Genomic DNA, 57,671 nt, shown 5'->3' with positions numbered 1-57,671 from the left:
TTTTCGATCGATGGTATTAATCTGTGGCAGATAACCAATCAGATTGTCATCGATGTTATTGAATTTTATGCTTCCTTCAATGGGTTTTATCAAGCCTAATATCACCTTTAGCAGGGTTGTTTTTCCACCACCATTGGGGCCAATAATACCTATGAAATCATTTTTCTTAACAATGAGATCAACATCCCTTAAAACGATTTTGTTGTCGTAACCAGCATAAACGGACTTCAATTCAAGTAGTTTGGTCATTTTAGTCTTGTTATTTTGAGATCAACTAATATTCTGAGTTTATACAAAATACGAAGTAATTCTCAGAAAATATGATTTTGGATTTAAACAAGTGTTTTTACGAATCAATACGAAGCTAATTATCGTTTTAGATAGCTTAATATTCGATTCATTTCGGTTAACCAATTTTCACTTAAAGGATCTATTTGAATCAATTCGGCATCAATTTCTGCCGCTATGGTTTTTGCATTTTCAATATTAAATTGTTTCTGCAGGAAGACGATTTTGATATTATTCTTCTTAGCAAGATCAAGCATCTCTTTCATATGAGCCGGCGATGGGGCTTTACCATCGTGTTCAATTGATATTTGAGTCAAACCATAGTCACGGGCAATATATGAAAGTGCCGGATGATAAATCATGAATGCTTTTGAGGGCATTTGGTCAAAAATAGCTTCTGCACCTTTATCCATGATGTTGATATCCGTCATCAACTTCATATAATTCATCGTGTATTCCTGTTTTTTTTCAGGTGCCAATTCAACTAAAACCTTAAATGTGTTGGCAACCAATTGTTTTGCCGTTTTAGGTGATGACCAAACATGCGGATCGATTCCTCCTTCGTGAACATGATCGCCATGACGAAATTCGGGCCCCTTAATAAATTCAATTCCTTCAGAAATATCGATGCTTTTGATTTTAGATTTGCCATTCAACAGTTTTCCTAACCAAGCTTTTTCGAATGGGATATGACCGATTTTTAGATACAAGGATGATTGAGACATTTCCTGCATCTGTCTTGGCGTTGGCTCGTAGCTGGCTGGGCTTGCCCCTGGTGGAATAAGCACGTTCACTTTAAAATCATTACCGGCAATACGTTCGATAAAGTATTTTTGAGGTAGAATACTGACCGAAATCAGTTTATTATCAACTTTGTTTTGTTTCGAATTACATGCTTGAAATCCCAACGAAATTCCCAGGCATAGTATTAGTAGAGTGATTTTATTCATTTGATTTTGATTCTTTAATTTAGAATAGTTTCAAATAACAAATGTAAAATATTTTACTCAATTAGCAATCTCAGAACCCAATTAAAGCAACTCTTCCTTAAGAAATTTTGCTGTGAAGGATTCTTTACATTTCACAAGCTCTTCCGGAGTTCCTGAATACAAAATCCGGCCTCCATTTCGACCACCTTCAGGTCCAATATCAATAATATGATCTGCTACCTTAATTACATCCATGTTGTGCTCAATGACGATTACCGTATTGCCTTTGTTTACCAGACGATCAAGGACTTCAAGCAATACGCGGATATCTTCAAAATGTAAACCCGTTGTGGGTTCATCCAGAATATAAAGGGTTTGACCTGTATCGCGTTTGGCAAGTTCAGTGGCCAGTTTAACGCGCTGAGATTCACCACCGGATAGGGTAGTTGAGGGTTGTCCCAGTGTGATATACCCCAAACCAACGTCCTGCAAAACTTTTAGTTTAGGCAGAATGCTTGGAATATTTTCGAAAAATTTAACAGCCTGATTGATGGTCATATCCAAGACATCGCCAATTGATTTTCCCTTATATCTGACCTCAAGGGTTTCGCGATTGTAGCGTTTCCCGTTACATTCATCGCAATGCACGTAAACATCAGGAAGAAAATTCATTTCGATGGCACGAACGCCTGCTCCCTGGCAGGTTTCGCAACGTCCACCTTTCACGTTAAACGAAAATCGACCTGCCTTATAGCCCCGGATTAGGGATTCAGGTAGTTTTTCGAAAAGTTTACGGATATCACCAAAAACATTGGTGTAGGTTGCCGGGTTTGAACGTGGGGTTTTCCCCAATGGTGCTTGATTCACCTCCACAACTTTGTCGATATGCTCTATACCTGTAAGCTTATCGTAGCTTAAAGGATCTTTAACTGATCGGTAAAAATGTTGAGAAAGGATAGGTTGCAGTGTGCCATTAATCAAACTTGATTTGCCGCTTCCCGAAACGCCGGTAACGCAAATGAATTGCCCAAGAGGAAAACTAATATCCACATTTTTTAAGTTGTTTCCTTTACAACCCGTCAATTCAATGGTTTTACCATTTCCTTTCCTACGCTCAGCCGGAACTTGAATTTCTTTTTCCCCGTTGATGTATTGCGAGGTTAGGCTATTCCCCTTAAGCATTTTATCCGGAGTCCCTGCAAAAACAACTTCTCCTCCATGTTTTCCGGCAAATGGCCCCATATCCACAACGTAGTCAGCGGATTGAATCATATCCTTATCGTGCTCAACAACGACAACCGAATTACCCGAATCGCGAAGTTGGCGTAGGGAATGAATCAATTTTTGATTGTCTCTTTGGTGTAAACCAATACTGGGTTCATCGAGTATATAAAGGACATTAACCAGTTGCGAACCGATTTGTGTTGCCAGTCGGATACGTTGTGATTCGCCACCTGAAAGGCTTACCGAACTTCTGTTTAATGATAAATACTCCAAGCCGACATCAAGAAGGAATTCCAGTCGATCGCGGATTTCTTTTAAAACCTCAGTTGCTATCTTTAGTTGTTTGTCGCTTAAGTGGGCTTCTACTTCTGAAAACCATTCGCTTAAAAGACTAAGATCCATTTGAGCTAGATCTGTAATATTTTTATCGTGTATTCTGAAATAAAGCGATTCTTTTTTTAAACGCTGCCCTTCACAAGTTGGACAAAGTGTCGTCTTTATGAATTGTTCGGCCCACTTTTTTGCTTTTTTCGAAGTGGTGCTGTTTTCCTGATTTGAGATATATTTCAGAACCCCGTCAAAACTTAAAAAGTAGTTTGAAGAACTTCCTAAAGGTGTATTCTCAAGTTTGAAAGTTTCGCTCGAACCATCCAGAATAATGCTTAAAGCTTCTTCCGGAATATCTTTGATTGCAGTTTTTAAATCGAAATTGTACTTGCGGGCAATGGCTTCAATTTGCCAAAATATCAGGCTATTCTTATATTTCCCTAATGGAACAATACCTCCTGAGTGGATACTGATACTGTCATCGGGAATAATTTTTTCAATATCGATGGCACTAATTTGTCCCAGTCCTTTACATTTTGGGCAAGCTCCATGTGGTGAATTAAAAGAAAAACTGTGTGGTGCAGGCGTGTTGTAGGAAAGCCCTGTGCTTGGACACATCAGCAAGCGACTGTAATATTTTACCTCTCCACTATCCTTGTCCATAATCATGGTGATGCCTTTGCCATGTTTCATAGCCGTCTGAATTGATTCTTTCAGACGTTTGTCTCCAACTTCATCCACGACTAATTTGTCGATAAGAATTTCAATGGTGTGGCTTTTATAGCGATCTACCTTAAATCCATGAAGGAGTTCCACAATTTCGCCATCGACACGAGCGTAGAGAAAGCCTTTCTTTCTAATTTGTTCGAACAGTTCTTTGTAGTGACCTTTTCGTCCCTTAACAACCGGGGCTAGTATATAAATACGCTTTTCGTTGAATTTATTGTAGATCAGGTCGATGATTTGCTCATCGGTATACTTCACCATTTTTTCGCCTGTCTCATACGAATAGGCGACACTGGCTCTGGCAAAAAGTAATCGAAGAAAGTCGTAAAGCTCCGTAATAGTACCGACTGTTGATCGTGGGTTTTTGTTCGTTGTTTTTTGCTCTATGGCAATTACCGGACTCAGCCCTGTGATTTTATCCACATCGGGGCGTTCCATCCCTCCAAGGAATTGACGTGCATATGCAGAGAACGTTTCGATGTAGCGACGTTGGCCTTCGGCATAAATTGTATCGAAAGCCAATGATGATTTTCCACTACCACTTAAGCCGGTAATTACCGACAATTGGTTACGTGGAATGCTAACATCTATATTTTTAAGATTATGAACTCGGGCACCCAGAACATCGATGTTCTCAGTTTCCAGGATTTCATTTGAAACGGTTTGTTTAGCTATATCTTTCAATCTACAATCTCCTTGTGCTTTTATACTCTCAATTTTCTGAAGGCTTGTTAAGCATTATTTAGTCTCATAAGCCAGTTCTCTATTCTTTTTTTTCTTGAGACGCTTTGTATTCAGAAAATGCAAAATTAATATATCCTTTGGCAGGAAGTGTAATTTCGTACTCTTTTTTATATTTATTTGTGAGATAGGACTTTCTAAGCCAGGGATTAAAGAATTTTAAAATTTTGTAATTGACCCCGTTTTCTTTAGCAAAGAGAGCAAAATCTTTAATGCCGGTTTTGATTTTAAGCTTGCGAGTTGGAATATTAGGGTATAGGTCACAGTCGCGAAACTTGAAGCCAAAATTCTGCGGATTTTCCATAATGAGTTTTGCAGCTACAATCCGGAACAGATAACGTGCAGATTCTTCACCAAGCAATAAATCGTAATAACTCCCTGCATCCTGAAGTTTCATTTGTGTTAATATGTGAGTGCGACCCGCATTATAGGAGGCAGCAACCAAAGACCATGAACCGAATTTTGCGTAAGAATCTTTCAAATACTTACAAGCAGCATAGGTCGATTTTTCAACATTGTAACGTTCGTCAATTTCTTTATTTATTTCCAGATTATAGTCTTTTGCGGTAGGCACCATAAATTGCCAAACACCTACTGCACCAGCAGGAGATACAACCGTAGGCACCAAACCACTTTCTATTAAGGCTAAATATTTGAAATCGTCCGGAACATTTTCTTGTTTAAGAATAGGTTCGATAATTGGAAAATAGCGATTAGCTCGTTTAAAAAAGAGCAAGGTTTGCGATTGCCAATAGGTATTTATGAGTAATTCTCTATCAAGAGATTCTTTTACATCCCAACGTTCAAGAGGAATGTCTTCCTCAGCAAACTGAAGTTGACTGGGAATCTGGATGGCATAGACATTGTATTTATCCATATACTCTGTACCATTGTGTTCGTTATCTTGGTTTGATAATATAGAATAATTAAACAACTGAGCAACGATATAGCCACAGACAATCAGGGCCAGAGTAAGTAAAATATTTTTGGTGATACTATTTTTGAACATGGGTTGTTTTTTTAGCGTGCTTGTCAACAAATCGGCTTGTAATTTTTTTTAGAATTGATCGAAATACTGTTTGAATTTATCAGGATCTACCGATACGCAAATTCGGGCGTATTGGGCAGCCTTTTCCTTATTGCACCTCGTAAAATAACTTAGAGATACCGATCCAATTCTTTTTTCTAAGAGTTCTTCTTCTGATTTGTTTAGAATGACAAAGATGCCAATTGCCTCGTTTTCGGTATAAAATTCAGATGCGAGGAGTCCTTTTTCTTTTAAATAATCAATATTCTGACGAATGCCGTCAACCGTGATTTTTTTAAAATTGTTGCTAGCCAGTTTACCTTTTTCGGATGTTAATAAACTAGCGACCAATAGTTGTGAAAAGGCATTGATTCCATTCGTTGCGTACATTAAACGAATGCCAAGTTCAGTATTAAATTCCGGATTTATAGAATGAATAAAACCTAATCGCTGACCACTCAGACCTAAAGATTTACTAAAACTCTCAACAATAATGACATTTTTAAAGGCGAGTAATTCCTGATAGAATTTGTCTTCCTGATCACAGAAAATTCTTCGGTAAGGACAATCGATAATAACAGTTGTTCCATTATCATTAAGAATTTTGATGATTCGAATCAGCTCAGAATCATCAATTTTATTCCCAATTGGATTGTTGGGATCGCAGATAATGACGGCGGAATTTTTAATTTGGGTTAAGCGATTTTCTAAGTCGTTAAAATCGCTATAACTTCCAGCCTGTATGTCGCGAATAGTCATTACTTGAAAGTAAGAGCCCCAATAATACTCGGGTAAGAGGATTTGATCAAGCTGAAGTGTCTGGAAAGTGAGATCGAGAGCTGACATGCCTCCACCGCTAATGTTGATATTCGAAAGCTGGCTTTTGTTGTTAAAATAGTGCTGATTGATTGCTTCACGCAATTCCAATCGGCCCTGAGCAGGTGGATAAACCTGCATGTCTGTGCTATTAAAGTCCATATCTTCAACAACAGACTTTAAATCGATATTGCAAACGGCATTTACACCACGGTTGAGTAGTAAATATTCTTTCCCTGTCTCAATACTCTTCGTTTTAATCTTCTCTCCAATGCCAACTATGGCCGAATATTTTGCTCCGCTCTTACGTATTTGCATGATTTTATTTGTGTATATAGGTTCTCTTTTTAAGGCTTATTTAGATTTATTCAAAGATAAGAATATCTGTGAGTCTGATCATGAGATCCTAGGTATTTTAGTCAATCAAAATGAATAATTTGATGTTCTGATCTTTGTTTTTGATGAGTTAATCCTCTATAGGTTTAGAACGAAAAGCGCCCCAAAACATTGTTTTGAGGCGCAGGATAAATTGTATGTTGTGATTCTAATACGAACGATCAAATCATTTTATTAGAACATGTAATCCCATACTGGTAGTTGAATAGGCTTGCTGTCAAGAGCTTTGATTGCCTTTTCGTTCAAGTATTTTTTGTTGATAACCACACGGAACATGTATTCACTAAACCATTCATCAGTAAAACTGATGTAGCCATTGTGACCTGAGCTTGTTCCCCATGAGTTTTCGAATTCCCATTTTACAGGTACTTCGTTTTCATCAACATCAACGCCTACAAGAGTCATTGCATGCGATGAACCCGATTGACGTGTCAGGACACGCGCTTTTTTATCCATATCGAATTTAACTCCGAATAAAGATGAGTAATCGTAAGTATTCATATCCATCACACCTGCATTGCGATTATGCTGTTTTCCCACATCACATGAAGCATACATAGCCTGATTGTTTTTGATAGAAGCCATTGCAAATGCTTTGATATCATCATTTGGCAAGTTTAGGTATGTCCAGTTTACACCTTCAGTAAGATTACGGTAGTTCTTAATTTCGTAAACTTTATAGTATTCACGAGTTGGATCGTTCATAATCATTACCATTTCGTTTTTAGCGAAATCTGGTGCTACCAAATTCATAAACTCAAGAGGTGTGTATTTTTTAGCCTCACTTACTTTTCCATCTGCATCTTTATATCTCCAGGTGAAATCTACCGGAGGTTGACCTAGAGAAAGAGCTAAAATTCGATAAACGTCTTTTAGAACCTCGACTTTAGCAGCCTGAACTTTTTTAGAGTTTCCTTTTTTTACTGCTAATTGACGAATTTTGTAGGCTTCGCCTCTTAGTTTTTCTTTTAGGATACGGTTTAATTGACCTGTGTTATTGGAAATTGTTGTTTCAGGCATAATTTCAGTTGGAACAACGCCATATTTTTTAGCTACATTGAAAAAAGAATTCCAAACACCACCATCGTCAACAGGGCTTTTGAAGTATTGAACAACTTCACGATCCCCCATATCCTTATCGGCAGTGGCGATAATATTTTCTAAGAACAAGTTCGATTTTTCGAAGAGATCCCAGAAATAGTTGTAGTTATGCGAAAAGTCAAATGAGCTTAGATTAAGATCTTTAATAACATTTGGGCGAATGGTATTCATTGATGTAAACATCCAGCAACGACCAGAACTTTTTTGGTCGGTGATACCTTTAACGTCTACTCTGTATTTAAAGAAATGGTCTGTTTTACCAATTTTTGAACGATTAAGTGCCAGATCACGAATACTCTTACAGTTTGTTATTGCATTTTGCAAAGCTTGAGTTGAAGCATCAGGATTGAAACTGCTACGTATTTCGTTAAGCGTTTTGCTGTCGATAGCACCTTGTGTTTGTGCCATACCCGAACCTGCAAAAGCAAAAGCTAAAACAGGAAGCATTAAAAATTTAAAATTCATGTGTTGTGTTTTTTAGTTTGTCATTACTAATGAGCACAAACATAAGAAAAGTATGGGATTTTAGGCTACATTGATTTCCTATTTGAGAACAGTAATTGTAAATGCTTTTTCGTTTTTGATAAAAATACGGTTTAGTTTTACGGCTTAATCTTTTTTTCTTTTTGTACCAACCTGAAACTTTCGAAAAAGTCAACCAGTTTTCTAAGTAAATCAGCCCAAAGAGTGAGGAAAAGAAGGACAGTCCCAATCCAAATAACAAGGAGATTAAACCAATAGGTGTCAATATAAAAGTTTCCAATTCTTTTAACGGGTGCATAAAAATGAGCTCGTCCAAATCGTGAATCCGGATACATGAAAATTGGGTCTTTCTTTTGAACGAGACTTTCATCAACTTCAATCATTTTATTGACTTCGGTTCTGTTTAAAACCAAATCGGCTAAAGCTTGATTGTAAAATCTTTGTTTGAAATCGTAAACCCCGTTTCGTCCTAACGAGTCTACAAGATGTGAATATTGGAAATCTTTTTTGTAACTCGATTCACTGTTAAGTCCTATGAAATGAAGCTTAATACCATCAAGATATTGTTTCGTTTTTTCAAGTATATCCAGATTGAAATCCTCAATGTTCAGCTTATGCAAACTTGAAAATGCGTCGAAGCCAGCCTCTTCGGATAATTGAGATATTTCGTGTCTGAGCAGTTGGAAATGTTTTTTAGTTTCCTTTGAATTTTTATCGAATTCGATATTTCTTTCACACTCAATTAAAATTGATTCAATTTTGGGGATCAGAAATGAGCTTTTGAAAGCAGCATCACTCATGCCTTTTTCAAAATCAAAGAAATGTTTTTCAAATTGATTATCCTTAAACTGAGTGACTGCCATGGCTTCGTAAGCCCATCGGGTTGTCATCAAATCCCCAATAATTGGAACATATACCTTATTGGTGATACCACTGTGTAAATCATCGAATTTAATCATAGCACCCCCTAAAAGCAACTGAGGCACCAGAATCAGAGGGATAAGAATATATATCGTAATAACAGAATTTAGGCCTGAAGAGATATTCAGTCCTACCATATTTGAAAAACAGGATGTTGTAAATAAAACAAGCCAAAAAGTGAGAGTCATACCCTGAACCTCGAGGACGTAGTTTCCCAACAGAACAAAACTGATGGTTTGTATGGCTGAGAGAAGAAAAAGGAATGTAATTTTTGAAAAGAGATAGGCATTTCTGGATAAGTTTAGAAATTTTTCTCTCTGCAGGATTTTCTTGTCGCGAATGATTTCTTCGGCACTCACACTTAGACCAATAAACATTGAAACGACAACGGCCATAAACAAAAAAACAGGGTAGTTTTTATTGTCGCCAAATACATAACCTGAAGCAGAGGTGTATTTGGTGAAATAACCTAAAATAAAAGCCAAAAGCGGAGCTTCAAACAGATTGATGATCAAATATTGCTTATTGGTCAGTTTAGAAAGAAAGTTTCTGATCCAAAAGATTAAGAACTGTTTAAACTGATTAGGAATCTTAAAATCACTTTTGGGTAAGCTGTTTTCTGATTTGACTGGTTCAACAGGTGTTGCAATATTTTGTCGGTACTTCTCGTTCCATTGTTTTGGACTTGTTCTCCTTTCGCGTGTAGGTTTTCCGTTTTCATCAATCTTACGAGTTTCTACAATTTGAAGAATCTGTTCCGGATTGACGTTCCCACAAGTTACACATTCACTTTCAGAAGCGTTAACCTGAGAATTTTGTGTTTTAAAATAAACGATGGAATCAATTGGGTTTCCTGTGTAAATAGGATAACCTCCCTTATCCATGATCCAGAGTTTATCAAACATCTTAAAAATCTCGGATGAGGGTTGGTGGATGTTGGCTATAACCAGTTTCCCCTTAAGCGTCTGCTGTTTAAGCAAATTCATGATCATCTCAGAATCAGTTGATGACAATCCCGAAGTGGGTTCGTCAACTAAAAGAATCGTCGGTTCACGCATCAGTTCCAAACCAATATTCAGTCGTTTACGCTGGCCTCCACTGATGAATTTATTCAGAGGGTTACCTACCTTCAGATGCCGAGCTTCGTAAAGTGCCAAATCGTGTAGAAGGCTATGAACGGTTTTCAGAATTTGACGTTGAGTATAGTCTTTGAAACACAGTTTGGCGTTATAATAAAGGTTCTGTAATACGGTTAATTCTTCGATCAAAAGATCGTCTTGTGGCACAAAACCAATAAGTCCCTGAATGGCTGATTTGTTTCGGTGTATCTCAAAATCGTTAATGAAAATCTCACCTCTGTTTAGTGGAAGATTGCCATTAAGAACATTTAAAAGTGTTGATTTTCCGACGCCACTACCACCCATGATTCCAATGAGCTGTCCACTTTTCTCGGATATATTGAAATTGTGAATACCATTGTTCGAGTTTCTAAATCGGAAGATGACATCTTTCACAGTGAAAACTATATTTTCCTGATTGTCTTCTTTTAGGAAGATGCTGGCCAAATCGGAATAATAGATCGAATTGATGTTGGGTCCTTTAATGATTGAACCATGTTTTAACCTGTAGCTTTGACCTTTTACAATTTTGTTTCCTTCAAGATAGAGATTTAATTCGCCCAAATATCGGAATACGATAAGATTGGCAGATGGAAAATATAGACTAATTAATTTTCCATAGAGATTTTCACAGTATAAATGTTTGGTCTGATCATGATTGGTTTTCTGATCTTTTTTCATGAACCATGAAAGATTCTCCGACCATTCTGTAATCTGATTGTTAATAATCAGAAACTTGCTTTTGTCATAATCATCCAGAAAATCTTCTCCGATAATAAAGACAATTGCATTCAGAAATTCATTTCGTTTAATCTTGAAATTTTCGGCAACAATACTAATAAACTCAAATTCGCCTTCACTTACAATTCCATCTTCGTAGATAAATTCCAGTAGACGGATTAAGACGATAAGGCGTTCTTCCTGAATGAGTTCGGATCGAATTTTGATACAAACATTGGCCGCCTCGGACAAGGAAATTATATTGACCGTTTTTTCATGTACACTAGCCTGATATTCCATTTCTCTATGGTAAAATTCATAGTAGTTTAGGAATAAATTCATATACTCTTCCTCATCTTGTGCACTCACATAACGCTTCAGGAAGTTATCAACGATATCTTTCCCTTTGGTGGAAACACCTTCTTCTTTGGCATTGGCTACTATGGCAAAAAGGTGCATCAATGCATTTAAGATAGATTCTCCCATTTTAAGCGTTACTTTTTTAGATTAGATTTTAGAGCAAAAAGATTTAAACTGTGATTTCCGCACAGATTTAAAAATACAATTTATTTGTCAGAAATTTTTAAAGGCATGCAAAAACAAAGCATAAAAAAACTGCAATTCGTTTGAATTGCAGTTTTGAATTTATTGTGAAGATTTTAAATCGAAATCGCTTATTTTACGATAGCTTCTCTTAGTTTAAGAATACTTGCTGTAATCTCGTCAAGCTGAGGTTTTGTCATGCTTCCTTCAATTTTATCGTAACTAGCTTTTAAACCATTGAAATCATTGATTAAAGAAGCAATATTAGGATCCTGAGCCTCTGGCTGAAGAACTTTTAGTAAGCGCTCCAATGAATCTTTTTGATCGTAAATTACTTTTACAATTTCAGGATTTGAAAATGTATTGTCAGAAATGTGAGTTGCAATATACAAGCCTTCAATAAAACTACCACTTACAACAAATAGTGATAAGTTGGCTTTGCCATTCTTGTTTAAGAAAGCATAAGTGTCGTAAAACGAGTTTGTAATAATTTTTATCAACTCTTCTTTCTTATCCAGATTTTTCTCAACATCGCTAACTAAAGTCTCGTTGTATGCAGAAGTGATTTCCAGATTATCAATTATTTTTTTAGATGCTTTTAGAAACAACATGGTTTCTTGTTTTCTGTGGTAAGTACTTGCGTAACTTAAGTCAGCGCTATAAATACCAAGATTTAAAGCTCTTGATTTTTCAGTGAAATATTTGTCTGCATTTTCTGTAGAATTTGAAATACCAAGAATGTAATCTGCTCCAATTCTATTCAACATCGAAGTTAATTCAAAAGTTGTTGGAAGAGGATAAACCACATCTTCTACTTCTTTTGCAATCGCTTTTTTAAGCAAAGGTTTCTCTGTTTGAGTTTCTTTAGCGGCTTTTTTGTCTACAGGTTTACATCCTGTGATATTAACTGCAAATATTAATCCTAAGATTATTAGGCTATAAGGAGATGTTGTTAGTCGTTTCATTTGTTACAATTTTATAGATCAATATATTTTCAAGTTTTCTGTCTAAATTTAGCAAAAAGCCTGTAAATACGAACTGAATTTGAATTATATTTTTTTGATGGCTATTGGCTGTCTTAAGTCGATTTAAAGATTTATCGTTCGTTTTTTTTTATGTTTTGTTAGGATGATTTCCAAAACATCAATTTAGCTCATGTGAATTTTTTGAAGGAAACCTTGTTTGTAGTTATTCCCAATCGGCAAGCTGTTATTACTCATATGAACCATATTACCTTCGATTGATTTTATTTTTGCTAAAGCAACAATATAGGATTTGTGTACACGATAAAATTTTTGAATTGGCAACAATTTTTCAATGCCTTTTAAAGACTGATAGGTGACAATATGTTCTGAATCGGTATAGATTTTAACGTAATCACCAAGGGCTTCGATGTATTGAATACGATCCAAGCTGACATTTATTGTTTTTTTATTGGCCTTTACAAAAATGTATTCCATATCCCCTCTGACTTCTTCTTGCTGTTCTGTTAGTTTTATTCTCTCTTCAGCTTTCTGAATGGCTTGAAGGAAACGTTGAAAAGCAAATGGTTTTTTCAGATAGTCGAGCACATTAAGTTCGTAGCTTTCTACTGCATATTCGGTATAGGCACTTGTGATGATGGTTAGCGGCGGATTTTTGTATGTTTTAAGAAAATTGATCCCGTTCAATCTAGGCATATTGATATCTAAAAAGATTAAATCGATTTCTTCTTTTTTTAGAACATCCATTGCTTCAAGAGCATCACTGCACTTGCCAATCAATTCCAATCCTGAAAGTTCAGCAATGTATTTTTCTAACACGCGTTGTGCTAAGGGTTCATCATCAATTATTAAGCATTTTAGTTTCATGTCAATATCTTTTTCTATCTAAGACTTAGTGGTTAGTCTGATGTGATGGGAATAGCTCACCAAATTAGTCATTTTTTTGAACAATCAGGAGAGTTCAATGTTTAGACTGACTTTGAATGTTTTTTCATCCTTGTCAATCGATAATTTATGTTTATTAGGATAGATGAGTTCAAGACGCCTGATAACATTCTGAATTCCAATTCCGCCATTCTTTTTTTTAGAGTGATCCCAGTTGGGGTCGTAGCTGTTTTCAATAACAAGTTCCATCTGATCATTTTCATCGAAGTTGAAAGTGATGTTTATGAAACTATCTAGCTCCTTTCCGTATAATCCATGTTTAAAGGCATTTTCTATGAATGGTTCGAAAAGAAGTGGTGCTATTTTGTGTCCGTCAAAATGACCATTAACGATAAAATTAATTGGGGTGGTTTCATCCAATCTAATCTTATGCAGGCTAATGTAGTTTCGGGTAAAGTCAAGTTCTTTGTTAATATCGACTAGCTTTTCATTACAATCGTAAAGGATGTAGCGCATTAAATCGGATAGTTGCAGGACGACAGTAGCTGTATCATCTGATTTATCAAGAGCTAGAGAGTAGATATTGTTTAGAGAGTTAAATAAAAAATGGGGTTTGATTTGTGTTTTTAGCACTTTAAGTTCAGCTTCAAGTTTTTCCTTCTCAATATCTTTTAACTGGCTTGATATTTTTTGCAGAATAAACCATTCTCTTGTCAAAGAAAATATGCTGGTAATCCCGACATAAACGAGTGAAAAAATAAAAAAGCCAAACCATTCTGAAAAAAGAAATGATTTGAAACCGTCCTCTTCTAATACAAAACTGTTTAGAGGGTAAATGAGTAAAAACTGTATTAAGAACGCTGAAAGTCCTGCCGAAATAAAGAGAAATGTGAAAAATAGGAAAAAGGATTTTTTTTTGAAAAAGACAGGTAATAAGAATCTTAAGTTGGTGTATACGGCCAATGCGAAACAAAGATTGAAGGCTATTGTTACAGTAATGGTTTTGAATGTGAGTACATTTTTAAAATCACTCGCCACAAACATGGTGAATAGCCAGATAAAAACCGAAACAAACCAAAAAGTAATATGGTAAATGTTTTTGCTTCGGGTCATTAATATTGGAGTTGTCATATAGAATATTTCAAATTGCTGCATGAAAATAAAAAACAATATGCAGTATATAAAACAATTGTCTAAATAAGATTGATTATGGCTTTAGATCAGTTTGTTTTGTTCGATTTTTAGTAGCTTCGTTAGAATCTAATTAATCAATTGATATGTTTAAGAAAGAGCTTTTGTTTTGGAATGTGGATACCCAGTTCGATTTTATGAACGCTGCGGGGAAATTGTATGTGCCGGGTTCCGAGAAGATTTTGCCAGTATTGGAGCATTTAACCTTATTGGCAAAAGAGCATAATATTCAGGTTGTGAACACGGCTGATCATCATTTCCCGGATGCAAAAGAATTGTCGGATTCACCTGATTTTATAAACACTTTTCCACCGCATTGCATGTCTGATACGCCCGGTGCTAACTATATGGATGAAACTCAACCAGAGGAACCTCAGGTAATTCAATGGGATAAGATTTATTCTAACGAAGAAATTGAAGATTTAAGATCTTACAGAAATCTTGTCGTATTGAAAGATGTGTTTGATGTGTTTGAGGGGAATCCCAATACGCAAAAACTAGTGAAGACACTGGCACCCCAAAAAGTTTTTGTTTATGGGGTAACAACCAATGTATGCGTGGATTGTGCTGTTTGTGGATTAGCTAGGCAGAATATTCAGGTTTTCGTTATTGAAGATGCTATAAAAGAACTTCCTAATATTCCACTTCCTTTCGACAAATGGGATGGCTTAGGTGTTAAGCGTATCAAATATGCTGATATTATAAATTATATGTAGGGCTTGATGGGAGTTTTGGAATATTAAGCATTCCAAAGCTCTTTAACCTTTTCGATTTTTTTCTCCAATGGCATAAAACCATCCAACCAATGGATTTCGAATCCGCTGCGCTCCATTTTTCGAAACCAGGTCATCTGGCGTTTGGCAAACTGATGAATGGCAATTTCCAATTGAGAGAACATTTCTTCGTAAGTCAATTCTCCAATCACATATTTGGTTAGAAATTTATATTCCAATCCGTAGTAAATCAGATCTTCAGGACTAACTCCTGATTTGATTAGCCCTTCAACTTCTTCTATCATTCCTGATTCGAGTCGCTCTTTCAAACGAAGAGAAATGCGATTGCGTCTGTCTTCTCTGTCAAATTTGATTCCAATAAGCAATGGTTTTAGCTCAGGATGTTTCATTTCAATTTCGGGATGCGATGCGTAATAGCGCTCAATCTCAATGGCTCTTATGGCACGTTTTTTTGTTTCCAGATCAGAATTGTTGTGAACTGTTTTGTACGAACGGAGAATTTCTCCAAGTTCATCAAGACTCTTATCAAGAAGTGTATCGCGAAATTCCTGATCTTTAGGAACCGAAATTAATTTATAACCTTTAAGGCAGGCTTCGAGGTACATGCCTGTGCCTCCGCAAACAAGAGGGAGCTTATTCCGTTTCTGAATGGCTTCAAAAGCTTCTACAAAGTCTCGCTGGAACTCATACACATTGTATTTGTATCCGGCATCAGCAATATCAATCAGATGGTGAGGGATTTTTTGTCCGTCAATCGTATATTCTTCGATATCCTTACCCGTACCGAGGTCCATGCCACGATAGATTTGTCTGGAATCAGCACTAATGATTTCACCGTTTAAGGACTTTGCCAGGTTGACAGCCAGAGTTGTTTTGCCGGTTGCAGTGGCGCCTAATACGACTAATAGATTGTATTGCATAAGATTTACTTTGTAGTTGGATCGCTACAAAATTACTCTAAGTTTTCAGAATAATAAAAATCATTGTTTATTTTTGATTTTCCATATAAGAATAGGAGGGGCAACTTGCGTTGAATTTAAGGCAATAACTGTTCGTTAATTAATACTAACTTTGCCGGAAGCAAAATACAGCTTGTCGTTTATCGAAATGATAGAGCATTCCTCAATTGGTATTGGGATGGAGTTTAAATAGAATAGAAGATGCAAAAAATTAATATAAGAAATAAGCGTGCCAGTTTTGAATATGAATTCATTGAGAAATTCGTGGCCGGCATTCAGTTGTTTGGAACAGAAATAAAATCGATTCGTGCAGGGAAAGCCAGTTTGGTTGATTCGTATTGTTATTTCACGAATAGTGAATTGTATGTGAAAGAAATGCATATTGCCGAATATCGATTTGGCAGTTATTATAATCATGAAGAAAAACGTGAACGTAAACTCCTGCTTAATCGAAAAGAGCTCGATAAGTTGGAAAGAAAAACGAAAGAATCTGGTCTTTCTATCGTTCCTGTAAGCTTATTTATTACTCAAAAAGGCTTTGCAAAGCTTGAAATTGCCTTGTGTCGTGGTAAAAAGAACTACGATAAGCGTGAAAGTTTGAAACAAAAGGATCATAAACGCGATATTGATCGGTTGATGAAGAGGTAGTTAGCCTGTATGGCCCGTTTTTATTGAAAAAATGGGTGCTTGCGAGTCGGTTTTTAAACGAATTAGTCTATATTTGCAGTCCCGTTTTCGCCAGGAAGCGGGATTTTTCATCTCCAATAATTTAGTAAAAGTCAAGCAAAATAAAAATTGACTTACAGACTGGATATTAACAAGATATCAACAATGTTGATAATTTGTTAATAACTTTCGAACACCCCTATTTTACTAGCTTCAATCTGTTGATAACTCAAATAAACGTTTTGCATTGTAAGACTTATTAACAATTCTAGCAAGCCTACTTATCAACGGTTCAAAAACTTATCAACATTTCTAATTTAGAATAGGATTGAGTTTATTCAGGTTAACTTGTTGTATGAAAATAATGTGTTGATTATCTTATTGTTTTACGTAAGTATCTCATTAGTATGCGGATGTGTTTTCAATATGGAGGTTGTGCTTATTGATTAAATTATTTATTAGATAAAAATATCTTTAATGAAGGGTTGGGGATTTACTTTAGGAATGGCTTTCTGAAAAATAAAAATGCGACCATAAAGGTTAATTTATAGTCGCAAATTATTATTTAAATGCAGTTTTAGTATTCAAAAGTACTCCCACCTAAGAATTCCCTCATGAGTGAATTTTTAGGGATTTCATTGTCAGCAATAGGAATGAAATAACTGAAGAATTTCAATAATCTATTGGCTTCGGAGTATTCGGGCTGATTGGGTTGTACTTGTCTTAATATGGGTTCGGCATGGCTTTTAAGCACCCCGAGTTCATAGGGTAAGGCTGAATTAAACATCACATCAGCGTTTTCCTGATATGGAAAGATATTTCGCTCTTCTCCATTTCTTACACTTGGCCAGCGTTTGATCGTATTTAGAGCAGAGTAACTTCGATAACGGTAATCGCGAATAATTCTGCGAATCAGTCGGTTATCAGTTGAGTGGATACGGTTGTGCCCATCAATTGAGATAGATGTCAGCGCTGAAATATAAATTTTAAATTTGACTTCATCAGAGATTAAAGACGTTAGTTTGGGATTCAAGGCATGAATACCTTCAATGACCAATACGTTTTTTCCATTAATCTTTAGTTTATCTCCATTGTATGTTCGTTTCCCTTTTTCGAATGAGAATTTTGGGAGTTGAATTTCTTTACCATCAAGGAGTTCCTGTAGATTCTGATTGAATAGTTTGACGTCCAGTGCTTCAATCGATTCAAAATCGTATTCCCCATTTTCATCCAGAGGCGTGTACTCCCGGTCTACAAAATAATTATCCAGGGAGAGGTTGATCGGTTCAATTCCGGCAACTTTTAGCTGAATGGCTAATCTTTTTCCAAAGGTTGTTTTTCCTGAAGATGAAGGACCTGCAATTAAAATAATTTTAATTTTTTTCCATTTCTTGCGGATACGATCTGCAATTTGAGAGATTTTTTTCTCATGCATGGCTTCATAAATCTTAATCAGTTCTGAGATCTTTTTTTCTTCTACACTTCGATTTAAATCGCCAACATTTGAGATTTTTAGAATTTTCCCCCAACGCTTATACTCACTAAAAATTTGTAACATTTTTTCTTGCTGCAGAATTTGTTTGGCTTCTGATGGGTTCTTTTGGTCAGGAGGCAAAAGTAACATGCCGTTGTAATAATGCTGCAGATCAAAGACGTCTAATAGCCCGGTATGTGGGACTAAGAATCCGTAGAAATAATCAACTGTTGTGCCAAGTTTGTAAACTGATGTGTAGATGTTTCCCCGGGTTTGAAGCAGATTTGTTTTCTCATGCAAGCCTTGTGACTCAAACAATTCAATGGCTTTTTCGGTTTCCATTTCCTGTCTTTCAAAAGGGAGGTCAGCCTTTATAATCTCAAGCATTCTGAGTTTTATTTTGGCAATACTTTCCTGAGTCAGTATTGTATTTTTGTCTTTAATTCTGCAATACAAACCATTTGAAATAGAATGTTCAACTATAAAACCAGCATTGGGTAATACGTCCTGAATTGCTTTATATAGAATGAAAGTGAGAGAACGCAAATACATCCTTTTTCCGGCAGGATGCTTATAGTCGATAAACTTAACGTTTTTGGGTTTATATATTTCGTAGGTGAGTTCTTTGAGTTTATTATTGACGATTGCCCCTAAAACGGTCATTTTTAGTTGTGACGAAACGTCATCTAAGATGGTCTGCAAACTAGTTCCTAAGGGATAAAATCTTTTTTCGTCCAGATCCTCTATGTATATGCTTATAAGTTTTCCCATAAATTAGATATTTGTTCTTTTTTGAACTTTTAGTTTATCTAAAGATAGTATTTATCAGTTTTGAGAAAACGATTTCTTTGTTAAATAAAATCAAAAAAATGATTGACGATACGTGATGACTTAATTGTCACATTTTAATATGAAGCTTAAATTTTAGTCTTTTTCTTGTTAAAATAGTTTAGCATCAAGAGGCTAAAAGCGATGACCGTCATTCCCAGAATTGAAATCAGATCCGGGTTCTCGTTGGGTAAAATCAACCAGCTGATGCAGGCTCCAAATATCGGGATTATAAATTTCCATGTGTTTAGGTTGGAGACTTTCACCCCCTCTCGTCCTAAGAGTCCAAACCAAATGGTAATTGCCATTGAGGATACAATAGCTAACCATCCTAAGGCGTAATAGTACTCACTTGGGTGAAGTTCCCACTTTGGATGTTCCATTGGAACAGAAATTAAAATCAGCATGAAACCACCTAGTATCATCGAAAACGAAGCGAGGATTCGCGGTGGAATATCTCGTGTGTCACGGGCAACAATCACATTTCCCATACTACCAACAATGTTGTTGAGAACCAAAATCCCAACACCCAGAGGAATTGTGGTGGTTAGTACAAAATCAGCACGACCTAAACTGATGATACAAACGCCCAGCATACCCAGAAGAATTGATGAGATTTTTGATAGGGTCATCTTATCGTTTTTCATCATCAGATGAGCCAATACCGCAGCAAACAGAGGTTGTGCTCCAATAAGCATAGCTCCTAAAGCTCCCGGCAGGTAATTGATACCCGTATAGAACAAGCCGTAGAGAAATGTTGTTTGAAGAAGAGCTACTTGTACAATTAATTTCCAGGATTTGGAACTTAAACTTTGAAGTTTTGTTCGGAATTCAGGAATAAAAGGCAGGATTAACAGACCGGAAATAAAGAAGCGAATCCCTGCAAAGTTAAGAGGTGTTGTGTATTTCAATCCAATTTTTATAGCAGCGAAAGGTGTTGCCCAAAGCAGACAAGCCAGTATGGCTAAAAATGGGGTTGAAAGAAGATACTTTTTCATTCGGTAACTTTATTTGGGTCTATAAAAAATCCCTTCGTGTGAAGGGATTAATTGTTTGATGTATTTTCAAAATGAATGCAGAAGCGTTTAGCCTCTTAAAAATACATTATGCTTTTTTTCGTGTCCGATGGTGGTTGAAGGACCATGCCCGGGGTAAACTTTAACATCATCATCCATAACCAGAAGTTTGGTTTTGATACCGGTGATAAGATCTTCGAAGTTACCATATGGTAAATCGGTTCTTCCAATACTTTCGCGGAACAAGACATCCCCTGCAATTACAAATTGTTGAGCTTCGTTATAGAAAACAACATGCCCCGGTGAGTGCCCTGGAACGTGAAGGACTTTCAGTTCAGAATTTCCGAATCGGATAATATCACCTTCTTCAATGGCATCGCCCATTGCTGGTGGTTCAACAACATTCTCAAGACCTAAGCGAACGCCGTAGTTGGGGGCTTCTGCCAATAAAAATTCATCAGCTTTATGCGCTTTGGTGATCAGACCGAATTGATCTTTCATGAATTGGTTTCCAAAAACATGATCGATATGAAGATGTGTGTTTAATAAATGAACCAGTTTAAGTCCTTTTTTATCAATGATATCGACTAGTTTTTTGCCCTCTTCCTGATAAAAAACACCACAGTCAATAAGTACTGCTTCTCCTGTTTCATCGTATAATAAGTAGGTGTTTTCCTGCCATTGATTAAACACCAAAGTTTCTATAGTAATCATATTTATAAGTTTAGTCATTTAAGTCTCAAATTTAAGTTTAAAGCTTTAATCGGCAAAAGAATTATCTGACTTTACATGAATTGAGAATGTGATTTTATTCATATTTGGCTTTTTATTGAATTTAGGTTTTAAATAAGCTCATCCTCATTTCGTAAAAAATAGCTATTATGCTTACCTTTATAGCTACTGATACATCAAAGAAAGATTGATTTAAAGTCTGAAATCAAAATAAAAAAAAACAAAATCTAAGCATATGAAAACAAATAAGAAAATTGCAGTGGTATTATCTGGTTCAGGTGTGTATGATGGATCTGAAATTCATGAAGCGACACTTTCATTGTATGCAATTTCTAAGAATGGGGGAGAGTACCAAATTTTTGCTCCTAATATCAATCAGCATCATGTAGTGAACCATATTACCGGTGAAGAGATGACTGAGACTCGAAATGTTTTGGTTGAATCGGCAAGAATTGCCCGAGGGAAGATAAAAGATTTAGCTGAATTTGATGCCAAGGATTTTGATGCGATTTTATTTCCTGGTGGATTTGGAGTGGCTAAAAATCTGTGCTCATTGGCTTTCGATGGGGCTGATTGTAAGGTGAATTCAGGTGTTGAAAAGGTTTTGAAAGCTATGCACGCAGCATCAAAACCAATTGCTGCTCTTTGCATTGCTCCGGCTTTAATTGCTAAAGTTATTACTGGTGCAGAGGTAACCATAGGACATGACGAAGGAACTGCAGGAGCAATTCAGGCGATGGGTTCTCATCATAAACAAGCCGGACATGGCGAAGTGGTTGTTGATGCCAAAAATAAAATTGTGACCACGCCTTGTTATATGCTTGATGCTACCATTGCTCAAATTGGAGAAGGTGCTGAGAATGTTGTGAAAACCATTATGGAAATGTAATTTACCCTATACAGAATAAGATGAACTCCCCATCTGATTAGGTATCGGTGGGGAGTTCTATTTGAGATTTGTTTAATTTAATATTGATGAAAAATAGAAATACCAAAGATGTAGGCGGAAATCATATTTACACCTTTATTTTTTCGAATATAGCATTATTTGCAGGCGTCTTTTTCTCCTTGAATTCAGTTTCACAGGTTGGCGCGATTCTTTATTCATTGAGTTTAAATTTATTTTTGAACTGGCTTGTTTATTACGCTTCGGGTAAAAAGAAATTAAAACATCATTCTCAGTATTTTAATGATCTGACCATTGGGATGGGGATGCTTTCTGCTTTTATTTCTTCGGTAATTTTTAGTTTTTTGATGTTGTTTTTATCCGATAACCAGTCTTTTGGAACTTTGATTTTATTCTTTGCCTTTTTAACTCTTTTGATTCAATTCCTTATTATGAAAGCTTATTCATGGGAAAAGGCATTTGAAAAGAAGTTAATTGGTTTTAGAATGACAATTCAGGATGAAAAAGAAGAAAATGGGCAGGTTCTCTATGATTTTCTGAAAGGAAAGGACATGGATGAGGCTTCTGATTATCTGGATAAAATTGGGTTATTCGATTCTGAGGTTGATGCTATCATCAGTAAACACAGAACAGATTGATAATTATTTTTTGTTTTTTCCTGATATTTCTGTTTCAAGCTTGAGGTTTAGCTTGCGTGGTGGTGGTATTTCTCCTTTTTTCATTCTTTCAAGAATTTCTTCAATCATCCAGTCCTGGCCTTCGGGTTCGTATTCTGATTTAAGCGATGTGCCAAACATACTGGCAATAGTTTGCCAGAAGAAAGCCGTGGTTGACCCTTTCAACTCTTTTAAGTGGTAGTAGGATGTGCTCCCGGTTTCCCGGTCAATAAGTTTCATGAGGAGTTTCCCTTGCGAAATCTTTAGTTGCATCAGAGGCTTTTTATAGGCTTTCATTAGCCCCTTATATTCTTGTCGAATTAGTTTTCGTCTTTCTCTTTTTGAGTGAATTTGTTTTAAATCTTCATTGAGTTGATTGATTGTTTGATTAGCCATTTCGGCATAAGGATAAACAATTTGAAGGTTGCGCACAGTTCGCCAATACCGGCGGGAAGATCGGTAATGTTTTCTTTTGGATCGTCTGTGTCCTTTTATCTTAATCTCTTTAAGGTTGATATGAAGATTAGAATCCTGAACCACAACAGCCCTCTGCTTTTTGTCCTGAACAAGTTGTCCAAAGCAATTGGTGTGTTCGCAAAAGATGAAGCTTAGGATAAGTATGAAATATATGTGAACCTGTTTGTGCATCGCAATAAAGGCTTGGGATTTTAATTTGTCTTTTTACGAAAATACGCATTAGATTGCTTTGTAGTTTAAGAAATGGATTCAAAAATTGGAAGAAAGATTTTATAGTGCGTTAATAATATTGATTATGAAACTTTTTAAAACAATCTGAAGCCTGATGGATATTGTTTTACATAGAGGACTAAAATAATCTATATAACAGTAATTTTGCCTTATTGATTTTGTCCTAAGTGTTTAGCTTAGAGTGAAAAGGTCTCTTTGCAGGAAAATGAGCATGAGAAGAAAAAAATCTTTGCTGCAATCCTTTTCAATGCCCTTTATTTTTCTTTCATTTGCAAATTATTAATAGAATTGTACGACAACAAACATCAGTCGTTTAACGACTAGAATTAAAACATAATAGGGCATGACTAAGTACGTAGAATTAGATGTTCGATCAGAAATTGGAGAACTGGAAGGCGTGATCCTTCATACACCAGGATCGGAAGTTGAGAATATGACACCTGAGAATGCTGAACGAGCTCTCTATAGCGATATTCTTAACCTTTCAGTAGCACAAAAAGAATACAAGCAATTGAGTGGATCATTGAATGAAATCACTCAAACTTATCAGGTAAAAGAATTATTGGCTAATATCCTAAAAGACGATAAGGTTAAAGAGATTATTGTGGATAAGGTTTGCAAGATTGAGCCTGAGCTTGCCGTTAAGGGAAACACTTATTGTATTAAAGATATTTTGCTGGATCACACAGCTGAAGATTTGGCTTCGTTGTTGATTGAAGGGGTTACTTTAACCCGAGACAACCTGACTAAATTTTTAAGTAAAGAGCGTTATGCTATGCGTCCGCTTCATAACTTTTTCTTTACCCGTGATGCTTCAATGTCAGTTGTTGATGAGGTTTTAATTGGTAAGATGGCCAATGCGGTTCGCGATCGTGAATCATTGATTATGCAGGCTATTTTCGATTATACGCCAGGATTCAAGGCGAAAACGGTTAACCCAATTGATAATCCAAACATGGACCCTAACTGTATGATTGAAGGGGGAGATGTTTTAATTGCTCGTGAAGATATTCTGATCATTGGTAACGGAACGCGTACGACAACTCAAGGTATTGACTTTATTTTGGCTCAACTGCTTTCGCAAAAAGAGGAGAAGCAACGTCATATTTTGGTTCAGGAGTTACCTGCACATCCGGAATCGTTTATTCATCTTGATATGGTGTTTACACTACTTGATAAGGACAAGTGTATGGTTTACGAGCCATTGATTATTCGTCCAAACAAATATCAAACGGTTCATATTACAATTCAGAATGGTAAGGTTGTAAATATTAAGAATGAGAACAACTTACTTCAAGCACTTAAGAAGCTTGGTATGGAATTGAAACCTATTTATTGTGGTGGAACCAAAGAGCCTTGGAATCAGGAAAGAGAGCAGTGGCATTCAGGTGCGAACTTCTTTGCTGTAGGACCAGGTAAGGTGGTTGGATATGCTCGTAATATCTACACCATGGAAGAGATGAATAAAAATGGTTTCGAAATTATTCCAGCTGACGATGTGATTAGCCATAAGATAAATCTGGCTGATTACGAAAAGTATGTGATTACACTTGACGGATCAGAGCTGCCACGTGGTGGTGGTGGTGCACGTTGTATGACTATGCCTATCCGCCGTAAAGCGGTAAACTGGTAAGCCAAACGATATATTTTAAAAGAAGCCTTGCAGATCTGTGATTTGCAAGGTTTTTCTTTTATAGTGGTTTTTATAAGTTTTATGGGTGTGTTTATTGCTTCAATTTTTCTTAGGTGAAGGTTTATTTAAAGATTGGTTTGTAATGTGAGTAAAGCTTTAATTTTTATTCCAGGTTTTTAGTATTAAATTCGCGCACACAAATAAATATATTAGATTAAGATGAGGAAGTTGAAAAACAGCGAGCTGAATCGCAAGAGTATTGATGAGTTTAAAACGGCAGAGAAAACACCTTTTATTATTGTGTTGGACAATGTGCGCAGCTTAAACAATATTGGTTCGGTCTTTCGTACTTCTGATGCCCTTTTGGTTGAGGCGATTTATTTGTGTGGCATTACGGCGACACCGCCGCATCGCGATTTGCACAAAACAGCTTTGGGTGCTGAAGATTCTGTGGCTTGGAAATACTTCGAGAAAACAGAAGATGCCGTGGCTGATCTTAAGGCTAAAGGCTTTGATGTTTATGCGATTGAACAAGCCGAAAATTCAATATCCTTACCTGATTTTCAGATTGACTCGGATAAAAAGTATGCCTTTGTTTTTGGAAACGAAGTGAAAGGGGTACAACAAGCTATTGTTGATGCTTCAGAATCTTGTATTGAAATTCCGCAGTTTGGCACCAAGCATTCGTTCAATATCTCAGTTAGCTGTGGTATTGTACTTTGGGATTTATTCTCGAAGTTGAGGTTTTAATTAATTTTCTCTGAGTCTGAATTGAAAATTACAGTTCAGACTTTCAGTTTATACATTGAATTCTAAGGTTACAATGGTACCAGGGAATTCTTTACGCGTAAGTTTCGTAAATTTTCGATGCTTGACTTGTTTCCACACGCCATTGCCTGATATAATTTGGATTTTACCATCGTTTTGCTCAATAAACTGACGGATTGTGAACAGGCCCATCCCATTGTGTTTAAATGGTTTTGATGTGGTTCCTGAATCCACAGCCCATTTAATCGCACCCATTCCATTTTGAGCTTTTTTTAGTGCAGAAGTTGCCAATTGCTGCATGTTTGCACCCTTGTTTACGATACTGATGATTAGCTTTTTATTGTGAACCGATACGTAATGCGAAATGAAAACCTCTTTACGATTGCTATGTGCAAAAGCATTTCGGAATATTTCAGCCACACACAGTTCTATTGCCATCTTCAGTTGAGGGTTAAGGGCAACGGCAGGTCGTTCAGGAAAAATTTTATTTTCAAGGTAATCTGTCAACTGTTCTTCGTCAGGACTTAAGAAGAATTGGCACTTGATCAGACTTTTCCAAACATCCTTTTTCATCCCGCCTTTTATCATCTTTTTAGTGTAAAAAAGGTTAAGGATGGAATCCTGAAAATTAATAAGACGGACTTTATTGCGGCGTCTCTCAAGATCCATAATAAGACTACCTATAACTGCAAACAGATTGGATTCAATGAGTTTTGTTTCTTGAAAATTAAATACAATTTCAGTTTTGATCAACTGCTTTGTAGAGGCTTGTAATTCAGTAAAGAATAGATAGCTCTGATAGTTATTCGTTAGTTTTTTAGGGATGTTGATTTCCATATTGCAGATGGCTTGATTTCGATGTTAAAAAAAGACGATACTTCTTCCAGAGTTTATTTATCCAGCTCTTTTATTTCAAAAGTATCATAGTTTACAAAATGGAGAAATTTCAGTGGGGCTAAGATATAAAATATCCCGCAGATCTGCATATGCTTTAGCTAATTTTAGATGGATACTTGTTTAAGTGGTGATGAATGAATTTGAATCAATTGAATATAAACGAAAAAAAAACGGCTCTTTTAAGAGCCGTTTAAATCTATTTTTATTTGAGTTTAATTACTCAACAATTGCTTTAAATTCTTCGTTTTCAAAAACTGGGTAGAATTCAAGATCTGACTTAGCGAAAGCTTTCAATGAAGCATCCTTAGCCGTAGCTGATTTCAAGTTAGAGAAAATTAAGTTGTTGTTGTTAGTTCTTGCACCAACAATTGCTTTTAGGTAATCAACCATAGCGTCATCACTTGTGTTCTTGTTCAATTTCTCAAGAGCAACAGTGTATTTCCCAGCAAGGATATTAGCTAAAGCAGAGTTTACTGAATAACACTCACCAAACTGCTGAGTAGCTAAGTCGTATTGAGCTTTCATAATAGCTACGATACCCAAGTTGTAGTTAACTTCGTTACCTGCACCAGTTGCAGCTCCGAATAATACTTCAGCTTCTGCAATATTACCTTTTACAAGCTCAACAGCACCTAAGTTGTTTTTCACAACAGGGTTGTTAGCTGAAAGTTGGTCCGCTTTATCAAAGTTAGCTTTAGCTTCGTCAATTTTACCCATTCCGAATAAAATCATACCAGCATCGTTATGAGCTCTCCAATCACCAGCAAATTGTTTTTTAGCAGTAGAGTAGATTGCTAATTTCTCGCTAGCTACATCAGTAAGAGTTGCAGCATAAAGCAATTCTTCCACGTTTAATTCAGCAGGATTGTTTTTAGCCAAATCCTTAATTTGATCGTCTGTTTTACCAATGTTGTCAACGTTTACAAGAAATTTAGCTCTTCTCAATTTAGGAAGGATTTCTTTTTTAACTTCTGTAAAAGCAGCAGAAATATTCTTGATTTCTTTTTCACGTACTTCAGGATCTGAGTACATAGAAAGAACACGTAGAATTAATTCTTTATCTCTGATGTTAGATGCCTGCATTAATTTTTTGAAACCATCCCAGTCTTCCGGAGTTACTTTAGATTTGAAGAAATCTTCGTCAGCATAATTAGAAAGTTTTGCTTTCTTCATCGATTTTTTAACATATTTCGAAGAAGACACCTCACGGTTATTAGCTAGTTTCTCATTGAAATCTTCAGCTCCATCAGGTGATGCATAAGCAGAAACCTCGATCCCTTTGTATTCTTTGTTTGCGTTAGCTTCAACAGCTTTGAAGTATTCGCTTAAAGCTTGGATATCTTCGCTTTTCATTTCTGACCAACGAACTTTAGCGCTATTGATTAGGTAATGAAGATCAGCTTCTTTAGTTTCAGCAATAATTCTTTGGAAAGCGTCCTTACCAATAATATTAGCAGGATTGTTTTGTACAAGAGTTGCTGTTGCTTTTACACCGTCAGCAATTTTTACAGGATCAAAATCTAATGACTTCTCACCTTTTGAAGCTGTCATTCTCACTTCTAGCTCAGAAATACGCATCGCTTTATCGTAATCGATAGATCCCTTGTATGTAATGGTTTTACCTGTTTCGTAAGGTACTACCGTTGCATTGCCCTGAACCTTTTCACCTTGAAGTGTTTGAGGAGCAAACGCTTTTTCGCCACCATCGTACTTTAATACAGGAGTTGCTACTAAAGTTACATTCTTGTTGAAATAGTTAGCTGGTATTCTTACGCTAACCTCAACATCAACTTTTTGAGCGTGAGCTTCAAGAATTTCAGGAGTCACATTGTAATCAATGTTACTTGCATTTTTTTTCATCTTACTCATTCCGGCACAACCAGAAAGTAAGGCACCTGCTAGTAGCATAGCTGCTACGTGATTAAGCTTGATTTTTTTCATGATAATAACTTAAATATGTTGTTGTAATTAATTAAAAACGGACATGTTAACAAATTTAAGAAAATTTATTAAGCCCAATGTTATACCCTTAACTATATTTGAATAGTATATGTTAGATTATGACTCTGTTGAGTCCTTTTTTACACTTGGTGTCAAAGATTACTTCGCATATTTTGGAATAATCTGATTCATCGTTGATAAAATCTATCTGATTTGTATCAATAACCAGAAAATTGAGATCTTGTTGTTGTTTGAAGAAAGAAAAATAACTGTTTTGAATTTTCAGAAGGTAGTCAGCAGTGATATCCTGCTCGTAATTTCGTCCCCTCTTTTTAATATTTTCCAGCAGTTTTTCTACATCCGAATGTAAATAGACGTAAAGATCGGGTTTGGGTAAAGAATTGTAAATAATATGAAAGAATTGGCTATATAATTTGTATTCATCATCCTGAAGTGTTTGTTTCGAAAAAATCAAAGACTTCATGAAGTAGTAATCCGAAATGGTGAACGACTTGAATAAATCCTGTTCACTTAACTCATTTTTTAATTGATTATATCGATCAGCAAGGAAAGACATTTCAAGAGGAAATGAGTATTTCTCAGGTTCCTTATAAAATTTAGGTAGGAAAGGGTTCTCTGCAAATTGCTCAAGGATAAGCTTTGCATTGAATTCTGAAGCAATTTTATTTGATAAAGATGTTTTTCCGGCACCTATATTTCCTTCGATGACGATAAAATTATAATCCATTAAATGTGTGTTTCTGATTTGGATTCGTAAAAATATAAAATGAAGCGTAAATAATAGGCTTTTTTAAAAATAAGAGTAGCCATTGTTGATAAAAAAATCAAAATGACTACCCTCAGAAATTGAATTCAATTTTCTTTGAATTATTTAATATCCGGACTGATATTCATATTGTAAAAAATGAATGACCAGATGTCAGCATATTCTTCAATTTGTTTTGAAGTCGGCATGCCAGCTCCATGTCCGGCTTTTGATTCAATTCGAATTATAACCGGTTTATCTCCTGTATATTTCTCTTGAAGTGTGGCTATATATTTAAATGAATGTGCAGGTACAACACGATCATCGTGATCAGCCGTTGTCACCATTATAGCTGGGTAATCCAGATCTTTAATTGTATGAACAGGCGAGTAGTTATACAAATATTTAAACATTTCTTCGTTATCAGCACTTGTGCCATAATCGCCGGCCCAAGCCCAACCAATTGTGAATTTGTGATAACGCAGCATGTCCATAACACCAACTTCGGGAATCGCAACCTGAAATAAATCGGGACGTTGATTGATTACTGCCCCCACCAGCAATCCGCCATTCGATCCGCCTTTAAGTGCGAGTTTATTTGGATTGGTAAATTTGTTTTGAATTAAATATTCGGCTGCTGAAATACAGTCGTCGAATACATTCTGCTTATTCATTTTAGTTCCGGCCTGATGCCAGTCTTCACCGTATTCACCACCACCCCGAAGATTTGCAACGACATAAACACCCCCATTTTCTAACCATACTAAACGGCGAGGAGTGAAATATGGGGTTAAACTTATATTGAACCCACCGTATCCGTAAAGTAGGCAAGGGTTGTTGCCATCCAGTTTTGTTCCTTTTTTATAGATGATAAACATGGGAACCTGTGTGCCATCTTTGCTGGTATAAAATTTTTGCTCCGTGATAAAATCTTCCGGATTGAAGTTAATTTTAGGCTGATAGAATATTTCTGATTTTTTGCTGTCAAAATTATATTTGTAAGCAATTTCAGGTGAAGTAAATGATTCGAAACTATAGAAAGCTGTGTCTTCATTTTTTTTACCAGAGAAACTACTCGCAGTTCCAATTCCAGGTAAATCAAATTCATAATCGAAACTGCCATCCATATTCAGAATTTCGATTTGTGAATAGGCATCCTGCATGTAGGATGCTACAATTTTTCCGCCTGCGAGTTTCACATCATTTAATACGTTTTTCTTTTCAGGAATAAGCTCGGTCCAGTTTACTTTTTCCGGTTTATTGATGTCAACTTCAACCAATCGATATTTTGGAGCACCATTGTTGGTGTACATCAATAATTTTCCATTTACATCGTCAACCACTTTGTGGTCAAAGGTCATTTCGTCAGTAATACGTTTGAAATCAGCATTCTTTTTGTTAAGCTCTTTAAAATAGAGGGCATTACCATGGGACGCTGACATTGCCGATAGAATCAGGTATTTTTCATCATCGGTAACTGAGGCTTCGTATAAACGTTTTGGAAATTTAGAATCTTGAAAAATCAACTGATCCTCTGATTGCTGACTACCAAGTTTATGGTAATAAATTTTATGGTACTCATTTGAGTTTGAGAGTTCTGTCCCGGCTTTTGGAGCATCATATGCGCCGTAAAAGAAACCATCTTTATACCACGAAATTCCCGAGAATTTAATCCACATTAAATGATCACTAATATCCTCACCAGTAGCAATATTCTTAACATACACTTCGTTCCAGTCAGATCCTGAGCGTGCGATAAGATAAGCTAAATATTTGCTATCGCTTGAAACCGAAATGCCTGCAAGGGCTACCGTACCATCATCTGAAAGTTGATTGGGATCGAGTAAAACCCGGGCTTCATCTTCGAGTTTCGATTGAACGTAAAGGACTGATTGGTTTTGTAAACCATTATTTCGATAATGAAAATACAGATCGCCTTTTTTGAATGGGACGCCAACTTTAGGGTAATTCCACACTTCAGTTAAACGTTTTTTGATTTTTTCTTTGAAATGAATCGCGTTCAGATAATTATCCGTCACTTTGTTTTGTTCAATAACCCAGGCTTTTGTTTCTTCTGAATTATCATCTTCGAGCCAACGGTAAGGATCGGCAACTTTGGTATTGAAGTACACATCGCTTGTGTCTACTTTTTTTGAAATAGGATAGTGCATTTTTGTTCTTTTATTTGAACAGGAAACCATTACTGAACAACAGAGTAATGGTAAAATGAGTTTTCTCATGCTTCGATTTTATAAATTAGAAATGATAAAAACTGAACCATTTTTGCTTTTTACTGTTTGTGTAAAAAACATAAAATCTAAAGTTAATAAATTAAAATCGAATTGTTTTGTTGTGTAAATCAGCCTTGAAAAGGCTCATACCGGGTGAATGGTTTAAATCTGTTTCCCGGATCGTTTTTGAAAACTGTCTTTTCGTGCGCCTAAAATATTTCCAATAACCATCCCGATACCTGCACACATAAAAAATAAGTGGGGGTTAAAAGAATAGAAAATACCATAACTCAAAGTTAGACCAAATGCAATACCAACCAGAGTGTAAATACCAGAATAAGTGTAAGTGAAATGATGGGCTTGATAAATGTTATGGTCGTTTTTTAGATGTTTAATCAGCTTTTCAACTCTTTTTTCGTATTCACTTCTGTTTACGCCTGATTTATTGATTAAACGATCAAGTTCATTTACGATTTTCTCAAGTTCGATTTTCCCATGTTTGCAGTTTAGACAATGGGATTTTTCTTCTCTGTCAAGTAAAGCCGCTATACGCTTTAATTTTTCAATTTGATAAAAACGATAATCCTTAACAGAGATGTATGTCTCAATTTGATTGTCGATATTCTGATTGATACTGTTGAGCCAGGAAGTTTGCATAGAATTATAAAATATTTTGAGCAAATTTAATGAAATAAAGAGATAAATAATCACAGAAGAGGATAGGCTTTTCGGCTATTTATATTCGGATGCAAATAGATTTTAAGGATATACTTTTACTTAGTTGTATGATTGGGATTTACCTGCTACCTTTGCTCATTCAGAAAAATAGAATAATAAGCAGATAAATGGCAAAGCAAAGACAAGAAATGTTGTTCGGAATTCGAGCAGCAATGGAAGCTATAAATAGCGGAAAAGAAATAGAGAAAGTCTTGATTCGTAAGGGCCTTACCGGACCTTTATATAATGAATTGTTCGACCTAATTCGCGAAAAGGATGTGCAGTATCAATTCGTTCCGGCTGAAAAGATTAATGCTTTAGATCAAAGAAATAATCAAGGAGTTGTTGCGCTTATTGCTCCAATCGCATATCAGGAAATTGAGGATGTATTACCACAAATTATTGTTGAAGGTAAAAATCCTTTGATTCTGGTTTTGGATCAAATTACTGATGTTAGAAATTTTGGTGCAATTGCTCGTTCTGCTGAGTGTGCAGGAGTTCAAGCCATTGTTATTCCATTTAAAAATTCAGCAAAAGTAACACCTGATGCAATTAAAACATCGGCTGGAGCTTTGTATAACATACCTGTTTGTCGTGTTCAGAATTTGAAAACATTGGTACGTAATCTAAAGAAAGAGGGGCTTCGTATTGTTGCTGCTACTGAAAAGGGTGATAATCTTTATACCGAAGCAGATTTCACATTGGCAACAGCCATTATTATGGGATCAGAGGATGTTGGTATTGATGAGGCACTTTTGCGTCTTGCTGACGAGCAAGTGAAGATTCCAATTCTTGGAGCTATCGAGTCTTTAAATGTATCGGTTGCTGCTTCATTAATGATTTACGAAGCTGTAAGACAGCGAAATTTATAAACACTTAGATCATCGACTAAGTTGAATATACCCAACAAGAAAGCCATTCGAAATCAGTTTCGAATGGCTTTTTTTAATATCTAAATCAGAAAATCTGTATTAGGCTTTTTGCTTGTATTTTTTGTAATTGTAATAGGCAAGCGAACTCAATACAATTAATATTCCGACTGTATAATAAACCCATGATGGAATTGGAATTGGATCACCCTTGGCATAAGAGTGAAGCCCTGCAAGGTAATAGTTCACACCAAAGTAAGTCATGATAATTGAGCTGTATGCCCAAACTGAAGCCAGATTGAAATTAAAAGTCGACTTCAAACCGGGAATGTAGCGCATGTGAAGCACAAAGCTGTAAACTAAAATACTGACTAGTGCCCAGGTTTCTTTAGGATCCCACCCCCAGTAGCGTCCCCATGATTCGTTGGCCCATACACCACCCAGTATTGTTCCGATGGTTAGACTATATAGTCCAATAATCATTGTCATTTCGCTTATTCGACTGAGTTCTGTGATGGTTGAATCAATTCTGAGAGCGTTTTTTGTGTTTTTTAAAACCATTAATAAAAGGTTGATCATACCCAGAAGTGCAGCTAAGGCAAGAAAACCATAGCTACCTGTAATGATGGCAACATGAATGGTTAGCCAGTACGATTTCAAAACAGGGACCAGGTTGGTAACTTCCGGATTCATCCAGCTGAGGTGTGCCACAAATAAACTTAAACCTGCTAAAATGGATGTTGCCGGCAAGGCAAATTTAGACTTACGAGTGAATAAAAATCCTGCAAGGAGACAAGCCCAGGCCACATAGGTCATCGATTCAAAACCATTACTCCACGGCGCATGACCTGAGATGTACCAGCGTGCACCTAAACCGATGGTGTGCATCAAAAAGGCGACACTTAATATGACGAAGGCAATTCGAAACAGCCATTTTACAGACATTTTGGGTGAAATGATTTGAGCGACCAAAGCAAAAATCAAAATAAAACCAATAAGTAAATAGTAAGGAAATATTTTTTTGAAAATATTGATCTTATTATAAAGAACTTCTGTTTTGAGCTTTGTTTCCGATGGCATTACGTCTTTACCATAGGCGTTTTGGTATTTTTTAATTCCATTGATATACATATCAGCAGAATCATAATCTCGGGACATTATTGCCTGACTCAACATCAAAATTGATTTTTTGATGAATAATGAATCTTCACCTTCAGCTTTGATGTTTGCTTTGGGGTGATACCAGGCTACATTTTTATCCTTAGGATCAGGGAACAATTTTAGGAACTCACCTGAGAAAATCATATAGCTGATGTTAACCCTTTCATCAACAGAAATAATTTCTTTGTCGTAAGCTGATCGTTCTGCTGGTTTTCGGGAATAGGCATCCTGAACTTTTTTAGATAGTTTATATTGTCCGTTTTCATCTAAAAAGTTGGCAAAACTTGCATATTTGCCTGAGGCTCCAATTTCTCGAATGAGATCTGAATTACTGACTTTAATAATGGGCATTTCTTCCCAATTTTGAGGATCAACAACCATGCTCAGGAAAACCTGATCAGCATTTAAACCATTAATGCGGCTCTTTTTGCTGATTTTACGAATCACTTCGCTAGCCAAAGTATTAACAGGTTCGAATCGGCCACTGTTGTCTTGTACGACCAATTCTCCAAAACTCTTGGCTTGTTCCATCGGAACAATTGTAGCTTTTTCAGCTTGTGCATAGGTCGATACACTTCCGCCAAGCACAAGAATTAAGACTAAAAGGGTTTTAAGACTCTTATTTTTTTGTTGACTTAGGTATTTAAAACGTGTTCCTGAAGCAATTAAAGACCATATCATACCAACTATCATTAGAAAATATCCGAAATAGGTTACCATCATTCCCCACTGATCGTGATTTACAGAGAGGATGGTTCCACCTTCGTCGCTATCGTATGATGACTGATAAAAACGAAAGCCTTGATGTTTTAAGATGTTGTTCATATAAATACGGTAATCTTTTTTTATGGAACTTAAGCTGTCGATAAGAGTTACTTCACTTGCAAATGAAGAAGGACTTTTAGATCCGGGATAGCGTTCAAGTTGAAAATCGTTGAGTTTAATGGTAAAAGGAAGGTTTATATATTTTGAGCCATAAGTCAGGGTTACAGCTAAGCCATTCAGATTGATACTTTCAGGTTCTCCTATATAGTCTTGATGCCCTTTTACAATAACTTCTTTTTCTTCCTTATCACTCTTGACATCAAATACCAAAATGCTGGAAGCTTTGGTATCCTGAGAGTTGACATATTTGTATTTGGCAGAAGGGTAGAAGTTTTTGATGATTAATCGGATGCCATTAAATTGGTAAAGTTTTCTTGGGGCAATTGTATGCCACTTGCCACTTTCCATTTCAGCTGATTCATTCCCCATCATACTTAATTCTTTTATCGGGTAGGGGCTTTTTATTCTTAAACTATCGGTATATGAGAAGTTGGTAGCTTTTTCAGTTTCGCTTGGACCAAACGAAAGCAAGTTTTTTCCAAGTGTTTTGTTACTGTCATAATCCAGATAGAAATTTTGCATGCCTTGCATCTGATTATCTTGTGAGGCAACAAAATTAATTACGGGCATGCCGCCTGCTTCTTCAATCAAATTTGTAGTTGCGTGAGGAATGTAATGCTTAAGTTTAACATGAACCGATTTTCCATCCAGATTTAGTTTTTCATTAAGATTGACTGAATTGAATGCATTTATATTGAGCTTCTTCGATTTTAAAGCCTGCTGTCCATCTTTTTCGACAAGAATATCTACATAACTGTCAATACTTGTAATTTGGTTGGTCGATTTCCCTTCTCTGATATGCATGTTGCCTTCGTAACCAACATATCGGGTGATTCCTGATCCTACCAAAATAACGATAAAGGCAACATGAAAAAGTCCCATTGACCATTTCTCTTTTTTGTAGAGTTTGTATCGATAGATATTGGCAGCTAGGTTTACCGTGATCAGAAACAACAGGATTTCGAACCATGTGGCATTATAAACAATTGCTTTGGCAGCCTGTGTACCAAAATCATTTTCTATAAATGTTGCCGCAGCAATCGAGAGAGCAAATAGGGCGATGAGCATGCCCATCATTTGCATTGAGAAAAGAAAATTCAGTAATTTTTTCATACAGTTTAGAGTGAAATAGAGTCAGTAAAACTTATTGTGGATGAGAATATCTTTTTATTATTATGGTGTTGAAGATAATATTTTCTTCATAAAATGGACCATAAAAAAATGAGAATTCGAGTAAAATACCCCTTGTTTAGAATAGCTTACTCTTGTTGTTCCTGAATTCATTATTAAGAACAGAAATAAATAACATTGGTGTGTTTAAGAGAGCTTTCTTTTAAAAGGCTTGATTATCAATGATAGAAAAAGATAAAAAGGTATTAATATTTAAAAATAATAAGTTTAAATAGTCTTTTATTATTGACAAATAACGTGATACTCTGTAATATTGCAAATATTAAAAATATTATAAATCTGAACACTAGATTATTGGGTTTAGGTTTTGAATTGAATGTTGTTTAAATTGTAATCTTAAATCAAATTTTAATTTTTAATTTAAAAGAATAATCGAGAGTGAAAATTTTTGAATTTTCAGCCATATAGCTTCCTACCCAGTTGTTATTTGTCGTGTTGAATTTTCAATGGTTAAATTTTAAACTAAATCATAATCAGATGAAAAAACTACTGCTTTTGTTGGTTGTTGTTATTGGGGCATTACTGCCTAATACACTAATAGCTCAATTAAAATTTACGGGTGAAATGCGTCCACGTACAGAATATCGTAAGGGATTAAAAACTCTTTTCAATTCAGACGATGATGCTGCATTTTTCACTTCACAGCGTACACGCTTAAATCTTAACTATTCTGACCCTAAGTTTAAGGTGGGTTTGTCTCTTCAGGATGTTAGAACCTGGGGCGATGTGGCACAACTTAATATGTCTGATAATAATAAGTTGATGTTGCATGAGGCTTGGGGTGAATTACTTTTTACAGAAAATTTTTCACTAAAAGTAGGCCGTCAGGAGCTGGTTTATGATGATTCACGAATTTTTGGTAATGTAGGTTGGACTCAGCAAGCCAGAAGTCATGATTTGGCATTATTAAAATTTAAAACAGACGAACAGGGACAGTTGCATATCGGTTTGGCTTATAATAATGATATGGAAGTCTTAAAAGATCAATTATACACAACGTCTTACAAGAGTATGCAGTTTGCCTGGTATCATAGAAATTATGATGATTTTAATTTCAGTTTATTATTCTTGAATAATGGCTTACAAAAACAAGATGGAGCTGACTTGAAAACTTATTATAGCCAGACTTTGGGTACTCATGTGAATTATAAAAAAGAGAAGTTAGGTTTAACCGCATCGGCCTATATTCAAACGGGGAAGGATGCTACAGATCGAGACCTGAATGCCTATCTTTTTTCTTTGGGAGCTGATTATGCTTTAACCGATAATTTTAAAGGAAATATTGGTCTTGAGATTCTTTCCGGAACCGATTCAAATTCAACAGGAGATAATAAATCATTCACACCTCTTTATGGAACCAATCATAAATTTAATGGTCATATGGACTACTTCTATGTTGGTAATCACACAGGTAATGTTGGTTTAGTCGATGCATATATTGGCGGAGCTTATACTAAGGATAAAATTTCTGTTGGCGGAACTTTACATCGTTTTGCAACACAGGCAGATTTAATTGCTGCAGGAGAAAAGCAGGATAGCTATTTGGGTACTGAGCTTGATCTGTCTTTCGGATACAAATATTCTAATTCAGTAACGTTTAAGTTGGGGTATTCTCAAATGTTTGCTTCCGATTCGATGGAAGTCTTAAAAGGAGGTGATTCCAGTGAAGGCCAGTGCTGGGGTTGGATGATGCTCGTGTTTAAACCTAATTTTCTAAAATAATAAGATCTGTGAGTTCTGAGTTTTATTTATCAAAAATTAGAAACTAGCAGTTATTTATATAATAAAAGAGCCAATGGTAAAACTATTTAGATTATTAACCCCTCCTCCCAAATGGAGAATTCCGGTGATGATTGTCTTGGGTGCTTTTGTCGGGTTGGGAGTGCATGTGCTGTATTTGTCTAAGGCATTGTCTTACCTGTCTGATGATCCTAAAACATGCGTCAATTGTCATGTTATGGCACCACAATACGCGACCTATCAGCATAGCTCGCATCGCGAAGTGGCTACCTGTAACGATTGCCATGTGCCGCATGATAATGTATTTAATAAATACTTTTTTAAGGCAAAAGATGGTTTACGTCATGCGACTATGTTTGCTTTGAGAATGGAACCGGAAGTGATTTTCATTTTGGAAGAAGGGCGCGAAGTGGTTCATAACAACTGTATTCGCTGTCACAGTCAAACATTGACTGACCCTAAGTTGGCAACACAAGTTCCACAACACACACATAATACACAAGGTCGTGTGTGCTGGGATTGCCATAGAGAAGTACCCCACGGAAGGGTTAATAGCCTTTCGAGTGTTCCAAACGCACGCGTACCCGTACCTTCAAGTCCAATTCCGGATTGGATGAAAGATTATTTAAAAGAAACTGATACCAAATAAAACTTAAATAAATAAACTATGAAGCCTATTAACGAATCAGTAAATAGAAGACCCTTATTGGGGTGGCTTATTTTCTTAGCTTCTCTAATTGTTGTTTTTCTTTTGGGAATTTTAGCATCTTCAATTATGGAAAGAAGAGCTGAATCTGTCTTTGCCTATACTCCTCAGGTTAAGCATGACCAATGGGAGCCTCGCAACGAGGTTTGGGGAGAGAATTTTCCTCGCGAATTTGAATCTTATTACAAAACTGCCGATACCAGCTTTAACAGCAAATACAATGGTAATGCGATGATCGATATGTTGGAAGTTGATCCTCGATTGGTTGTACTTTGGGCAGGATATGGTTTCTCTAAGGACTATAATCAAGGTCGTGGTCACTATTATGCGATCGAAGACTTACAGAACACCTTACGTACTGGTGGACCAAAAACAGAAAATGATGGACCAATGCCAGCTACTTGCTGGACATGTAAATCGCCGGATGTACCTCGTTTGATGAACGAAATAGGTGTAGCCGAATTCTATAAAGGCAAATGGGCAGGCAAAGGTCATGAAGTTGTGAACCCTATTGGGTGTGCCGATTGTCACGATGCGAAAACCATGAATTTGAGAGTTACTCGCCCGGCATTAATAGAAGCTTTCCAACGCCAAGGGAAGGATATTAATCAAGCGACTCATCAAGAGATGCGTTCTTTAGTATGTGCTCAGTGTCATGTTGAATACTATTTTGATAAAAGAAATCCTGAGAAGCCAAATTATTTGACTTTTCCATGGGATAAGGGGATGGATGTTGAGTCAGCTGAAGCCTATTACGATGAGATTGAATTCAAAGATTGGACACATAAGTTGAGTAAAGCACCTATGTTGAAAGCTCAGCATCCTGGTTACGAAGTTTACCTAAAAGGTATTCACGCTGATCGTGGTGTTTCTTGTGCTGACTGTCATATGCCTTACAAATCAGAAGGTGGACAGAAATTTACAGATCACCATATTCAATCTCCATTGAATAACGTGGCTAACTCATGTCAGGTTTGTCACCGTGAGGAAACTGAAAAGTTGATCAAGAACGTTTATACACGTCAGGATCAAATTATCGAGAATCGTGATAAGCTTGAAGAATTATTGGTGCGTGCTCATGTTGAGGCTAAAAAGGCATGGGATTTAGGTGCTGATGAGGCTTCTATGAAACCGGTACTTCAATTGATTCGTCATGCACAATGGCGTTGGGATTATGCAGCTGCATCGCATGGTGGATCTTTCCACGCACCAACTGAGATTAGCCGAATTATTTCGACAGGTATTGTTCGTGCTCAGGAAGCAAGATTGGAATTGGCTCGCATTTTTGCCAGTAAAGGTTTTAATGAAAAAGTGGACTATCCGGATATTTCGACCAAAGCCAAGGCTCAAAAATTCATTGGTTTAGATATGGAGAAACTGGAAGCAGAAAAAGCAGAGTTTAAGAAAAACATCCTTCCGGAGTGGAAAAAGAAAGCTGATAAGCGTGAAAGCGGGTACCAGGTTAAACTTTAATTATTTATTGCATACTGAAATAGAAAATGCTGTCTAAAATGGGCAGCATTTTTTTATGCTTTTGATTATTATTCGTACTTTCAAGTCTTTTATTATGAGAGCTGATGTTTTTCATGATAAAGCGAACGAAGAACCTTATTAAGCCTAATTATATACCTAAATATGTCTATCAAGAAACCGATTTGGCAGCAGCCATGGGGCTATGCTGAAAGTTTTATTATTTCATTTGGTGTTTTGTGCATCGGATCTGGATTGGAATTGGTCCTTCCTGTCAATCAATCAACACTGATTTATCCTTTTAATTTAATACTGGGACTTAGTTTCTTTATTTTACTCGTACTAGCTCATGTTCTGTTTAGAAAAACTAAGATTCATGCCTTTTTGTCGGGAATCCCACTGACTATAAGTTTGGTGTCTGCTCTAAGTTTCATGGTGATTCTTATGGGGATTCTGCCTCAGATTCCGAGTCAGCAGAATGGCTTGATTCAGCAATTGGGATTAAATCGGATGACGAGTTCTTATCCTTTTTTACTGATTAATCTGTTTTTATTGATTGTTCTTGGTTTTGTGAGTTTGAGAAAAACGGTTCCATTCAAGTTGAAGAATTGGGGTTTTGTTTGCAGTCATTGGGGTTTGTGGATTGTTATTTTTGCAGGAGGTTTGGGCTCAGGTGATTTGCGCCGATTGAGAATGGATGTTTATGAGAACAAAACCGAATGGCGAGCTTACGACGATCAGGATCGTTATTGTGAAATGCCTTTAGCGATTAAACTGAAGGATTTCCTGATTGATGAGTTTCATCCTAAGTTGGCTATTGTTGAGAATAAAACAGGTGATTTATACGAAGCTCAAAAGCCATCGATGATTATGATTGAAAAAGATCTGATTTGTCGTTTGCAAGGCTGGAAAGTTAAGGTAGAAGAATTTTATATGACCTCGGGGAGGGCAGGAGACCGATATTATCAGTTAAGTGATTTTGGTGCAGCTCCGGCAGCTAAAGTTCGGGTTGTATCGCCTCAGGCTGATACCCTGCAAGGCTGGATCTCATGCGGGAGTTTTAATCGTCCTCACGAATCCTTAAAACTGAATGAGCAATTCTCTTTAGTTATGACGGTGCCGGAACCCAAGCGATTTTCATCAGAGGTGACATTCTTTACTCCCGATGGAAAAAAACAAGATGCGACACTCGAGGTGAATAAATCTGTTACAGTAAATGGTTGGAAGATTTATCAACTGAGTTACGATGAAAAGAAGGGGCGTTATTCCGATAAGTCGATTCTGGAAGTGGTTCGTGATCCCTGGCAACCCTATGTTTATATCGGAATTTTTATGATGATGATTGGGGCAGTTTATATGTTTTGGAAAGGTCGCGAAAGCGTTAGTGAGTAGCTAGTCAGCTTCAGTTTTTTATTTTTCACATCATCATATCATCACATCATCAAATAAACACATCAACCATGATTTGGTCTAATTTTATACTCGTTTTAGTAAGCAGTTTTTTTCTTTGGTTATCGGCTCTGATTTGTCACAAAAATGAATTTCTAAAACGACTCTTTATTCTTTTAGGAACTGTTAGTATAGGTATTTTTATCGCCTTTTTGTGGGTGAAGTTGGAACGCCCTCCTCTGCGGACTTTGGGAGAAACCCGTTTATGGTATGCTTTCTTTTTGCCTGCTATTGGTATGATAACATATTTGCGATGGCGTTACAATTGGATGCTTTTATACAGCTTAAGCTTATCACTGTTGTTTTTGTTGATTAATTATTTGCATCCCGAGAACTTTTCAAAAACACTAATGCCGGCTCTTCAGAGCCCTTGGTTTGTGCCACATGTTGTGGTTTATATTTCGGCTTATGCTTTTTTAGCGGCTTCATCATTGGTTGCTGTTCGGGGTTTGTATCAGCATTATACTAAAACCCTTGATCGCAAAGTTTTGCTTATGGCTGACAATTTGGTTTATCTGGGCTTTGCTTTTCTGAGTTTAGGTTTGCTTTTTGGTGCTTTATGGGCAAAAGAAGCCTGGGGGCATTATTGGACTTGGGATCCTAAGGAAACCTGGGCGCTTATTACCTGGTTGGGTTATTTGATCTATATCCATCTCCGCTACCATATGCCGACGAAGTTTCGATCTTCGTTATGGATACTTGCTTTGGCATTCGTTATTCTTTTGGTCTGCTGGTTTGGAGTCAATTACCTGCCGTCTGCTCAGTTCTCTGTTCACACTTATAGCCAAGCGCCTTAATCCTTTGATTATTTATTCTGGTGTGGCTATATTTGGTGGAAGGAGTGCAAATACAGGTCGAAGGAATAGAGATGTAAGTCGAAGGAATGAAAGTGTAAGTGGAAGCAAGCCACATGTAGACCGAAGCAGTACAAATGTAAGTGGAAGCAACCCAAATGTAAGCTGAAGCAATAGAGATGTAAGTCGAAGCAAGCCAAATGTAGATAGAAGCAGTAGAGATGTAGGTGTGGAAAATGTATATGTAAGCCCAGAAAATAGAAATGTAAGCAAGAATTATTCAAGTCTAATTTATAACTAAGGTCTCCTTTTCCAGAGTGGGAGTATTCGATGATTAGCTTATTAATTTATGCTTTGATGAAGATGATTTTTTTTGTTAAGTTTAGCTTCCTTAGATCTGATTAGATATTTAAACTTAACCATATGACTGAAGACCACGCTTTACTTGAAACTGTTTCGCTAGAATCAGATATTACGGAAATTTCGATCGATAAACCACTTCAAGATTTTTATAGTCATCTGAGCTATAATGAAAGAATTATCTTTTCAGCAAAATTTGGTGATGGGAAAACATACTTTCTGAATAAGTTTTTTGAAGAACACAAAGATGAATACGAAGCCATTCGAATTTTCCCTGTTAACTATCAGGTTGCTGATAATAAGGATGTTTTTGAGTTAGTTAAAAGAGATATTCTTATTCATCTTTTAGGAAATGAATTAGTTGATGATGAGGATTTCTTTGATGAAATCTTATATGCTCAAAACTACTTATTCCAAAATGGTAAGGATATATTATTAGATATTCTAGAAATTGTTCCTTCAGTTAAAACTCCTGCTAAAATTTTAAAAAAGTGCTTTTGTCATCTTAGAAAATATGAACTCCAAAAAGCTGAATTTGAAAAATCTGTAACAAATAGGATCGAAGATTATTTAAAAAGCTTTGAAGATGCTAAAGGAATTATAGAATTCGATTCGATATCTGAATTAATATGTCGGGTTATTAGAAGGATAAGAGAAAAAGAAAAAAAGGTAATATTAGTTGTGGATGATTTAGATAGGCTTGATCCTGCGCACTTATTTCGAATTCTTAATGTTGTGACAGCTCATATTGATGATCGAATAATTCTGAATGAAGAGTTTGAATCTACTACTTGTAACAAGTTTGGGTTTGATAAAATAATTACTGTTTTTGATTATAATAATGTTAAAATTATTTACAAACACCTATACGGATGTTTGGAAAGTTTTGATGGGTATATTTCTAAGTTTATTAGCGGTAAACCTTTCCTGTATTCATTCAGTAAAGATTCATTAGATTTTGTTATTGATCATTTGTCTGAGAATTGTGGTATCGATAAAAAGATACTTAAGTTGGACCGTATCGTTGGACTTATTTCAAGCATGTCTGTTCGAAATAAACTGAAATTAATTGAACCTTTTGATGTTGAGATTATTGATGAGTTTATAGAGCAGGAGAACTTTAAAATCACAACTCTTAATACTTTTACACGCTTGTTAGTCTTATTAAAAAGGTTGAGTGTGGATTTTGCTTCTATTACTAAGTATATTGCAGAAATTGGTGTTAATAATACTTTAGAATTGATAGGCGTTGGATTATATTTTGGAAAAAGGATTCGTTTTGAGAATGATTTCATATTGATTCCAGATAGTCCATCATCTACAAGATATATGAGAGTGAAAATAGTTACAAAAATGAGTGGTGATTATATTGAGAAAATTGTTTTTGAGGAAGTAAGAGAAACAGTGAATCTTCAGGTTTTAAAGGATGAATTAGTAATAGCATACAACACTTTTAGCAGATACTTAAAGGCTTGATCAGTAGATAAGATGATCTTTATTCTTTGTATAGAACAAAAGCGACCACCTTTTGGCAGTCGCTTTTTATATGTCTAAAATTATCAGCTTGGTTTAGCCTTCAATTTTGTGTAGAATCATTTTCTTAGCTGTACTGATTGCCGCATCGATACCCTGAGGATCTTTGCCACCTGCAGAAGCAAAGAATGCCTGGCCACCGCCACCACCTTTGATTTCTTTGGCAGCTTCACGAACAATTGCTCCGGCATTCAAATCATATTCCTTGACCAAGTTATCAGAGAACATGATGGTTAGGTTGGCTTTGCCATCTAGGTCTGCACCTGCAATAAACACCAAATTTTCAACCTCGGTTTTTAATAAGAATGCAATATCTTTAATATCTCCAGCTGATTTCACATTCATCTTTTTGCTGATGAAGTTCACGCCTTTGGTTTCAGATATTTCAGATTTTAAAGCATTTTTCACAAGCTTAAGTTGTGCTTTTTCAAATGCCTCAAGACCTTTCTTCATTTCAGAGTTCTCCGAAATTAGTGCTTCGATATTTTTCAGAAGATTTTGGCTCGATTTAAAAGTACGTTCAATCTCTTTAAGTGTATTCAACTTGTCGTTGATGTACTTCTCTGCTTTTACAGCTGTAATGGCTTCGATACGACGTACACCTGCTGAAATAGCCCCCTCTGATGTGATCTTGAATAAACCGATTTGTCCTGTTGCTTTAACGTGAGTTCCTCCGCAAAGTTCAACCGATTCGTTTAGTTTCACAACACGAACCAAATCGCCATATTTCTCACCGAATAAAGCCATTGCTCCTAAGTCAACAGCTTGTTGCATAGGAATGTTGTTTTTGATTTCGGTGACAGCATTCTCACGAATTTTGTGATTTACGATTTCTTCAACTTTTGCAATCTCTTCTTCACTTAATTTCTGAAAGTGAGAAAAGTCAAAACGTAAATGATCGGGATTAACCAATGAGCCTTTTTGCTCAACATGATCACCCAAAACTTCGCGAAGCGCAGCATGCAACAAGTGAGTTGCCGTATGGTTGTTGGCAATTAATTCACGCTTACCTGCATTTACAACAGCTTTGAATGTGCATGTTGGGTCGCTTGGTAATTCGTTTGTGATATGTATAATTAAACCAGTTTCTTTTTTAGTATCAACAATTGAGATTTTCTCGCCATTTGCCTCGATATATCCTGTGTCACCAACCTGACCACCACTTTCGCCATAGAAAGGTGTGATATTGAATACCAATTGGAATAAATCTTTTCCTTTGATATTCATTTTGCGGTAACGGGTAATCTTCACGTCAGTTGAAAGGTAATCGTAACCGACAAATTCTTCCTTATCGTCTTTCAGAATCTCAATCCAATCGCCGGTTTCCATTGCAGTAGCCGAACGTGAACGATTTTTCTGAGTTTCCATAGCTTCATTAAATTCTCTGCGGTTGACAACAAGATCATTTTCCTTAAGAATCAATTCGGTTAAATCCAATGGAAAGCCGTAAGTGTCGTAAAGTTCAAAAGCAACCTCACCCTGAACGACTTTAAAATCGTCAGCTTTGGTTTTTTCAATGATCTGGTCAAGCAATTTGATACCGTTTGCCAAAGTTCTTAGGAAAGAATTCTCTTCTTCCTTTACCACCTTCTCAATAAGTTCTCTTTGTTTGATTAATTCCGGGAAGTGTTTTCCCATAACCTCAATCAATACCTCAACTAAGCGGTACATAAAAGGTTCCTTCAAATCAAGGAAAGTGTAGCCATAGCGTACCGCACGACGAAGAATACGACGGATCACATAACCCGCTTTATTATTTGAAGGCAATTGACTGTCGGTAATAGCAAAAGAAATGGTTCTGATATGATCAGCAATAACGCGCAAAGCGATATCAACTTCTTCGTTTTCACCATAAGTTTTGCCACTCATTTTGGCAATAGCCTGAATAATCGGTTGGAAAACGTCAGTATCGTAATTCGATTGTTTGTTTTGCATAGCCATGCAAAGACGCTCGAATCCCATTCCTGTATCAACATGTTGATGTGGCAATGCCTCAAGAGAACCGTCCGCTTTACGGTTGAATTGCATGAAAACCAAATTCCATATTTCAACAACCTGAGGGTGATCCATATTTATCAGATCTCTTCCCGCGATACGTTTTCTCTCGTCTTCACTTCTTAAATCGATATGTATTTCGGAGCAAGGGCCGCATGGTCCAACATCACCCATCTCCCAAAAGTTATCTTTTTTATTTCCATTGATAATGTGATCAGTAGGCAGGTGTTTCTCCCAATAAGCAGCTGCTTCATCATCACGTTTCATATTGTCTTCTTCACTGCCTTCAAACACACTGGCGTATAGACGATCGGTAGGTAGTTTCAAAACATCAACCAATAGTTCCCAGGCCCAATCAATGGCTTCTTTTTTAAAATAGTCACCAAACGACCAGTTACCCAACATTTCGAACATGGTGTGGTGATAGGTATCGTGACCGACTTCTTCCAAGTCATTATGCTTACCTGAAACTCGTAAACATTTTTGAGAATTGGCAATACGATTATATTTGATTGGAGAATTACCAAGGAAAATGTCTTTAAACTGGTTCATTCCAGCATTAGTAAACATCAATGTTGGATCATCTTTAATCACCATAGGTGCAGATGATTCGATCTTATGTTGTTTGGATTCAAAGAAGTCCAAAAAGGTTTGTCTGAGTTCGCTAGAATTCATATTGTATTATGTTTTAAATCGATGGGATTTTGATACTTAGCTTGCAAAGTTAGATTATTTCCTTAATTTTGCTCACATGTGCATAGAAAAATGTATGTTTTTCTTTTAAAAAAATATAGAATAATAACCTATGGCAAAAGTGAAATATCGGTTTAATCCTGAGTCTATTAGTTACGAAGAAGTTGAAGTTAGCTTAAAGACCCGAGCATTAGATTTTCTAAAACATGTGGCTTCAAGTTTGGTGTTAGCTGTCATAATCGTTGTTGTTTTATTCTTCTATTTTGGTTCTCCAAAGGAACGTTCTCTTATTCGTGAGAATCAGGAATTATTATCGCATTACGAAAGGTTAAACAACGAATTTAACAAGATGCAAGTTGTTTTAAGCGATTTGGAACAGCGCGATGATAATATTTACCGTGTCATTTTTGAAGCTGAACCCATTCATAATAACATTCGAAAAGCTGGTTTTGGTGGTGTAAATCGTTATGAAGATTTAGAGAACCTTAAGAATTCGGATTTGGTTATTGAAACATCTAAGAAATTGGATCAGCTCTCAAAATCGATTTATGTTCAGACTAAGTCGTATGACGAGGTTGAAGTGATGGTTAAAAATAAGTTTAAGCTTTTAGCCGCTATTCCAGCTATCATGCCAATAGCCATCAAAGACTTCAATCGAATTTCTGCAGGTTATGGCTGGCGTGTTCATCCTATTTATAAGACAAGAAAATTTCATGATGGAATGGATTTTACCGGTAAGGTAGGAACTCCGCTTTATGCTACAGGAGACGCTGTGGTTAAAAGTGTTGGAATCATAAAAGGTTATGGTAAAACAGTGGTTTTGGATCATGGTTATGGCTATACAACACTTTATGCACATTTAAATGGCTACAACGTAAAACGTGGTCAAAAAGTTAGACGTGGGGAAGTGATTGCCTTTTTAGGTAATTCAGGGAAATCTACCGGGCCTCATTTGCATTATGAAGTTAGGAAATTGGGTAAGACCTTAAACCCAATCAATTATTACTTTAACGACCTTACTGCTGACGAATATGATAGCATGGTCGCCTTCGCTGCGAACACTGGTCAAACAATGGATTAGTTTCACCAAAAAGATATCGGCAACTATAAAAAAGTGGTTCGTAAGATTTAACTTCGTATCACTTTTTTGTTAATTTAGTCTAAGCTTATTAAATAAGCTCCTGTCATTCAGTTTGAAAACGCATCTGCTGTGCCATATCGAGAAACGAAAATAGAAAAACTTTACTACTCCATCGGAGAAGTCGCCGAAATGTTTTCGGTTAATACCTCACATATCCGTTACTGGGAGAAGGAGTTTGATATTATTAAGCCCAAAAAGAACAAAAAAGGCAATCGTTTTTTTACCAAAGCTGATATCGATAACTTCCATTTAATATATCATTTGGTGAAAGAGAGAGGGATGACCCTCAATGGAGCTAAACTGAAATTGAAGGAAAATAAAGAAGATACACAGAATAATTTTGATGTTGTTTCAAGACTTAAGGATATTAAGAACTTGCTTCTTGAAATGAAAGAGATGATCTAGAAGTCCCTAATGGGATGAAACCCCTAAATTTTATAGAATTGAAAGTAAAAGATATAATTGCTGCAATAGAAGATATAGCACCCTTATCTTATCAGGAGTCCTATGACAATGCAGGATTAATTGTCGGGAGTTTTGATTGGGAATTAACCGGTGCATTAATTTGTTTGGATGTGGTTGAGGAAGTTGTTGAGGAAGCCATTGAAAAGGGGCTGAATTTGATTATTTCACATCATCCGGTTGTTTTTAAAGGTTTGAAGCGATTTAATGGTAACAATTATGTGGAACGCACAGTGATGTTAGCCATTCAGAATAATATTGCGATATATTCTGCTCATACCAATCTGGATTCAGTAAAAGGTGGTGTTAGTGATAAAATGTGTGATGTTCTGGGTTTGAAAAATCGTAAAATTTTAGATCCGCTTAGTGAAGATTTGAAGAAACTGGTGACCTATGTGCCATCTGACAAAGCGGAAGACCTCCGTAAGTCATTGTTTGAGGCCGGAGCCGGGCATATTGGAAACTATGATTCTTGCAGTTTTAATTCAAGTGGTGAAGGGACTTTTAGAGCCAATGAGAATGCCACGCCTTATGTTGGTAAGACTGGTGAATTGCATTATGAAGCAGAAACTCGCATCGAAACGATTTTCCCCAAGCATTTGCAGGCTAAAGTTATTAACGCATTACACAGAGCCCATCCGTACGAGGAAGTTGCCTATGATATCTATTCTTTAGATAATAAAAACCCTCAGGTTGGTTTGGGAATGATTGGCGAATTAGAAACACCAATGGATACCTTAACTTTCTTGAAAAAATTGAAAGATGTGTTTCATTGCGGAGTGATTCGTTATACCCCGATTGTTAGGGATAAAATAAAAACAGTTGCACTCTGTGGAGGAAGTGGTAGCTTTCTACTGCGAAAAGCCAAGGCTGCTAAAGCCGATATTTATATTACCGGAGATTTTAAATATCACGAATTTTTCGATGCTGAAGGAAAGCTTATCATTGCCGATATCGGACATTATGAAAGTGAACAGTTTACTAGAGAAATTTTTTATGAGATAGTTACAAAAAAATTCCCTAACTTTGCCGTTCGTATCTCAGAGATAAATTCGAATCCAATAAATTATTTGTAAACATATGACTACACAAAATCCAAAAGCTGCAGATTTAAAGGATATTTCAGTTGAAGAAAAATTGCGTGCACTATACGAAATGCAAAGTATTGATGCTGAGGTTGATAGGATTAAGACGCTAAGAGGAGAACTTCCTTTGGAAGTTCAGGATTTGGAAGATGAAATTGTTGGGCTTGACACCAGGATTAGTAATCTTAACACTGAAGTGAGTGAGCTTGGTGATACCATCACTAAGAAGAAACAAGAGATTAAAGAAGCTGATTTGTTGATTAAAAAGTACGAGGCTCAACAGTCTAACGTTCGTAATAATCGTGAATTTGATTCTATCTCTAAAGAAATTGAATTTCAAAAGCTTGAAATTGAGTTATGCGAGAAGCGTATTAAAGAATTCACTGTAGAAGTTGCTAATAAGAAAACTCTGATTGAAAAATCAGAAGTTGTTTTAGCAGATAAGAAGGCTGATCTTGAGGCTAAAAAGAGTGAATTGGATGCTATTGTTTCAGAAACTCAGCTTGAAGAAAATAAGTTAAGTGACAAATCAGAAGAATACAGAACGAAAATTGAGGATCGTTTAATTAATGCTTATACACGTATTCGTAGTAATGCTCGAAACGGTTTAGCTGTTGTTACTGTTGATCGTGATGCTTGTGGCGGTTGTTTTAATAAAATTCCACCTCAGCGTCAAATGGATATCCGTACACGTAAAAAGATTATCGTTTGTGAATATTGTGGTCGTATTTTGGTTGACCGTTATATCGTAGACTACGATAACAGTATTGAGCAAGCTGATATTGAAGCTGCTGATGCTAAGCCAAAGAGAAGAGCTCGCAAAACCAAAGAGTAATCTTTATTTAGATATTAAAAAAGGCCATTGATATTCGATGGCCTTTTTTGTGTTTTTGGCTTGTCCTGAACTAGCTTGATTTTCTGCCAATTTATTTCAGAACAACTACTTGAAAAAGTCTAATGTCTTGGTGTGATTAAGCCATCTTCACTGATTTGTAATTTAGTTTCAGGAATATCATTTAGAGTCAGTTCCCGTAATTTTAAAACTGCTTTATTTTGCTGGTCAATTCGTGTGCCTAATCCTTTGATCTGTTTGCATGAAATGATTTCAGCTTTTTTGAATTCTCCATTTTTATTGGTGAAAACTTTTAAAATAGGCGCTAATCCATTTATGCCTGATACCTTCATACGACTGTAGGTACAAAAATTACCCAGGCTGTAGATAATGAAACGATCTTTGTAAAGATCTATGGCTCTTAAAACATGCGGACCATGTCCTAAAATAACATCAGCACCGGCATCTATCATTTTTCGGGCAAATTCGTAAACATTACCTCTGTCTTCGCCAAGGAATATTTCTCTTTCTCTGGTCAGATGCTCGTATTTTGATCCTTCGGCTCCGCCATGAAATGACACTACTGTAATATCACATCTATCATTGAGAGAGCTGACAATTCGCTCAGCTTCCTTAAGATCATTAATATCGCAGGTTCCTTTAATAGGTGCAAAGGCACAAAATCCAAATTTAACACTATCACGTTCGATGACGATGCTCGGATATTCCAATAAACCAACGTGATGTAGGCCTGATTTTTCAATCTGTTCGATGGTGTTTAATCTACCAGGAACTCCAAGATCTCCCGAATGGTTATTGGCCATACTCAACACATCAAAACCAGCATTAACAATATGTTTAAAAAGAAAATCGGGGCTGCGAAAAGCATAACAATTCGCTGTATCCTGGCATTTTTTTGTCACGGCCAATGTATCGGAAAAAGCTCCTTCCAGATTTCCAAAACTGATAGTTGCATCGCTTAGGAAAGGATATAGCGGTTTCATTAGATTGTCACCATTCTGTGGAGGCAGGTATTGGGAAGACGGAAAATTTGTTCCCAGCATGATGTCTCCAACCCCAATAATACTGACAAGCTTTTCATTATTTGCTTTCTGAATTGAATCAGTTGAGTTGATGATGTTATCTTGTTTAGGAATTGAATCATTAGTTTCCTGTGCAATAAGTAGGGACTGGCTGGCAATCAGAAAAAAAAGAATTTGAAATACAGATGCTCTCATAGAAGAATGTGTGTAAAGTAAACTTTTAATTACCAGGAACCTCCGGCGCCACCGCCGCCAAAACTTCCACCTCCAAAACCTCCGAAGTCACCAAAGCTGCTACCTCCGCCAAAGCCACCCGATCCGGACGAAAAATCGCTAAATGAGCTGCCATGTGATCGTGACCCAGATCCCATCATACCCAGTAACATCCAGAATGGAAGACTGCTTCCACTTGTTCCCATTGTGTGATGACCACGAGAGCGAGAGCGTCCAATAAAAGAGAAAATCAGGATAATGAAAAGCGGGATTAAAAAGCCAAAAGAGCCACCTTTGCCTGAACGTGAGTGTTGTTTTGCATACTGTTTATGATTGAATTCACCTTTAGCCAAGCCCATTAACACATTGCTTGCCTGATTAATTCCTTCGTATATCTGTCCCTGTTTAAAGTAGGGAATCATTTCGTTGTCAACAATCTCGTTGGCGGTAGCATCAGGAATTGCACCTTCCAAACCATATCCGGTAGCAATAAAAACCTGACCTCGGCTATCATGAGTTTTAGGTTTAAAAAGAATGACGATACCATTGTCAAAGCCCTTTTTACCGACTTGCCATTTTTCACCAATTTCATATGCAAAACTCGCAGCATCATAACCATTTAAGCTTTTTACTGTAACCAGAGTGATTTGATTACCTGTATTGGCATAGAATTGAAGTAGCTTTTGTTCTAAGGCATTGGATTCGGATTTTGTAAGAACATTTGCAAAATCGTTAACCAAAGTCTGATTTTTAGGTTTTTCAGGAATTTCCTGGGCTTGTGACAAACTGGAAATTGCCAGAGCTAGTATTAATAGTATCTGTTTAAAATATCTCATTGTTTTAGTTTTTAGTTATCTCCAAATGAGATGTCGTCACTTAATTCATTCACATCATCAGCTTGATAAGGAAAATGGGTTTTTAATTGTTGTCCGGCCATCTTTATGCCTTCAGAAAGGCCTTTGGCAAATTCGCCTTGTTTGAAATAACCGAGGATTTCTTCTTTAGTATGATTCCAAAAAGATTCTGAAACTTTAGCATTAATTCCGGCATCGCCTAAAATTGCGAATTTATGATCGCGAATTGCAAGATAAAAAAGAACACCATTTCTCAATTGTGTTTTTTGCATTTCCAATTTTGCAAAGATATATGCGGCTCTGTCCATGACATCATCAGGACAACTGTTTTCTATATGAACACGTATTTCGCCCGAGGTATTTGTTTCGGCTTCAGCAATGGCTTCTTTTATTGCTTTTTGTTCTTCTTTACTAAAAAAAATGGCAGCTGATTTCATATTGTAATATTAGATGTGAGTATGTTGAAATGTGAGCTGAGTGTTTGGGATAACTCAGCTCATATAGCTATGATCTCATGCTAGAATTTAACTTCCGGTGCTTTCTCAGAGCCTTTAGTTGATTCGAAATAAGCTTTCTTTTGATAGCCATAAAGACCGGCAAAGAATGAATTTGGAAATTTTTGGATGTAAATATTATACTGTCTGGAAGTTTCGTTAAATTTTTTACGCTCCACAGCAATACGATTTTCAGTTCCTTCCAGTTGTGCCTGTAAGTTCATGAAATTTTGATTAGCCTTTAGTTCAGGATAACGTTCAACACTTACCATTAAGCGGGACAAAGCTGAACTCAAACCATCTTGGGCCGCTTGAAACTGTTTCATGCCTGCAGCATTTAAATTGCCTGGTGTGATATTTACAGATGTGGCTTTTGCACGCGCTTCAATTACACCTGTAAGGGTTTCCTTTTCGTGAGTAGCATAACCCTTTACGGTATTTACCAAATTAGGAATTAAATCGGAACGACGTTGATAAACATTTTCGACCTGTGCCCATTGACTATTTACGTTCTCGTCCATGGTTACCATATTATTCTTAAATCCAACTGATTTACTGATTCCCCAGATAGCAATAAGGGCTACCACAATAAGGATAATGACTGATTTTTTCATATGTTAATCTATTTTTGTTTTTACTTTATTTTAAAATGAATGGTTTCAAATTCTTTATAGTTTTTAATGATTTTGTAAGATCAGAACGACAATATGAATCTACATTTTTTCTTTGAGAAAGGTATGAAACTGCGAGATATTAGGCAAAATGTATGCCTGTTTGGATAAGTAGACAAAAAGCGTCGTTGTAATGACAGGCTGGCAGAGCTTGAAAATTATTTTTAGTTGAAATATTAATATGATCCAAGATAGTTGTTTCTATATTGTAATTTTGAAACGACTAAGAGTAAAAATAAAATTCCAAATTATAAGGGAGACCAAGATCTCCCTTTATTATATCTTAATAACATGCAAATTGAATCATTAAGAGAAATTGAAATGTTGAAAGCTCAACAGGTTTCTTTTTGTGTTTATTTCTCATCACCCAATTGTGGCGTTTGTCAGGTTTTAAAACCAAAATTAATGAAGTTGATGACAGAGGAATATCCTAAAATAAAAGCTTTTCAGGTGGATACGGCTACACATCCTGATATTGCTGCACAATTGGGATTTTATACCAATCCCAGTTTTATCATTTACTTAAATGGGCAGGAATTTTTCAGAAGATCCCGCACTATTAGTCTTCAAGAGTTGGATGAAAGCTTGTCCCGACCTTATGGATTAATGTTTTAGAATGGTGGTTTAATAGGTCCCCACATTAAGCATTACCAGTGGACATGCTTGTTCAGTAATGATGCCATTAGCACGAGCTTTTATTTCGAACTCATGATTTTCAGTTCCGGGAGGGAATAAAATACGTTGGGGTTGCAAGCTAATCACATAGTTGTAATAAGCCTGTTGGTTTTTGGCTGATAGGTAAATTGCGACTGTGTTGATATCAGTATAATGTGGGAAACCTGTTTCAATTTTTACTGTATAGGCAGTTCCGGCTTTATTTCCGATAGCATAAGTTTTTATTTTATGTTCTGTCAAAAGCTTAATGCATTTGTTTGAATAGCGTTCAGTATTGGTACTCGCGCCAATAACCAGAGTTGTTTTCATTTTATGGAAGCTTAATAGTTAGTATTTTGTTTCTAGTTGAATATACAAAACATTTAGCATAAGACGAAAAAATGGAAAAGTGATTTGTAAAAAAGAAGATAATTAGATTTTTTGAATCAAAACAGTTGCATAAGCAGACACGCCCTCCTCAGTACCGACAAAACCCAATTTCTCAGTTGTAGTTGCTTTTATGGCCAAATCTTCGATGTCAATTCCCATGACAGAGGCAAGTGTTTTTTGCATTTCAGGAATATGAGGATTAATTTTTGGTTTTTGCAATGCGATTGTTGAATCTATATTACCGATTGTAAAGCCTTTTTGGGCAATTAACTCAACAGTCTTTTTTAATAATATTTTACTGTCAATACCTTTCAGTTCGGCTGATGTGTCAGGAAAATGAAAGCCTATATCTCTCATGTTTGCAGCGCCCAATAAGGCATCGCAGATGGCATGAATTAAGACGTCGCCGTCAGAGTGACCAAGGCTTCCTTTATGATGATTTAATTGAATGCCTCCTAACCAGAATTCTTCACCTTCGGCCAATTGGTGAACATCGTATCCAAATCCGACTCTAATTTTCATAGTTTGTTTTTTTGAGACAGAGCATTATGCTTATTTCTGATGCAATGTCTGTAAATGAGTGAATACAAAAAATCCTCACGTATGATGAGGATTTTAAAGGTATATATTTTTTTAGTTTATCTTCTATTCGATTTCAGATCAAGATTTGCTGAAATAGAAACGCGTAAAGTATTTTGAAGTGGGTTACTTTGGCTTGAAGGGATTAGGTAAGAAAAATCTAAATCAAACATGCTAAGTTTTACGCCAACACCTGCAGTATAGAATTTACGATTCCCTTTGTCTTCATTTTCATAGAAGTATCCGGTACGAACCGCAAATTGATTCTGATACCAATATTCAAGACCCAGACTCCAGGTTATTTCTTTGAATTCTTCGCTCATGCCACCCGGAGCATCTGAAAATGAACTGAAAATACCGGACATCACACTTTTGTCAATTTTGTTAGGATCGAGATTGTCGTTATTTTCTTCAATTTTTCTTCCTGATGAACTTGGTACAAGTAATTTGTTCATGTCTGCAGAAACTGTAATTGAACTGTATTGATCAATCTGGTGTTTGTAGGATGAACCTATTCTTAAATTTGTTGGGATAAATTCCTTTTCGCTGTCATCAGAATAACTGATTTTGGAACCGATATTAGAGACGTTTACCCCCCAAGACCACACTGATGGATTATGAGAAGAACCGTATTCTTTTCGATGATAGATAGATATATCAGCTGCAAATGCATTGGCTGTTTTCGACAGATTATCGTATCCTCCTTGTGAAATATCTGAGAAGATATATCGGAAAGCGATCGCTCCTGAAAAATTGTCACCCAAACGACGAGAATAAGCCACATCAAAGGATAGTTCGTAAGGACTCTTTTTGATAGGAATATCATCAGCTTGCTGCTGTAAGAAAATATCGCCAAGAGAAAAATATCTAAAGGATGCTGCTATGGTTTGATATTTATCTAAGCTGTAATAACCCGAAAGATAAGATAAACTCATATCGTCAATAATATTCCTTAACCAAGGTGTGTATGACGCTCCAATACCAGCCTCACTTTTAGTGAAACTATATTTGGCAGCATTCCAAAACATGGAATTGTGATCAGGACTGGTTGCAACGCCGGTGTTTCCCATGGCTGCTGCCCGGGAGTCAGGAACTATGGTTAGAAAAGGAACGGCTGTTTGAATATAATTTGCACCGGTTACTGATGTTTCTTGTGCTTTAGCCTTGTTTGAAAAAATAATAAGAGCAAAAATGCAAAGTGCTCTGGGTAAGATTTTTTGAATATTCATAAGGTTGAAATTGATTCGATCTGCAAATATATTATAATAACTTTAATTCCTTATTTTTATTATTTAAGGATGACTAATTTTTGAAATTTATTTGCTGTTTTCCCATCTTCAGTTCTGAGTTTCACTCTGTAAAAATAAACACCTCGACCTATGTTATCGCCAAAATCATCCGTTCCATCCCAGTTGATAGGGCCGACTCTGAAACCCGAAGAGTTTATGGATGTTTCGATGGTTTTTACAAGTTTTCCTGAAATAGTTAATATTTGGATCAAGACTTCAATTTCGCCACTTGCCTGATTGTGTTCAAAGTAAAAGCCGGTATGGGTGGTGAAGGGGTTTGGATAATTGAGCAGATGCTTTATTGCTAATTTAGCATTTTCAGCTACGACAAAATCAATTTCGCTTTCAGACGGATTATTCAGGTTATCCCATATTTTCAGATTAAGTTGGTGTTCCCCTTCTTTAAAATTCGAAAGTTGGTAAGTGATTCGGCCTTTTTGGTAACTGTCAATTTCGGTTTGATAATGATCATTTAACTCGATATTGTTATCAGTATTTTTATCAATTGTTGCGATTATATTGTGATCAGAATTAACACCAAGTGTGTTGATTCCGCTAGAATCCTGAACAATTGCCAGAAGGAGGGGAGATTCGCTGGTTGCTCCGCCATTTACAAATTGCTCATCATTCATGTAGAGGTCGATTTCAGGACCAAGTTTATCATCAATATTGTTAATATTTGATCCGCCAACAATTATGTCATTGGTATACCCACTGGCAGTAGTGGTGGTACTTTTAGCATAGTATTGAATTTTCCCTTTACCAAATTCAGGATTAATATCTTTGGGAACCAAAAAACTAAAGCTGAATTCACCATTTTTAATGCTTGCCTTTCCTGAGTATAGGGCATTGTTTTGTTCTCTATACTCAAAAGGGATTCCATCGTTTCCAAGCGTTGTTTTATCCGAAAATTTATCGAAAACTGTAGCGAAAAGAATTCCGTTAAATTGATTGAGCTTTTGAGAATTTTGGTTTTCAATTTGTCCGGATAGTGTTATTGTCCTTAGTGCTTTTAGTGTATCTGTAGCTTGGTTAATATTGATAGTGTTGAGTTTTAAAGTTGTAA

General features: G+C 36.3%; 48 protein-coding genes (2 of these 48 only partly in view). 18 read left to right on the top strand and 30 right to left on the bottom strand.

Going from position 1 to position 57,671, the window contains the following annotated elements:
• From EO244_RS02150 to EO244_RS02105, 10 genes are all read right to left on the bottom strand, one after another.
• A protein-coding gene (locus EO244_RS02150) for a metal ABC transporter ATP-binding protein (protein WP_129252465.1) crosses the window boundary here: on the bottom strand, positions 1-249 show its start. It extends 489 nt beyond the left edge of the window; the window shows 249 of its 738 coding nt (coding positions 1-249); it begins with the start codon at positions 247-249; its stop codon lies beyond the left edge, outside the window.
• 119 nt (positions 250-368) lie between these two features.
• Complete coding sequence (locus EO244_RS02145; RefSeq protein WP_129252463.1) at positions 369-1,238, bottom strand: metal ABC transporter solute-binding protein, Zn/Mn family; 870 nt, start codon at positions 1,236-1,238, stop codon at positions 369-371.
• Between the two features lie 81 nt (positions 1,239-1,319).
• Positions 1,320-4,169: an excinuclease ABC subunit UvrA gene (gene uvrA / locus EO244_RS02140; protein WP_206734459.1), complete on the bottom strand. Its 2,850-nt coding sequence runs from the start codon at positions 4,167-4,169 to the stop codon at positions 1,320-1,322.
• 88 nt (positions 4,170-4,257) lie between these two features.
• A complete protein-coding gene (locus EO244_RS02135) occupies positions 4,258-5,244 on the bottom strand; it encodes a lytic transglycosylase domain-containing protein (RefSeq protein WP_129252461.1) in 987 nt (328 codons plus the stop codon).
• 48 nt (positions 5,245-5,292) lie between these two features.
• Positions 5,293-6,396, bottom strand: coding sequence for a pyridoxal phosphate-dependent aminotransferase (locus EO244_RS02130; protein ID WP_129252459.1), 1,104 nt, complete (start codon positions 6,394-6,396; stop codon positions 5,293-5,295).
• 252 nt (positions 6,397-6,648) lie between these two features.
• Positions 6,649-8,040, bottom strand: a complete 1,392-nt coding sequence (locus tag EO244_RS02125; RefSeq protein WP_206734444.1) for a C1 family peptidase — start codon at positions 8,038-8,040, stop codon at positions 6,649-6,651.
• A 137-nt stretch (positions 8,041-8,177) separates the two neighbouring features.
• Positions 8,178-11,303, bottom strand: a complete 3,126-nt coding sequence (locus tag EO244_RS02120) for an ATP-binding cassette domain-containing protein (protein ID WP_129252458.1) — start codon at positions 11,301-11,303, stop codon at positions 8,178-8,180.
• Positions 11,304-11,491: 188 nt separating this feature from the next.
• Positions 11,492-12,325 carry a hypothetical protein gene (locus EO244_RS02115; RefSeq protein WP_129252456.1) on the bottom strand — a complete coding sequence of 278 codons (834 nt, stop codon included), beginning with the start codon at positions 12,323-12,325 and terminating at the stop codon, positions 11,492-11,494.
• 183 nt (positions 12,326-12,508) lie between these two features.
• Positions 12,509-13,210 (bottom strand): LytR/AlgR family response regulator transcription factor, encoded by a 702-nt coding sequence (locus EO244_RS02110; RefSeq protein ID WP_129252454.1) that lies wholly within the window; start codon positions 13,208-13,210, stop codon positions 12,509-12,511.
• 84 nt (positions 13,211-13,294) lie between these two features.
• On the bottom strand, positions 13,295-14,359 hold the full coding sequence (locus tag EO244_RS02105; RefSeq protein WP_164977387.1) for a sensor histidine kinase: 1,065 nt from the start codon (positions 14,357-14,359) through the stop codon (positions 13,295-13,297).
• A 146-nt stretch (positions 14,360-14,505) separates the two neighbouring features.
• Here EO244_RS02105 and EO244_RS02100 point away from each other — a divergent pair, with 146 nt between their 5' ends.
• Positions 14,506-15,135 carry a cysteine hydrolase family protein gene (locus EO244_RS02100; protein WP_129252450.1) on the top strand — a complete coding sequence of 210 codons (630 nt, stop codon included), beginning with the start codon at positions 14,506-14,508 and terminating at the stop codon, positions 15,133-15,135.
• Between the two features lie 23 nt (positions 15,136-15,158).
• On the opposite strand, the gene miaA is transcribed toward EO244_RS02100, so the two are convergent.
• The gene (miaA, locus tag EO244_RS02095; RefSeq protein WP_129252448.1) at positions 15,159-16,073 is read right to left on the bottom strand and encodes a tRNA (adenosine(37)-N6)-dimethylallyltransferase MiaA; all 915 of its coding nucleotides are present in this window, start codon (positions 16,071-16,073) and stop codon (positions 15,159-15,161) included.
• 240 nt (positions 16,074-16,313) lie between these two features.
• On the opposite strand from miaA, the gene smpB reads away from it, so the two are divergent.
• Positions 16,314-16,760, top strand: coding sequence for an SsrA-binding protein (gene smpB, locus EO244_RS02090; RefSeq protein ID WP_129252446.1), 447 nt, complete (start codon positions 16,314-16,316; stop codon positions 16,758-16,760).
• A gap of 595 nt (positions 16,761-17,355) precedes the next feature.
• Here the strand turns inward: smpB and EO244_RS02085 are convergent.
• From EO244_RS02085 to EO244_RS02075, 3 genes are all read right to left on the bottom strand, one after another.
• Positions 17,356-19,023 carry a nucleoside kinase gene (locus tag EO244_RS02085; protein WP_129252444.1) on the bottom strand — a complete coding sequence of 556 codons (1,668 nt, stop codon included), beginning with the start codon at positions 19,021-19,023 and terminating at the stop codon, positions 17,356-17,358.
• A gap of 146 nt (positions 19,024-19,169) precedes the next feature.
• On the bottom strand, positions 19,170-20,078 hold the full coding sequence (locus EO244_RS02080; RefSeq protein WP_129252442.1) for a DMT family transporter: 909 nt from the start codon (positions 20,076-20,078) through the stop codon (positions 19,170-19,172).
• Positions 20,079-20,165: 87 nt separating this feature from the next.
• Complete coding sequence (locus EO244_RS02075; RefSeq protein WP_129252441.1) at positions 20,166-20,810, bottom strand: MBL fold metallo-hydrolase; 645 nt, start codon at positions 20,808-20,810, stop codon at positions 20,166-20,168.
• 253 nt (positions 20,811-21,063) lie between these two features.
• On the opposite strand from EO244_RS02075, the gene elbB reads away from it, so the two are divergent.
• Both elbB and EO244_RS02065 read left to right on the top strand, forming a co-directional pair.
• Positions 21,064-21,717 carry an isoprenoid biosynthesis glyoxalase ElbB gene (gene elbB / locus EO244_RS02070; protein ID WP_129252439.1) on the top strand — a complete coding sequence of 218 codons (654 nt, stop codon included), beginning with the start codon at positions 21,064-21,066 and terminating at the stop codon, positions 21,715-21,717.
• 86 nt (positions 21,718-21,803) lie between these two features.
• The gene (locus tag EO244_RS02065) at positions 21,804-22,373 is read left to right on the top strand and encodes a hypothetical protein (RefSeq protein ID WP_129252437.1); all 570 of its coding nucleotides are present in this window, start codon (positions 21,804-21,806) and stop codon (positions 22,371-22,373) included.
• Between the two features lie 3 nt (positions 22,374-22,376).
• Here the strand turns inward: EO244_RS02065 and EO244_RS02060 are convergent, their stop codons facing one another.
• Positions 22,377-23,039, bottom strand: a complete 663-nt coding sequence (locus EO244_RS02060) for a DUF4294 domain-containing protein (protein ID WP_129252435.1) — start codon at positions 23,037-23,039, stop codon at positions 22,377-22,379.
• A gap of 403 nt (positions 23,040-23,442) precedes the next feature.
• On the opposite strand from EO244_RS02060, the gene EO244_RS02055 reads away from it, so the two are divergent.
• Both EO244_RS02055 and EO244_RS02050 read left to right on the top strand, forming a co-directional pair.
• Positions 23,443-24,732 carry an arginine deiminase gene (locus EO244_RS02055; RefSeq protein ID WP_129252433.1) on the top strand — a complete coding sequence of 430 codons (1,290 nt, stop codon included), beginning with the start codon at positions 23,443-23,445 and terminating at the stop codon, positions 24,730-24,732.
• Between the two features lie 219 nt (positions 24,733-24,951).
• Positions 24,952-25,482 carry an RNA methyltransferase gene (locus tag EO244_RS02050; RefSeq protein WP_129252431.1) on the top strand — a complete coding sequence of 177 codons (531 nt, stop codon included), beginning with the start codon at positions 24,952-24,954 and terminating at the stop codon, positions 25,480-25,482.
• Positions 25,483-25,530: 48 nt separating this feature from the next.
• Here EO244_RS02050 and EO244_RS02045 read toward each other — a convergent pair whose 3' ends face one another.
• The 5 genes from EO244_RS02045 to EO244_RS02025 form a co-directional block, all read right to left on the bottom strand.
• Complete coding sequence (locus tag EO244_RS02045) at positions 25,531-26,337, bottom strand: ATP-binding protein (RefSeq protein ID WP_129252430.1); 807 nt, start codon at positions 26,335-26,337, stop codon at positions 25,531-25,533.
• Between the two features lie 276 nt (positions 26,338-26,613).
• Complete coding sequence (locus EO244_RS02040) at positions 26,614-28,338, bottom strand: tetratricopeptide repeat protein (RefSeq protein WP_129252428.1); 1,725 nt, start codon at positions 28,336-28,338, stop codon at positions 26,614-26,616.
• A 112-nt stretch (positions 28,339-28,450) separates the two neighbouring features.
• Entirely contained in the window at positions 28,451-29,086 is a 636-nt protein-coding gene (locus EO244_RS02035; RefSeq protein WP_129252426.1) for a deoxynucleoside kinase, read from the bottom strand.
• Between the two features lie 140 nt (positions 29,087-29,226).
• Positions 29,227-31,344, bottom strand: a complete 2,118-nt coding sequence (locus EO244_RS02030) for a prolyl oligopeptidase family serine peptidase (RefSeq protein ID WP_129252424.1) — start codon at positions 31,342-31,344, stop codon at positions 29,227-29,229.
• Positions 31,345-31,497: 153 nt separating this feature from the next.
• Positions 31,498-31,992: a hypothetical protein gene (locus EO244_RS02025; RefSeq protein WP_129252422.1), complete on the bottom strand. Its 495-nt coding sequence runs from the start codon at positions 31,990-31,992 to the stop codon at positions 31,498-31,500.
• A 188-nt stretch (positions 31,993-32,180) separates the two neighbouring features.
• Between EO244_RS02025 and rlmB the strand changes: the two genes are divergently transcribed.
• Complete coding sequence (gene rlmB / locus EO244_RS02020; protein WP_129252421.1) at positions 32,181-32,924, top strand: 23S rRNA (guanosine(2251)-2'-O)-methyltransferase RlmB; 744 nt, start codon at positions 32,181-32,183, stop codon at positions 32,922-32,924.
• Between the two features lie 99 nt (positions 32,925-33,023).
• Here rlmB and ccsA (EO244_RS02015) read toward each other — a convergent pair whose 3' ends face one another.
• On the bottom strand, positions 33,024-36,080 hold the full coding sequence (gene ccsA, locus EO244_RS02015) for a cytochrome c biogenesis protein CcsA (protein ID WP_129252419.1): 3,057 nt from the start codon (positions 36,078-36,080) through the stop codon (positions 33,024-33,026).
• Positions 36,081-36,635: 555 nt separating this feature from the next.
• On the opposite strand from ccsA (EO244_RS02015), the gene EO244_RS02010 reads away from it, so the two are divergent.
• The 6 genes from EO244_RS02010 to EO244_RS01985 all read left to right on the top strand — a co-directional run bounded on the left by EO244_RS02010 (position 36,636) and on the right by EO244_RS01985 (position 44,153).
• Positions 36,636-37,880, top strand: a complete 1,245-nt coding sequence (locus tag EO244_RS02010) for an alginate export family protein (RefSeq protein ID WP_129252417.1) — start codon at positions 36,636-36,638, stop codon at positions 37,878-37,880.
• A 73-nt stretch (positions 37,881-37,953) separates the two neighbouring features.
• Positions 37,954-38,547, top strand: coding sequence for a cytochrome c nitrite reductase small subunit (gene nrfH / locus EO244_RS02005; protein WP_129252415.1), 594 nt, complete (start codon positions 37,954-37,956; stop codon positions 38,545-38,547).
• Positions 38,548-38,565: 18 nt separating this feature from the next.
• Positions 38,566-40,077 carry an ammonia-forming cytochrome c nitrite reductase gene (nrfA, locus tag EO244_RS02000; protein ID WP_129252412.1) on the top strand — a complete coding sequence of 504 codons (1,512 nt, stop codon included), beginning with the start codon at positions 38,566-38,568 and terminating at the stop codon, positions 40,075-40,077.
• Between the two features lie 162 nt (positions 40,078-40,239).
• Positions 40,240-41,466: a cytochrome c biogenesis protein ResB gene (locus tag EO244_RS01995; protein ID WP_129252410.1), complete on the top strand. Its 1,227-nt coding sequence runs from the start codon at positions 40,240-40,242 to the stop codon at positions 41,464-41,466.
• A 68-nt stretch (positions 41,467-41,534) separates the two neighbouring features.
• A complete protein-coding gene (ccsA, locus tag EO244_RS01990; protein ID WP_129252408.1) occupies positions 41,535-42,320 on the top strand; it encodes a cytochrome c biogenesis protein CcsA in 786 nt (261 codons plus the stop codon).
• Positions 42,321-42,740: 420 nt separating this feature from the next.
• On the top strand, positions 42,741-44,153 hold the full coding sequence (locus tag EO244_RS01985) for a P-loop NTPase fold protein (RefSeq protein WP_129252407.1): 1,413 nt from the start codon (positions 42,741-42,743) through the stop codon (positions 44,151-44,153).
• Positions 44,154-44,246: 93 nt separating this feature from the next.
• Here the strand turns inward: EO244_RS01985 and alaS are convergent, their stop codons facing one another.
• The gene (gene alaS, locus EO244_RS01980; protein WP_129252405.1) at positions 44,247-46,880 is read right to left on the bottom strand and encodes an alanine--tRNA ligase; all 2,634 of its coding nucleotides are present in this window, start codon (positions 46,878-46,880) and stop codon (positions 44,247-44,249) included.
• Between the two features lie 130 nt (positions 46,881-47,010).
• On the opposite strand from alaS, the gene EO244_RS01975 reads away from it, so the two are divergent.
• The 4 genes from EO244_RS01975 (at position 47,011) to EO244_RS01960 (ending at position 50,421) form a co-directional block, all read left to right on the top strand.
• Positions 47,011-47,979 (top strand): M23 family metallopeptidase, encoded by a 969-nt coding sequence (locus EO244_RS01975; protein WP_129252403.1) that lies wholly within the window; start codon positions 47,011-47,013, stop codon positions 47,977-47,979.
• A 129-nt stretch (positions 47,980-48,108) separates the two neighbouring features.
• A complete protein-coding gene (locus EO244_RS01970) occupies positions 48,109-48,444 on the top strand; it encodes a MerR family transcriptional regulator (RefSeq protein WP_129252402.1) in 336 nt (111 codons plus the stop codon).
• Positions 48,445-48,458: 14 nt separating this feature from the next.
• Positions 48,459-49,577, top strand: a complete 1,119-nt coding sequence (locus EO244_RS01965) for a Nif3-like dinuclear metal center hexameric protein (RefSeq protein ID WP_206734443.1) — start codon at positions 48,459-48,461, stop codon at positions 49,575-49,577.
• Positions 49,578-49,581: 4 nt separating this feature from the next.
• On the top strand, positions 49,582-50,421 hold the full coding sequence (locus EO244_RS01960) for a zinc ribbon domain-containing protein (RefSeq protein ID WP_129252400.1): 840 nt from the start codon (positions 49,582-49,584) through the stop codon (positions 50,419-50,421).
• Between the two features lie 119 nt (positions 50,422-50,540).
• On the opposite strand, the gene EO244_RS01955 is transcribed toward EO244_RS01960, so the two are convergent.
• The 4 genes from EO244_RS01955 to EO244_RS01940 all read right to left on the bottom strand — a co-directional run bounded on the left by EO244_RS01955 (position 50,541) and on the right by EO244_RS01940 (position 53,636).
• On the bottom strand, positions 50,541-51,656 hold the full coding sequence (locus EO244_RS01955; protein ID WP_129252397.1) for a CapA family protein: 1,116 nt from the start codon (positions 51,654-51,656) through the stop codon (positions 50,541-50,543).
• A 29-nt stretch (positions 51,657-51,685) separates the two neighbouring features.
• Positions 51,686-52,510 carry a TPM domain-containing protein gene (locus EO244_RS01950; protein WP_129252395.1) on the bottom strand — a complete coding sequence of 275 codons (825 nt, stop codon included), beginning with the start codon at positions 52,508-52,510 and terminating at the stop codon, positions 51,686-51,688.
• Between the two features lie 11 nt (positions 52,511-52,521).
• A complete protein-coding gene (locus tag EO244_RS01945; RefSeq protein WP_129252394.1) occupies positions 52,522-52,965 on the bottom strand; it encodes a TPM domain-containing protein in 444 nt (147 codons plus the stop codon).
• A gap of 80 nt (positions 52,966-53,045) precedes the next feature.
• Positions 53,046-53,636 carry a LemA family protein gene (locus EO244_RS01940; protein ID WP_129252392.1) on the bottom strand — a complete coding sequence of 197 codons (591 nt, stop codon included), beginning with the start codon at positions 53,634-53,636 and terminating at the stop codon, positions 53,046-53,048.
• 348 nt (positions 53,637-53,984) lie between these two features.
• Between EO244_RS01940 and EO244_RS01935 the strand changes: the two genes are divergently transcribed.
• Positions 53,985-54,308 carry a thioredoxin family protein gene (locus EO244_RS01935; RefSeq protein ID WP_129252390.1) on the top strand — a complete coding sequence of 108 codons (324 nt, stop codon included), beginning with the start codon at positions 53,985-53,987 and terminating at the stop codon, positions 54,306-54,308.
• A 9-nt stretch (positions 54,309-54,317) separates the two neighbouring features.
• On the opposite strand, the gene EO244_RS01930 is transcribed toward EO244_RS01935, so the two are convergent.
• The 4 genes from EO244_RS01930 to porU form a co-directional block, all read right to left on the bottom strand.
• Positions 54,318-54,677, bottom strand: coding sequence for a CoA-binding protein (locus tag EO244_RS01930; protein ID WP_129252389.1), 360 nt, complete (start codon positions 54,675-54,677; stop codon positions 54,318-54,320).
• Positions 54,678-54,779: 102 nt separating this feature from the next.
• Positions 54,780-55,259, bottom strand: a complete 480-nt coding sequence (gene ispF, locus EO244_RS01925; protein ID WP_129252387.1) for a 2-C-methyl-D-erythritol 2,4-cyclodiphosphate synthase — start codon at positions 55,257-55,259, stop codon at positions 54,780-54,782.
• A gap of 116 nt (positions 55,260-55,375) precedes the next feature.
• Positions 55,376-56,545 carry a type IX secretion system outer membrane channel protein PorV gene (porV, locus tag EO244_RS01920; protein WP_129252385.1) on the bottom strand — a complete coding sequence of 390 codons (1,170 nt, stop codon included), beginning with the start codon at positions 56,543-56,545 and terminating at the stop codon, positions 55,376-55,378.
• 59 nt (positions 56,546-56,604) lie between these two features.
• A protein-coding gene (gene porU / locus EO244_RS01915) for a type IX secretion system sortase PorU (RefSeq protein WP_129252383.1) crosses the window boundary here: on the bottom strand, positions 56,605-57,671 show its end. 2,722 nt of this gene lie beyond the right edge of the window; 1,067 of the gene's 3,789 nt are visible here — the last part of the coding sequence; its start codon lies beyond the right edge, outside the window; the stop codon is at positions 56,605-56,607.

The organism is Ancylomarina salipaludis, assembly GCF_004122035.1.
GTDB classification, from domain to species: domain Bacteria; phylum Bacteroidota; class Bacteroidia; order Bacteroidales; family Marinifilaceae; genus Ancylomarina; species Ancylomarina salipaludis.
Note: the sequence above shows the minus strand (reverse complement) of the source record. Positions and strands in the feature narration are given on the sequence as shown.

Coding starts and splice junctions, on each gene's coding strand:
- EO244_RS02145 (WP_129252463.1), bottom strand. CDS start 1,238: ATGAATAAAATCACTCTACTAATACTATGCCTGGGAATTTCGTTGGGA.
- EO244_RS02135 (WP_129252461.1), bottom strand. CDS start 5,244: ATGTTCAAAAATAGTATCACCAAAAATATTTTACTTACTCTGGCCCTG.
- EO244_RS02130 (WP_129252459.1), bottom strand. CDS start 6,396: ATGCAAATACGTAAGAGCGGAGCAAAATATTCGGCCATAGTTGGCATT.
- EO244_RS02125 (WP_206734444.1), bottom strand. CDS start 8,040: ATGAATTTTAAATTTTTAATGCTTCCTGTTTTAGCTTTTGCTTTTGCA.
- EO244_RS02120 (WP_129252458.1), bottom strand. CDS start 11,303: ATGGGAGAATCTATCTTAAATGCATTGATGCACCTTTTTGCCATAGTA.
- EO244_RS02115 (WP_129252456.1), bottom strand. CDS start 12,325: ATGAAACGACTAACAACATCTCCTTATAGCCTAATAATCTTAGGATTA.
- EO244_RS02110 (WP_129252454.1), bottom strand. CDS start 13,210: ATGAAACTAAAATGCTTAATAATTGATGATGAACCCTTAGCACAACGC.
- EO244_RS02105 (WP_164977387.1), bottom strand. CDS start 14,359: ATGACAACTCCAATATTAATGACCCGAAGCAAAAACATTTACCATATT.
- EO244_RS02100 (WP_129252450.1), top strand. CDS start 14,506: ATGTTTAAGAAAGAGCTTTTGTTTTGGAATGTGGATACCCAGTTCGAT.
- miaA (WP_129252448.1), bottom strand. CDS start 16,073: ATGCAATACAATCTATTAGTCGTATTAGGCGCCACTGCAACCGGCAAA.
- smpB (WP_129252446.1), top strand. CDS start 16,314: ATGCAAAAAATTAATATAAGAAATAAGCGTGCCAGTTTTGAATATGAA.
- EO244_RS02085 (WP_129252444.1), bottom strand. CDS start 19,023: ATGGGAAAACTTATAAGCATATACATAGAGGATCTGGACGAAAAAAGA.
- EO244_RS02080 (WP_129252442.1), bottom strand. CDS start 20,078: ATGAAAAAGTATCTTCTTTCAACCCCATTTTTAGCCATACTGGCTTGT.
- EO244_RS02075 (WP_129252441.1), bottom strand. CDS start 20,810: ATGATTACTATAGAAACTTTGGTGTTTAATCAATGGCAGGAAAACACC.
- elbB (WP_129252439.1), top strand. CDS start 21,064: ATGAAAACAAATAAGAAAATTGCAGTGGTATTATCTGGTTCAGGTGTG.
- EO244_RS02065 (WP_129252437.1), top strand. CDS start 21,804: ATGAAAAATAGAAATACCAAAGATGTAGGCGGAAATCATATTTACACC.
- EO244_RS02060 (WP_129252435.1), bottom strand. CDS start 23,039: ATGCACAAACAGGTTCACATATATTTCATACTTATCCTAAGCTTCATC.
- EO244_RS02055 (WP_129252433.1), top strand. CDS start 23,443: ATGACTAAGTACGTAGAATTAGATGTTCGATCAGAAATTGGAGAACTG.
- EO244_RS02050 (WP_129252431.1), top strand. CDS start 24,952: ATGAGGAAGTTGAAAAACAGCGAGCTGAATCGCAAGAGTATTGATGAG.
- EO244_RS02045 (WP_129252430.1), bottom strand. CDS start 26,337: ATGGAAATCAACATCCCTAAAAAACTAACGAATAACTATCAGAGCTAT.
- EO244_RS02040 (WP_129252428.1), bottom strand. CDS start 28,338: ATGAAAAAAATCAAGCTTAATCACGTAGCAGCTATGCTACTAGCAGGT.
- EO244_RS02035 (WP_129252426.1), bottom strand. CDS start 29,086: ATGGATTATAATTTTATCGTCATCGAAGGAAATATAGGTGCCGGAAAA.
- EO244_RS02030 (WP_129252424.1), bottom strand. CDS start 31,344: ATGAGAAAACTCATTTTACCATTACTCTGTTGTTCAGTAATGGTTTCC.
- EO244_RS02025 (WP_129252422.1), bottom strand. CDS start 31,992: ATGCAAACTTCCTGGCTCAACAGTATCAATCAGAATATCGACAATCAA.
- rlmB (WP_129252421.1), top strand. CDS start 32,181: ATGGCAAAGCAAAGACAAGAAATGTTGTTCGGAATTCGAGCAGCAATG.
- ccsA (WP_129252419.1), bottom strand. CDS start 36,080: ATGAAAAAATTACTGAATTTTCTTTTCTCAATGCAAATGATGGGCATG.
- EO244_RS02010 (WP_129252417.1), top strand. CDS start 36,636: ATGAAAAAACTACTGCTTTTGTTGGTTGTTGTTATTGGGGCATTACTG.
- nrfH (WP_129252415.1), top strand. CDS start 37,954: ATGGTAAAACTATTTAGATTATTAACCCCTCCTCCCAAATGGAGAATT.
- nrfA (WP_129252412.1), top strand. CDS start 38,566: ATGAAGCCTATTAACGAATCAGTAAATAGAAGACCCTTATTGGGGTGG.
- EO244_RS01995 (WP_129252410.1), top strand. CDS start 40,240: ATGTCTATCAAGAAACCGATTTGGCAGCAGCCATGGGGCTATGCTGAA.
- ccsA (WP_129252408.1), top strand. CDS start 41,535: ATGATTTGGTCTAATTTTATACTCGTTTTAGTAAGCAGTTTTTTTCTT.
- EO244_RS01985 (WP_129252407.1), top strand. CDS start 42,741: ATGACTGAAGACCACGCTTTACTTGAAACTGTTTCGCTAGAATCAGAT.
- alaS (WP_129252405.1), bottom strand. CDS start 46,880: ATGAATTCTAGCGAACTCAGACAAACCTTTTTGGACTTCTTTGAATCC.
- EO244_RS01975 (WP_129252403.1), top strand. CDS start 47,011: ATGGCAAAAGTGAAATATCGGTTTAATCCTGAGTCTATTAGTTACGAA.
- EO244_RS01965 (WP_206734443.1), top strand. CDS start 48,459: ATGAAACCCCTAAATTTTATAGAATTGAAAGTAAAAGATATAATTGCT.
- EO244_RS01960 (WP_129252400.1), top strand. CDS start 49,582: ATGACTACACAAAATCCAAAAGCTGCAGATTTAAAGGATATTTCAGTT.
- EO244_RS01955 (WP_129252397.1), bottom strand. CDS start 51,656: ATGAGAGCATCTGTATTTCAAATTCTTTTTTTTCTGATTGCCAGCCAG.
- EO244_RS01950 (WP_129252395.1), bottom strand. CDS start 52,510: ATGAGATATTTTAAACAGATACTATTAATACTAGCTCTGGCAATTTCC.
- EO244_RS01945 (WP_129252394.1), bottom strand. CDS start 52,965: ATGAAATCAGCTGCCATTTTTTTTAGTAAAGAAGAACAAAAAGCAATA.
- EO244_RS01940 (WP_129252392.1), bottom strand. CDS start 53,636: ATGAAAAAATCAGTCATTATCCTTATTGTGGTAGCCCTTATTGCTATC.
- EO244_RS01935 (WP_129252390.1), top strand. CDS start 53,985: ATGCAAATTGAATCATTAAGAGAAATTGAAATGTTGAAAGCTCAACAG.
- EO244_RS01930 (WP_129252389.1), bottom strand. CDS start 54,677: ATGAAAACAACTCTGGTTATTGGCGCGAGTACCAATACTGAACGCTAT.
- ispF (WP_129252387.1), bottom strand. CDS start 55,259: ATGAAAATTAGAGTCGGATTTGGATACGATGTTCACCAATTGGCCGAA.
- porV (WP_129252385.1), bottom strand. CDS start 56,545: ATGAATATTCAAAAAATCTTACCCAGAGCACTTTGCATTTTTGCTCTT.